This is a genomic window from Vibrio chagasii (assembly GCF_002954585.1).
Taxonomy (GTDB): domain Bacteria; phylum Pseudomonadota; class Gammaproteobacteria; order Enterobacterales; family Vibrionaceae; genus Vibrio; species Vibrio chagasii_A.
Genome location: NZ_MSCI01000004.1, coordinates 1 through 57,671, shown reverse-complemented (window position 1 = coordinate 57,671; position 57,671 = coordinate 1). Strand labels below are relative to the sequence as shown.

Genomic DNA, 57,671 nt, shown 5'->3' with positions numbered 1-57,671 from the left:
GTACATGACTCGCGTACAGAAAGAACGCTTTGATGCGTCGGAATACGCACACATGAAATCGGCTTACATCCTCACCGCCGACACATTGAAAGACGCCCGTCAAAACATGAAAGTGCTTCACCCACTGCCACGCGTTGACGAGATCACCACCGACGTTGATAAAACACCACACGCTTACTACTTCGAGCAAGCTGAAAACGGTGTATACGCTCGCGAAGCCCTATTAGCCCTAGTCCTAAACGACACTTTATAAGCAGGAGACACAGTCATGGTTAAACAAACTCAGCTACAAGTAGAAGCGATCCGTAACGGCAGCGTCATTGACCACATCCCTGCTCACCTTGGCATCAAAATCCTTAAACTGTTCAAGATGCACAAAACAGAACAGCGCATCACCATGGGATTAAATCTGCCATCTTCTGCGTTGGGACACAAAGACCTGATCAAGATTGAGAACATTTTTCTAACCAAAGAGCAGGCGAACCAATTGGCTCTGTATGCACCACAAGCGACGGTCAATCAAATTGAAGAGTACAAGGTCGTAAACAAACTCACGCTTGTACTGCCAGAGCAAATCAACAGCGTATTCTCATGCCCAAATAGCAACTGTATTTCACACGGTGAACCCGTTGAAAGTAGCTTTAAAGTGCAGCTAAAACAGGAAAATGTGCAGCTAAAATGCCATTACTGTGAAAAAGTATTCTCTCGCGAGATCATGAGTGAAATTCGCTAACCCTTATCTTCATTAGTGCCTAGGTCAAAACCTTCCCAAGCACATGGATATTTATTCCCAATGCGGAATAAATATCCACTCACCTCAAGAATAAAGCACCAAAATACAAGCAAATAACCAGAATTTTGTTTGGTGATCGCCTTCAAAAAGATAACTATCCTTTAGTGGTAGACTGGATGCATAGATGATCGTACATCTCGCATACCCACCCTTCTTTACTTCAGGATTCGTCGGTAAGCCCTAATTAACAAATCGTACTCTACGGCTTTGGGAGTGCGCACGACGCTATGGACAAGCGGTATCACTGTTGACCTTAAGGAGTTGTTCATGAACCCGATCACTGAGCACGGTTGCTTGTATTCAGCTGAAGATAAAACACTGACTGCAGCGTGCAAACGCTTACTACAACAACAAAGCTTCTCAACCCAAAACCAGCTACGCGAAAAGCTGGTCGAGATCGGCTATACCGGTATTAGCCAATCGACGGTATCTCGTATTTTGTCACAGCTCGGCGTAGTCAAAATCCAGAATGCCTGTGGTAAAAAAGTCTACTGTATTACGGTTGAAAGCGCGCCTGTACGTGTCGATGCCTCCATCTCTTCGCAAATCGAATTAATCACTCATAACCAAGCAATGGTGATAGTTAAAACCCACCCAGGTTGTGCGCAGTTAGTTGCAAGATTAGTCGATATCGACCCACATACTGAGATTATCGGTACTGTTGGCGGCAACGACACTGTGTTAATTATTCCAAAAGACACAACCAATATCGATGCTTGTGAGCAAGTGGTAAAAGCACGCTTAGGTGTCGCTTAAATGGATTACTGGCAAGGGCTCCCTATGCCTGCTGCAAGGCTGACCCTCTCCCGATTACCTAAGAAAGTGGATTTCCCGCCCTAAGGGATATTTGCTAGCCAATGAAACTAATAGCAAACTATTACGGTCTGATTGAGTTAAGATACCCATAACTCCATTAAATGACTAAATAGTATGCGACGACTTGCCACATTACTTTTTGTTTGTATTTCCCTGTTCACTCAGCCTGCGTGGGCGCTTTTTGGAAATGACAACGCCGAGCCAAGCTTCGGAGGCAATAACAACGGTTTTGTTCCTGTAGACCAAGCTTTCCCTTTCAATTACTACCAGCAAGATGGCAAGGTGCTTCTCGACTGGCAGGTGAAAGAAGGCTACTACCTCTATCAACATAGCCTCTCTTTTAGCGGCCAAAATCTCGCTATCGGTAATGTTGAGTTAGAAGATGGTAAACCACACCAAGATGAATTCTTTGGTGAAGTGAGTGTTTATACTCAACCGCTATTCGTACAAGTTCCCCTGCAAAGTTACCAAGACGGCTCACAGCTGATCGTTAAGTACCAAGGCTGTGCCGAGGCAGGGTTCTGCTACCCTCCAGAAACTCGTGTCATCGACATTGCACCGTTTGAAGCAACAGGTTCAAGCGACACTACAGCTAAAACTACCAGTAACCAAGCGAACACCTCACCACAAGTTGCCTCTCCAAAAGCAGAGGTGGCAAATAACACAGCACCACAATCAAGCGCACCCGTTTCAAAAGAAGCGAGCCTAGCCGATAAACTCAGTGACAGTTGGTGGACCCCATTACTGTTCTTGGCTCTCGGTGTTGGCTTAGCCTTCACACCGTGTGTTCTGCCTATGTATCCAATCCTAACGGGCATCGTGTTAGGTGGTGGCAAGCTCAGCCAAGGTCGTGCGCTGATGTTGTCTTTCATCTACGTGCAAGGTATGGCGCTCACCTACACACTACTAGGTTTGGTGGTTGCGTCTGCGGGTATGCAATTCCAAGCTGCGATGCAACACCCTTACGTGTTGATTGCGTTGAGCGTTCTATTCGTGGTGTTGGCGATGTCGATGTTTGGCGTTTATAACCTGCAACTGCCAAGCAGCATCCAAACTTGGCTCAACAACCAAAGCAACAAGCAGCAAGGCGGTAATACCTTGGGCGTGTTCGCGATGGGCGCGATCTCTGGTTTGGTATGTTCACCTTGTACCACCGCGCCACTATCAGGTGCGCTGCTGTATGTCGCTCAAAGCGGCGACCTATTTACCGGTGCAATTGCTCTGTACGCGTTAGCTATGGGCATGGGCATTCCGCTAATCTTAGTGGCGGTATTCGGCAATAAGCTACTACCGAAAGCAGGCAGCTGGATGGACAAGGTGAAGGTCGTATTCGGCTTTATCTTGTTGGCAGCACCAATCTTCCTACTAGAGCGCATCATCCCAGAACTATGGGCTACCGTGCTTTGGTCTGGCCTTGGCTTCATCGCCTTCGGTTGGCTTTACCATAGCAAGAATGCACTGCCATTCGGTGGCTGGAAGCAAAGTGCAGTAGGTATTATCGCGATGCTTGGTCTGTTTGCTTCTGCACAACCTGCACTAAATTACTGGTTTGCAGAAAAGAGCGTTGTAGTGGAACAGCAGATCCAGTTTGCACGCATTAACACTGTTGAAGAGCTTGAAATCCAGCTCATCGAAGCGAAGAAACTAGGCAAGCCAGTGATGCTCGATTTCTACGCCGATTGGTGTGTGGCGTGTAAAGAGTTTGAGAAGTACACCTTCCATCAAGCAGACGTCGAGAACAAGCTGTCTGACTTCGTGTTACTTCAAGCAGACGTGACTCGAAACATGCCTCAAGACATTGAATTGCTGAAGCAGTTGCAGGTACTTGGCTTACCAACCATTGAGTTCTGGGATAGCGAGGGTAACCATGTTCCAAATGCTCGAGTGACTGGTTTTATGCCTGCCGATGTATTCTTAAAACACATGCAAGACCACCAGCTATAACGGCAACATTGGTCTGAATGTAACACCAGACAAAGCCGCACCGCCCTTCACAACGAGATGGCAGTGCGGCTTTTTTCTTATAGCAAGAAACGCTTTCTTAGAAAGGGGATAAAAGTCGATATGGTTCAGACTTTTAATGCATAGATATTGTCCACATACTCAATCAGGATGATAATAAATATTAACTAAATTGTTAAAAGTATGGACGTCATGGACTCGACCTACACCATCATCATTGCTGATGACCACCCTCTCTTCCGCAACGCCCTATTTCAGTCGGTTCATATGGCGATCAGCGGTGCGAACCTACTTGAGGCCGACTCTCTCGACGCGTTACTGACTCTGCTTAAAAAAGAAGATGAACCCGACCTACTACTTCTCGATCTAAAAATGCCGGGAGCCAATGGAATGTCTGGTCTGATTCAGCTTCGTGCAGAATACCCAGACCTACCGATTGTCGTGATCTCGGCAAGTGAAGACGCTAGCGTGGTCACTCAAGTGAAAAGCCATGGTGCGTTTGGTTTTATTCCAAAGTCGAGTGACATGCGTGAATTGGTGAGTGCACTGAATCAAGTGCTGAATGGCGACCCATTCTTCCCTGAAGGGCTGATCACTAACAATGCGGCTTGTAGCGACCTTGCGGAAAAAATTGCCACACTGACGCCACAACAATACAAGGTGCTAGGGATGCTTTCCGACGGCCTGCTGAACAAACAAATCGCCTATGAATTGAATGTTTCGGAAGCGACTATCAAGGCGCACATGACAGCCATCTTCCGAAAACTGGACGTAAAAAACCGAACTCAAGCGGTTATCTTACTGCAAGAAGTCCATAATTAAGCGCCGCTGATATCCTTTTCTAAAGTCGTCTTAGGCAAACACAAACCAAGCTTGACGACTTTATGATCTTCGATCTCTGCAACCACCCAATTGATGTCATGCCACTCGAAGCTATCACCCAATACTGGATGAGGGCCAAGTTCGCGTTCAGCCAGCTCTTTGAGTGTCATCTCACGTTCTTCTTCAGAACCAAGCTCAATGCCATAGCAATCACTCACCGCAGCAATCGACAAACCAACCTCAAGGAAGAAATCACCAAAGAATCGTGCAGCCTCTTCAGCCTCAGGCGCTTCACTAAACAGCTCACTTAAACTGTCTAGGTCTTTGTCTTGACCAAGCACACAAAGAATATCGTTCGCTTCTAACACTGTGCTACCCGATGGGTGAAGCAAAGCGTCTTGTCGAAACAGTGCGGTAATACGTGTGCCTTCCGGCATCGACAAGCGCTTAAGCGGCTCACCAACACACCACTTCTCTTCTTTCAGCTTGTAGACAAACATCTCCCATTCGCTGGTCGGGTAGATCTCGATACCGGTACGTGAAATAGGTGTCGGTGTTGGTGGCAAGGTGACTTGAGCCAGCCTCGCGACCTTCATCAAGCTACCACCTTGAACAATCAGCGACACCATAACCACGAAGAACGCGATATTGAAATACAATTGAGCATTAGGCAGGCCCGCCATCATCGGGAACACCGCTAAGATGATCGGTACCGCGCCACGTAAACCTACCCAAGAGACAAACCAACGCTCCTTGGTGGTAAAACGTCGAAATGGCAGCAAACCTAACCAAACCGACAGCGGACGAGCAAACAGGATCATACCGAAAGCTAGCGCCAAAGCAGGCAGTGCAATTTCCATCAATGTCGATGGTGTTACCAAGAGGCCGAGAACCAAGAACATCACAATCTGGCTTAGCCAGGTCATGCCATCAAGAACATTGAGAATCGAGTGTCGAGCGCGCGTTGGACGGTTACCAATGAACAAACCCACAAGGTAAATCGACAAGATGCCACTGCCGCCAAGCATATTAGAGAAAGCAAACAGAGCCACACCGCCGCTCAGTACCAGAATCGAGTAAAGACCATCAGCCAACTGTATTCGGTTGATTAAACTCCACAGAAACCAACCGCCACCGAGGCCGATAAGGGTACCTACACCAAATTGCATCGCGAAGCTTTTAAGCAGGAAGTTCATTCCCATCTCGGCATCTGGGGTGCCAAGTAGCGCGATTAAGGTCACCGTTAGGAAGACCGCCATTGGGTCGTTGGTACCAGACTCTATCTCTAAGGTTGAGCCAACACGCTCGTTGAGGCTCTGGCCTTTAAGCAGAGAAAATACCGCAGCGGCATCGGTCGAGCCCACAATCGCGCCCACTAGAATGCCTTGCATCAGTGACAGGTCGAATAGCCAAGCCGCCATTAACCCGGTGAGAGTAGCTGTACAAGCCACACCTATGGTAGCTAGCGACAGCGAAGGCCAAAACGCGACCTTAAAACTCGCCACCTTAGTGCGCATACCACCATCAAGCAGTATCACGGCAAGCGCGAGGTTACTCACCAAGTAAGTTAATGAATAGTCGTCAAAATTGATGCCGCCGGGGCCATCTTCGCCCGCCAACATACCAACAAACAAAAAGATCAAAAGAATCGGAACGCCCAATCGTGAGGACACTTGTGAGAAAAGCACACTGATGGCGATAAGCACGGCACCAGTTAAAAATAAGTGATTAATAGTTATTGCGTCCAATTCGTTCCCCCAAAGAATAAAACTCGTGATTAAAGCATGTCGAATTTCTGCTATTAAGCAAGAAAAGGGCTCTAAAAGCAGCGTAATTACTATAACAAACTTATATTTCCCTTCGTGTCATATGCAGGACTAAATAATGATTCTCTGTCATTTAGTTGTTAAATTTTATTACTCACTCATTAATTCATCCCTTTTTGTTAGACCTTTGGCTAATTTAACAACCTTGTAACACTACATTTTTATATGGTTTTGTCTCCCGACTCCCATATTTCAGTGGATTAGGGCTAATACCGTCCCGACTAAAGTTGCACAGATCCCTTGACTTATCCTTGCTACATTTCAAATCGTAACATTACGTTAACACAACGACATTCTACGGAAACGGAATAAAGGAGAAGGCAATGGCGTTCGAATCTACGGAACATGCTCAAGCCTACTGGAAGGAAAACTTGGGAATTATGGGAACACTGCTCGCGATCTGGTTCGCAGTGTCTTACGGCGCAGGCATCTTATTTGTTGATGCCCTCAACACTGTTCAGTTTGGCGGGTTCAAGCTCGGCTTTTGGTTCGCTCAACAAGGTTCGATATACACCTTCGTGGCGCTGATATTCATTTACGTTGTCCGCATGAATGCGCTCGACAAAAAATACAACGTACAGGAAGACTAGAGGCTAGAACATGGATATTCAAACTTGGACGTTTATTCTCGTCGGTATCACTTTCGCACTGTATATCGGCATCGCAATCTGGGCTCGTGCAGGGTCTACCAGTGAATTCTACGTTGCGGGCGGTGGTGTACACCCAGTAGCAAACGGTATGGCGACAGCCGCCGACTGGATGTCGGCTGCGTCATTCATCTCAATGGCAGGTATCATCTCATTCGTTGGTTACGACGGTGCGGTTTACCTAATGGGTTGGACAGGTGGTTATGTACTACTTGCGCTATGTTTAGCACCTTACCTACGTAAGTTCGGTCAGTTTACGGTTCCTGATTTTATCGGCGAACGTTACTACTCGAAAACAGCACGTATGGTAGCGGTATTCTGTGCAATCTTCGTATCATTCACATACGTTGCGGGCCAGATGCGTGGTGTGGGCGTAGTATTCTCTCGTTTCCTAGAGGTCGACATTAACCTAGGTATCATCATTGGTATGGGTATTGTGTTCTTCTACGCAGTACTTGGTGGCATGAAAGGCATCACTTATACGCAGGTAGCTCAATTCTGTGTCCTCATTTTCGCCTTCCTTGTTCCAGCAATCTTCACGTCAATCATGATGACAGGTAACCCACTTCCACAAGTTGGTATGGGTTCAACGATTTCAGGCACAGACGTTTACCTACTCGATAAACTGGATGGACTAACTGAAGAACTCGGATTTACCGCCTATACCGAAGGTAACAAGAGCATGGTGGATGTATTCTTCATCTGTGCGGCTCTAATGGTGGGTACTGCAGGTCTTCCACACGTAATCATCCGTTTCTTCACTGTACCTAAAGTACGTGATGCGCGTATCTCAGCAGGTTGGGCACTACTGTTCATCTCATTGCTATACACAACAGCACCAGGCGTTGCAGCCTTCGCTCGTGTAAACATGATTGAAACGATTAACGGCCCAGACATGCAAGGTGTCGCAGCAGCAGACGCACCTAGCTGGTACGAAAACTGGGAAAGCACTGGCCTAGTAGGTTGGGAAGATAAGAACGGCGATGGCAAAATGTTCTACTCGGGTGATGAGCGCAACGAGATGAAGATCAACCGTGACATCATCGTACTGGCTTCTCCAGAGCTAGCGAAACTACCAAACTGGGTTGTAGCACTACTGGCAGCCGGTGGCCTAGCAGCCGCACTATCAACAGCCGCAGGTCTACTATTGGTTATCTCAACATCGATTTCACATGACTTGTTGAAGAAAGGCTTCAGACCAAACATGACCGACAAGCAGGAGCTGCTAGCCGCTCGTTTTGCAGCAATGGTCGCGATTATCGGTGCAGGTTACTTGGGTATTAACCCACCAGGCTTCGTAGCTCAGGTAGTAGCGTTTGCCTTCGGATTAGCCGCAGCATCCTTCTTCCCAGCAATTATCCTAGGTATCTTCTACAAGAAGATGAACAAGGAAGGTGCGATTGCAGGTATGTTGACAGGTATTGCCTTCACAGCAAGCTACATCATCTACTTCAAGTTCGTTAACCCAGCAGCAAGCACACCTGAAAACTGGTGGTTTGGTATCAGCCCAGAAGGCATCGGTACGCTAGGTATGTGTCTAAACTTCGTAGTATCAATTGCGGTAAACAAAGTGACTGCTGAAGTACCACAAGACGTACAAGAGATGGTTGAAAACATCCGCTACCCTAAGGGTGCAGGTGAAGCTCACGACCACTAAGCATGACCACGAAACAAAGGTGTTTAGCAAAAAATGAATCAGTACTTACATTGTAGGGATTAGGTACTGAACCTCAGAAAGCCGATACGTTATGTATCGGCTTTTTTCTTTTGCCTACCGTTTTATAAAAACAGAAACAAAGGGTTGTTTTTAAAATCTCGTTTGATAATAATTATCATTAGCATCCAAATAAAGAGATGAAGATGATGATGAAAGAGCAGCAGGTTCTCTATTCGAGGTTCTACAAAGCGCAGGATCGCTTTACCTCCTCAGAGCAAGTTCACGGTCACGAGCCGTTTGTCATTCGAGACTACATCGAGTGTGCACAAACGCTTGCCGCATACTATGAAAAACACGCCGCCCAAGAAAATATCTTGCTATGCGAGCTGTACCTGCGCCAAGTTTTCTTCCATCTGATTGAAGCGATTGAGTCTCCTGAGCGCAGTTTTACCTTTCGTCATATCTGCCTAGACTCAATTCACTCACCACTATTTTATCTAAAACGCCACTACTGCCAGCAACCACATGGCCAAGCGCGTTTTTTGAATCTCAGCCAGACACTACAACAAGTCCAAGCCCCACTTGGCTAACAAGGATAGAAGATGACCCTACAATTTCGAATTGAAAAAGACAGCATGGGGGAAGTAAAAGTCCCTGCTGATGCACTCTACCAAGCACAAACTCAACGTGCCGCAGATAACTTCGCGTTTAGCCCCCACAAAATGCCCACCAGCTTTATCAAAGCACTGGCGTTAATCAAACAAGCTGCTGCTGACACCAATGCTCAGCTAGGCTTATTGGAAGGCGATATTGCCAATGCGATCGCTGATGCGAGTCAAGAGATCATCGATGGTAAACATCTCGATCAATTCCCGATCGATGTTTATCAAACAGGATCTGGTACTAGCTCCAACATGAACGCCAACGAAGTGATTGCGACACTCGCTTCAAGAAGTTTGCAAGGCGACGTGAACCCGAACGATCACGTCAATATGGGCCAAAGCAGTAACGATGTGGTGCCAACCGCGATCCAAGTCAGTGTCGCACTCACTGCGGAAAACAAGCTGCTACCAGCACTAAGTCACCTATCTGAAATCCTGACAGTTAAACAGCAAGAGCTTGCTGAGGTCGTGAAAACCGGCCGTACTCACCTAATGGATGCAATGCCGATTACCTTTGCGCAAGAGTTGGGTGGCTGGAAATTCCAGATCGAACACGCTAAACAAGCGATTGAAAGCACCCTGCCCGCTATTAAAGCACTTGCTCAAGGTGGAACGGCGGTAGGTACAGGCATCAATGCTGACCCTCGCTTTGCCGATAAGTTTGCAAGTAACCTGTCGCAGTCGACAAAGATCAGCTTTAACTCGAGTGAAAACTTCTTTTTTAACCTCAGCAGTCAAGACGCGATCGTTGCCTTTTCGGGTCAGCTCAAAACTGCAGCAGTTGCGATCATGAAGATCGCAAACGATCTTCGCTGGATGAACTCAGGCCCATTAGCAGGCTTAGGAGAAATTGAGTTGCAGGCGCTACAGCCAGGCTCATCTATCATGCCGGGCAAAGTGAACCCTGTGATTCCAGAAGCTGCAGCGATGGCGGCAGCGCAGGTGATTGGTAACGACACCACCATTACGGTAGCGGGCCAGTCTGGCAACTTCCAACTGAATGTGATGCTGCCAGTGATTGCTCATAACGTATTAGAAAGTATCGAACTTTTAGCTAACAGTTCTGTCGCGCTAGCAGATAAAGCCATCGCAACTTTCACTGTACGCCAAGACAATCTTGATTTAGCACTTTCAAAGAATCCAATTCTAGTGACGGCGCTTAATCCTGTGATTGGTTACCTAAAGGCTGCAGATATTGCTAAGAAAGCCTACAAAGAGGGTTTGCCAATCCTTGATGTTGCAGAAAGAGAAACCGATCTAAGCCGAGAAGAACTCAGCAAGTTGCTTGACCCAACCGCGCTCACTCAAGGTGGTATCGCAGGTTAAAGCCAGTAACTCATAACAAATCTACTGGATCAAAAAAGGCCTCATCTGAGGCCTTTTTAGGATCTAATAGTTAATAGAAAATTGTTAATTAAATTAACTCACGCGATTCAATACCGCTCTGAGTTTGAGCGGCTTCACAGGCTTGGCAATAAAGCTAAAACTATTGGCTTTTATCGCTGCCAACATCTCATCGGTTCTGTCAGCACTGATGATGACTCCCTCAAAAGAGTCACCAAGGCGTAAACGACACTGCTGCAACACCTCAAGTCCTGTTCGCCCGTTATCGAGACGGTAATCAGAGAAGATCACATCGGGTTTCCAGTCACCATCGAGGCACTTCAAACTCTCGACCAAATCAACCGCCGTCTTAACCTCACAGCCCCAGCGACCTATCAGATTCTCCATACCAACCAAAATCTCTCGTTCATTATCAACACACAAGATTTTAAGGTGCTCGATGTCACTGCTCGCGACTGGCGCAGCAGCTTGCACAACCGGAGCCACTTGTTCCGCTCTTGCTAACGTAATAGAAAAGACACTGCCTCGTCCCGGCCATGAACGCATCGATATTTGATGGCCAAGCACATGAGCAATACCTTTCGAAATTGCGAGACCCAGCCCTAACCCTTGATCGGAACGCACTTGGCTACCACGAGTGAACTCTTCGAAGATCTCTTGTTGCTTGTCTTCATCAATACCGGTTCCGTTGTCCCACACATCGATTCGCACCTGCCCGTTGACTCGTCTTGCTCCGAGCACCACTTTACCCTCTGGGTTATAGCGGAAGGCGTTAGTCAAAAAGTTCTGAATCACTCGTCTCAGCAATTTAGGGTCAGAGTGAATAAACAAAGATGATGGGATCATCTTGAAATCAATTTTTTGCTGCTTCGCTAAGGCACTAAATTCCGCATTGAGGTTAGCAAGCACATCGTGCACAGCAATGGCGTGAACATTGGTTTCCAGTTTGCCCGACTCTAATCGTGAGATATCCAGCAAGTCGCCAATCAAGTCCTCGGCCGCACCCAATGCACTTTCAATATGAGACGAAAGCTGCTTCACCTCTTGCTCTTTTGCTACCTCAGAAAGTGACGAAGCAAACAAGCGTGCAGCATTCAGTGGCTGCATCAAATCGTGGCTCACCGCCGCTAAAAAACGACTCTTAGATTGAGATTCTTGATCAGATATCTGCGTTGCTTTAACCAAACGATGGTTCAGCTTTTCGAGCTCTTGAGTTCGTTCGTGTACTCTTGATTCCAAGCTTTCATTCGCGTCTTTTAACGCCTGCTCTGCTTGTCTAAATACCGTAATATCGGTAAAGCTCATCACAAAGCCGCCGCTTGGCATTGGGTTACCTTGCACCTCAATCACTCGACCATCAGGACGAATACGAGAAGAGGTATGTCGCGTACCCTGTGCCAAATGATAAACACGGCGACGCACGTGATCTTCAGGGTCTCCTGGACCACACAAACCTTGCTGAGCATTATGACGAATCACATCGGAGATCGGCCTGCCCACTTGTATCAAGCCAGCAGGGAATTCAAACAGTTCTAAGTAACGCTGATTCCATGCCACCAACCTCATCTGTTTGTCCACCACAGCAATTCCTTGACCAATGTGCTCAATCGCCCCTTGCAGTAAGCCACGGCTAAAATCGTACAACTCCGAGGCTTCATCAACGATGGTCGCCACTTCTTCAAGCTGCATATTTCTGCCCTGCAAAGCAGAAGTAAGTACTAACTTCGCAGATGAAGCACCAAACACCCCCGCCAACACGCGCTCAGCATGTCGAATCAAGCTTGCTGGCGCTTGCTGATTAGGAAGCAGTGGCTGACCTTGTTGTTGCCAGTAGCTTTGAATAGCGCTTTTCGCTCGCTTGCGACCGACAAAACGCGACGCCAACATCTCTAGTTCCGCAACGGTCACACGGTTTTGATAGAGGCTAATATTTTCATTTTCAGGTAGTGGCGTACCAACGAATGCCGCCGATTGTAAGCGCTCACTTAGGCTTGGTCTGGTAGAGATTGAGACCACAGCAAAACAAAGAGTATTAAGCACAATACTCAGCACGATCCCCCAATTTGAACTGCTGATATTCCAACTACTGAGCAGCTCAGGCGGTGTGATGATCCACAACAATAGGTTACTTTCACTGTCTCCAGCCAACATACTGGTTTGACTCATCAAGGTAATGAGCCAAATCACCGAGCCAACCATTAAACCGACATAAACCCCCTTGCGATTGCCAGGGCGCCAGTAAAGGCCGCCGATTAGAGCCGGTGCAAATTGAGCAATCGCAGCAAACGAAAGAAAGCCGATAGCGGATAAAGAATGTATGGTATCGAGCGCTTGATAGAACAACCAAGCACCAAGTAGAAGCAGTAAAATAAGCCCGCGACGAATCACCAACAGTAACCCAGAAAAATGGCGATGAGTCCTTTGAGTGAGTCGCATACGGCGCAGCAATAGCGGCATCACTAAATCGTTCGACACCATGATCGCCAACGCGATGGTCGATACGATCACCATGCCACTTGCCGCTGACGTACCGCCAAGGAACGCAAGCAAGGCAATGTGATTGGCGCCTTCAGCCATCGGCAGGCTAATCACATACGTATCTGCAGGCATGCTTGGAAGCAGCCCTTGCCCCGCCCATGCAATCGGCAGAACAAACAGCCCCATCAAAATCAGATAAAGCGGAAATAACCAGCGAGCGGTATGCAGATCTTGAGGGCGTTCATTCTCAACAACCATGGTATGAAACTGGCGCGGTAAGCAGACAATCGCCAACATGGTCAAAACAGTATGGATAATTAAGGTCGGAATATTCGGCGATTCATAAGTGTTTGCCGCCACATCTAGCAGGTCGATTTTGTCACTGCTCATCGCCAGATACATGATAAATAGGCCAACGATCAAAAATGCCGCCAGCTTAACGATCGACTCAAACGCCACCGCCATCATCATGCCACGGTGATGTTCCGTGTTGTCGATGTGTCTTGTACCAAACAGCATGGTAAAAATGGCCAGCGCACCAACCACAAACCAAGAAACATGGTAATCCTGATAACCAAAATCTTGCGCCAAACTCGGGGCGACAATATCCAGTCCCATGGTGATACCACGCAGTTGTAACGCGATATAAGGAAGAATACCGATCACAGCGATAACCGTCACCGCTACCGCTAGACCTTGAGATTTACCATAACGAGCCGCGATAAAGTCGGCAATTGAGGTAATGTGTTCCCTCTTCGCTATCAGAATCAGTCGCGCTAAGATCCGCCACCCAAGAGTGAAGACCAGAATCGGTGCAAGATAGATGGGTAAGAAAGACCAAGGGTTATTACTCGCCTGGCCCACCGTTCCATAGAAGGTCCACGAGGTACAATACACTGCAATAGAAAGGCTATAGATCCACGGTCGCCAACGCGATAGCCAACGAACCTGCCTGTCTCCATACCAAGCGATCAGAAATAACACGCCCAAGTAGGCTAAAGAGACTGGAATTACTACCCATCCTTGCATTGAAAACCCTTTCTTAATCCATAAAAAAACCTCTCCATAAGGGAGAGGTTTCATTTAACTAAGGATGAGTCATTAACTCAATCGCATCGCTTAAATTCTGTGCTTTAGACTCTAATAATCACGATTGGTTATCAGCTATGAACTTCTGATTCAGGTTGATTAACTTCAACCACTGAGCTTCTTTCATCAAGCTTGATAAACAGGGCAATTGCACCCATCGCAGCCATTCCCCAGAAGATATTCGCACCCCACAGTTCATAGCCCCAACCACTTAAGGTCGTCATTAACGCGATAAAGGCGCCAAGTGGTATCGCATTGTACAGAGCTTGCAGTGCCACCATTTTGTTCGACTCTTGAGACTGAATGTACTGAATCGCAGCGATATGTGCCATGGCAAATGTCACCCCGTGCAGCAACTGAGCCACTATCAATACTGGAATCGCAGTCGTTGATGCCGTGATACCCCAACGAGCCATGACTCCGATACCAGCAATCACAAACAGATTGCGTAATGATAATCCAGCAAACAGTCGCTTGCTCAGAGCAAATACTGCCACTTCAGCAACCACAGCCAAGCTCCACAGATAACCGATGATCGCCTCAGAGTGCCCCGCCTCTTTCCAGTAAATCGCACTAAAGCTGTAATACGCGGCGTGGCTTCCTTGAAGCAGTGCCATCAATGCAAGAAACTTCACTACCGATGATTCACGTAACAGTTGACCAAGCTTAGGTCTTTCAGCAACTTGCTCAGACTCTGTCACCGGCATCACGTTTGGGTTTCTCATCGCGAGCAACAGAGAAACCAACACACCTGCCAGTGCAGTACACAAAATCATATCCGTGCCAAATTCAGCCACCAGATAACCAACCACGGTAGAGCCCGCAATAAATGCCACTGATCCCCACAAACGTGTGCGTCCGTAATCGAGCATTTTGAGACGGCTGTAATGGTTCGCCATTGCATCAGAAAGCGGAATAATCGGTCCATAGCAGAGGTTGAACATCACCGTTGCTAGCAACATCAATAAAAAGCTACCACCAGTAAAGAAATGGAAACCAACGAATAATAGCGCGACAAAACTGAGGCAACGTAATGCTGGCATTAAATGCTCAACTTTATAGATACGTGGTGTTATCACAAAGTTAGCCACACAACGCGTAGCCAAACCCACACCAATCAATACGCCAATGTCCCCCGCAGAAACGCCTTGGTCTTCAAACCACAGCGCCCAAAATGGCAGATAAACGCCATAGGCAAAAAAGAAACCAAGAAAATACTGGGATATCCAGCCATAAGGGGAAGGATTAAACATAGGCGACCTATAAAAATGTGCGGAACAAGGAAGCGCCAATTATGCCTAGGTCACAAAAGATGAAAAAGGGAATTATTGCGGAGATAGTATTCCCATATTCAATGAGTTCAGATATCGCATTTCAACAAGATATCTAAGCTCTCCAAGTCGCCACTCTCTCACTTAGACTAAAGTCGTCTGGAGCTTCGCTAGTAATTTGTCAGACTGAAAAGAGACTCCCATTTCTTTGCCATTGCTTATGCCTGATAAATTTAATATGCAGCACCCGCCTTTCGATAGCTTGTCTGAAACTGAACAGTTAACGCTACGCTCGGCTTTGGACGTGGTTTACTACCGAGCACACGAAGTGATATTGGAAGCAGGCCGCCCGAGTCGACACCTGCATATTCTGATTAAAGGTGCTGTTGAAGAGCGTTCCAGCAGCGATGGAGAGATCTATGCGCACTATGCCAATGACGATATTTTCGACGTGCGCAGCCAGTTCGAGCCTCATACCAAACATCAATATATCGCGCTGGAAGACACACTAAGTTACCTATTACCAAGCGACGTTTTTCTTGAGCTATACCACGCCAACGGCCAATTCGCCGCTTACTTTGATAGCAACCTATCAACCCGAAAAGCATTGATTGAAGCCGCTCAGCAACAGCAGAATCTTGCCGAGTTCGTACTGACCAAAGTCGATGATTCGATTTATCATCCACCACTGATACTTGAACCCGACCAACCTATCAATCAAGTGACTCAAACCCTTAAAGAACAAGGCTTAGACTCGGCCTTGGTTCATTTGGAACATGATGTTCCAAAAGCTTTTGGATCATCATGTTCTTTTCCGTATGGAATCGTCACGCGGACCAATTTATTGCACGCGGTGATGCTCGATGATCGCCCACTCGATACACCTGTCGGCGAGATAGCAACCTTCCCTGTTTTACATGTTACTCAAGGTGACTTCTTGTTTAACGCCATGATTACCATGACAAGAAATCGTGTAAAAAGGCTGATGGTTTGTGATGGTCTCAATGCGGTCGGCATGGTAGATATGACGCAAATACTCAGTGCATTTTCCACTCACTCGCATGTTCTTACTTTGCGTATTGCTCGAGCCACCAGCATTGAAGAGTTGGCAATGGCTTCCAACAAGCAACGTCAATTGGTCGAAAGTCTGCTCAATAACGGTATTCGTACACGTTTCATCATGGAGCTGATTTCTGCCGTCAATGAACAGATTATTGAAAAGGCATTTGAACTGGTGATTCCCCCTGCGCTACACAATCATTGCTGCCTCATCGTGCTGGGTTCAGAGGGGCGCGGAGAACAGATACTCAAAACCGATCAAGACAATGCGCTGATCATTCAAGACGGATTAGAGTGGCATCAATGCCAAAATGCGATGAATGATCTCACTCATACGTTGCAACAATTAGGTTATCCACTGTGTCCTGGCAACGTAATGGTCAACAACCCGAAGTGGGTTCACTCTGAACAAGAGTGGAAACAGACTCTGACGAGTTGGGTAAAAAAGGCAACGCCAGATACGGTGATGGATATTGCCATTATGGCCGATGCACATGCTGTTGCGGGCAATAGAGACCTGTTACTCCCTGTTAAGCAGCACTTGAGTGATTTAATGCTCGGACAAGAACTAGTTCTGACCGAATTCTGCCGCCCTGCATTGAACTTCTCAGTGCCCCTCACTCTGTTTGGCAACGTGAAACAATCCAAGTCGGGGCTAGACATCAAACAAGGCGGTATTTTCCCAATCGTCCACGGTGTAAGAGCACTGAGCCTTGAACACGGCGTGACGGCAAATAATACCTTCGAACGCATTGAACAACTGGTGAACAAGAAAGTGTTGGAGCAAAGCACCGCAGACAACCTCAGTGAAGCTCTCAAACAGTTCTTCAAGTGGCGCTTAGCACAACGCCTGTCACAACAGCACAGCAGTAACAAAATCGACGTCAAACTGATGGAGAGAGCGGATAGAGATCTGCTTCGTCATAGCCTACACGTGGTCAAGAAGTTCAAACAATGGCTTGGATACCACTATCAGATAAGAGACTAGGCGCTTTAACGATGAATAGACTGGTTCGCTATTATTGGCATTACAAGCTCAAAGGCTCCCCCTACCAGCCTCTGTTTACTGCGCCTGTTCATCAAGAATATGTCTCACTTGATTGTGAAACCACCAGCCTCGACCCTAATCAGGCTGAATTAGTCACCATTGCCGCGACCAAGATCATCGGCAACCGCATCATCACCAGCAATCCCTTCGAAGTTAGGTTGCGAGCCCCTCAATCGCTCGATTGCAATTCAATAAAAATCCACCGCATCCGCCATCAAGACCTCAAACACGGCATAGAAGAGAAACAGGCCCTAATTGAATTACTTAACTTTATTGGAAATCGGCCTTTAGTCGGCTATCACATCCGCTATGACAAAAACATTCTCGACCGCGCCTGCTTGAAACAACTCGGATTCCCGCTGCCTAACCGGTTAGTCGAAGTAAGCCAGCTCTATCAAGATAAATTGGAAAGGCAGCTGCCGAATGCTTATTTTGATCTCAGTATGGATGCGATTTGTCGCCAGCTCGACTTACCAATTCCAGTCAATAAACATGATGCATTACAAGATGCTATCTCTGCTGCGCTGATCTTTGTTCGTCTGAAACATGGTGACCTCCCCCGTTTCAACTCTTCATACACCTAATTCAACCCCTGCATCTCGACATAGAGAGCAACATCTCAAAAATGAACTTAACCCGCTATTTTGTAAGTGAAAAGCGGCGTCTCATCCTAAAGTCTAATTGTGGAAATCGCCGTCCTAGCCGAGAGTGATAACACCAAGAAGGTTCTGTAATAGACCTAGAAACTGAACGAACACAAAGGAAGTTGCCAGTTCATTAGGAATGTAGGCACAAGGAGAGATGCAATGAGTGAAGCCCACGTTTATCCGGTAAAAGAAAATATTAAATCAACCACACACGCGGATAATGACACTTACCTAGCCATGTACCAACAATCTGTTTCTGACCCAGAAGGCTTTTGGGGTGAACACGGAAAAATCGTGGATTGGATTAAGCCATTCACAAAAGTAAAAAATACCTCTTTCGACCCAGGCCACATCGATATTCGCTGGTTTGAAGATGGCACACTGAATGTGTCGGCGAACTGTATTGACCGCCACCTTGCTGATCGCGGTGATGAAGTCGCAATCATCTGGGAAGGCGATGACCCTGCCGATGATAAAACCGTAACATTCAATGAACTGCACAAAGAAGTATGTCTATTCTCTAACGCTCTAAAAGAGCAAGGCGTACGTAAAGGCGACGTAGTTTGTTTATATATGCCAATGGTTCCTGAGGCTGCGGTTGCTATGCTGGCATGTACTCGTATTGGTGCGGTTCATACCGTGGTATTTGGTGGTTTCTCACCAGAAGCACTGTCAGGTCGTATTATCGATTCGAATGCTAAAGTCGTGATTACAGCCGATGAAGGTGTGCGTGGCGGCCGAGCTGTTCCTCTTAAGAAAAACGTCGATGAAGCACTGACTAACCCGGAAGTGAAAACCATCGAAAAAGTGATGGTGCTTAAGCGTACTGGCGGCGATGTTGCATGGCATGAGCACCGTGATATTTGGTGGCATGAGGCGACAGCAAACGTATCAGCAGACTGCCCACCAGAAGAGATGAATGCGGAAGACCCACTATTTATCCTTTATACATCAGGCTCAACAGGCAAACCAAAAGGCGTAATGCACACTACCGGTGGTTACCTTGTTTACGCAGCGATGACCTTTAAATACGTATTTGATTACCAAGAAGGCGAAACCTTCTGGTGTACTGCCGATGTGGGTTGGATTACTGGTCACACATACCTGGTTTACGGACCACTGGCTAACGGCGCTAAGACAATCCTGTTTGAAGGTGTGCCAAATTACCCGAACACTAGCCGCATGAGTGAAGTGGTTGATAAGCACCAAGTCAACATTCTTTACACTGCACCAACAGCTATTCGTGCATTAATGGCGAAAGGCAATGAAGCGGTTGAAGGCACATCTCGTGACAGCTTAAGAATCATGGGCTCGGTAGGTGAACCTATTAACCCAGAAGCGTGGGAGTGGTACTACAAAACGATTGGTAATGAGCAATCTCCTATTGTTGATACATGGTGGCAAACCGAAACGGGCGGTATCCTAATTGCTCCGCTACCGGGCGCTACCGACCTAAAACCGGGCTCAGCGACTCGTCCATTCTTCGGTGTACAACCTGCGCTAGTAGATAACATGGGTAACATCATTGAAGGCGCTACCGACGGCAACCTAGTCATTCTAGACTCGTGGCCTGGTCAAATGCGTACCGTTCATGGCGACCATGACCGCTTTGAGCAAACATACTTCTCGACTTTCAAAGGCATGTACTTCACCAGTGATGGTGCTCGTCGTGATGAAGACGGCTACTACTGGATTACTGGTCGCGTTGATGACGTACTGAACGTATCTGGTCACCGTATGGGTACTGCAGAGATTGAATCGGCGCTCGTTGCATTCGATAAGATTGCAGAAGCTGCGATTGTTGGTATTCCTCACGATATCAAAGGCCAAGCGATTTACGCTTACATCACGCTTAATGATGGTGAGTTCCCAACCGCAGAGCTTCATAAAGAAGTAAAAGACTGGGTGCGTAAAGAGATCGGCCCTATTGCGACACCAGATGTACTGCACTGGACCGATTCATTACCGAAAACACGTTCAGGTAAGATCATGCGTCGTATCCTACGTAAGATAGCAACGGGCGATACCGGCAACCTTGGTGATACTTCAACGCTAGCTGACCCAAGTGTGGTTGATAAGCTGATTGCAGAGAAAGCTGAATTGGCATAACAGCTATCACATCAGAATCACTGTTTAAAACAGAACATTTCCAAACCGTCACCTATGTGGCGGTTTTTTTATGGCTGATCTTGCTCTCAAATATCCACACTTAAATTATGGCAATAACGCTTTTTTGTTAAGTTGGTAACAATTTCATTTGCTACCAATAGGAGATTAGACCAGTAAATTGCTGCGATTTGCGCTGAATTAGCTATAATCTGGTTCTAATTTTTAAATTTGGGTTTTTCTCACTGGAAATTAACCCCAAATTTTCAATAAAATGGCAACATTCACGGTCGTAATCACGATAAAGGAAGATAGCCCCACGATGTCTACAAAGTTTCGCATTCTAGTTTTAAATGGCCCGAACCTTAACCTGTTAGGCCTAAGAGAACCGGCACACTACGGCTCTCAAACACTTGACCAGATTATTAGCTCACTAACAGAGCAAGCGAAAACACAAGATGTTGAGCTATCTCACTTACAGTCAAATCGTGAGTATGAACTGATCGAAGCTATCCATAGTGCCTATCAAGATATTGATTTCATTATCATCAACCCAGCGGCCTTTACACATACCAGTGTGGCGTTGCGTGATGCACTACTTGGCGTAGCGGTCCCATTTATTGAAGTACACCTATCGAATGTTCACGCACGTGAACCTTTTAGGCACCACTCTTACCTTTCAGATAAAGCCGAAGGGGTAATCTGTGGCTTAGGTGCACAAGGCTACCAATTTGCTTTGACTGCTGCGATTCACAAGTTGCAGTCAAAATAACGAACATAACCGAACTAATAGACACCAGCTCTAGTCATAGAGCATGGTTAATTAACAAAAGAGAAAGAAACGATGGATATTCGCAAAATCAAAAAGCTGATCGAATTGGTTGAAGAGTCTGGTATCGCAGAACTAGAAATCTCTGAAGGTGAAGAGTCAGTACGCATCAGCCGCAACGGCACTGCACCTGTAGCAGCACCAGTTCAATACGCAGCAGCTCCGGCTCCTGCAGCGGCACCAGCTCCTGCAGCGGCTCCTGCTCCTGCGGCGGCTCCAGAAGCAGCTGAAGCTCCAGCGGCAGTAACTGGTCACCAAGTTCTTTCTCCAATGGTTGGTACGTTCTACAGCGCGCCAAGCCCAGACGCAAAACCATTCGTAAAAGTAGGTCAACAAGTTAACGCTGGCGATACTCTATGTATCGTTGAAGCTATGAAGATGATGAACCAAATCGAAGCTGACAAGTCTGGTATTGTAACTGCAATCCTAGTTGAAGACGGCCAACCAGTTGAGTTCGACCAAGCTCTAGTAATTATCGAATAATAGAGAAGCCTCATTATGTTAGATAAATTAGTAATCGCGAACCGTGGTGAAATTGCACTACGTATTCTGCGAGCATGTAAAGAGCTAGGCATTAAGACGGTTGCTGTTCACTCAACAGCTGACCGTGACCTTAAGCACGTGCTGCTTGCAGATGAAACTATTTGTATCGGTCCAGCTCGTGGTATCGATAGCTACCTGAACATCCCCCGCATCATCAGTGCGGCAGAGGTAACAGGCGCTGTTGCTATTCACCCTGGCTACGGCTTCCTATCTGAGAACGCAGACTTTGCTGAGCAAGTCGAGCAGAGCGGTTTCATCTTCGTAGGTCCTAAAGCTGAAACTATCCGCATCATGGGTGATAAAGTTTCTGCAATCACGGCAATGAAGAAAGCCGGCGTACCTTGTGTACCTGGTTCTGACGGCCCACTGAACGATGACGAAGCAACTAACAAAGCTCACGCTAAGCGTATTGGCTACCCAGTGATCATCAAGGCGTCTGGTGGCGGCGGTGGTCGTGGTATGCGTGTTGTTCGCACTGAAGGTGAACTAACAGAAGCAATCGCAATGACACGTGCTGAAGCAAAAGCATGTTTCAACAACGACATGGTTTACATGGAGAAATTCCTAGAAAACCCACGTCACGTTGAAGTACAAGTAATTGCTGACGGTCAAGGCGGTGCTATCCACCTTGGTGAGCGTGACTGTTCGATGCAGCGTCGCCACCAAAAAGTTGTAGAAGAAGCACCAGCTCCAGGTATCACTGAAGAAATGCGTAAATACATCGGTGAACGTTGTACTCGTGCATGTCTAGAAATCGGCTACCGTGGTGCAGGTACATTTGAATTCCTATACGAAAATGGCGAATTCTACTTCATCGAAATGAACACTCGTATTCAAGTAGAGCACCCAGTAACAGAGATGGTAACTGGCGTTGACCTAATCAAAGAGCAACTTCGTGTTGCTGCTGGTCAACCTCTATCTTTCACGCAAGACGATATTAAGATCAAAGGTCACGCGATCGAATGTCGTATCAACGCGGAAGATCCAGAGAAGTTCCTACCTTCGCCAGGTAAGATCGAGCGCTTCCACGCTCCTGGTGGTATGGGCGTTCGTTGGGACTCTCACATCTACACAGGTTACACAGTTCCACCACACTACGATTCAATGATCGGTAAGCTAATCACTTACGGTGAGAACCGTGATGTTGCGATTTCTCGTATGAAGAACGCACTAGGTGAGATGATTGTAGAAGGCATCAAAGTAAACATCCCTCTACAAGAGTCGATCATGAATGATGAGAACTTCCAACACGGTGGTGCAAACATCCACTACCTTGAGAAGAAACTTGGTCTTCAATAGAAACTAGCCTCGTGTAATTTGTTCTTAAATGAACAAAATAAAATGCTCACTTTGGTGGGCATTTTTTGTTTTTAAGCGTCCAAAAAACGCAATCAATATTCCCCATTATATTCCTTGGGTTTTGGTGAATTTGCTCATATTTTCTGCTAGACTCGCCATCCAATTTTTCTCATATAGAAGATTCAGCCATGCCTTGGATTCAAATCAAGCTTAATGCTACCAATGAAAATGCCGAACAAATCGGCGACATGTTAATGGAAGAGACTGGTGCTCTTTCTGTAACTTTCCTGGATGCACAAGATACCCCTGTATTTGAGCCTCTGCCGGGTGAAACTCGCCTTTGGGGTGACACTGACATTCTTGCGCTTTACGACGCTGAGATTGATACAGGTGTCGTTCTAGCGCAGATTAAAGCAAGCAACATGTTCCCTGCAGACTTTGCTCATAAAGTTGAGCAAATTGAAGACAAGGACTGGGAACGTGAATGGATGGACAACTTCCACCCAATGAAGTTTGGTGAGCGTTTATGGATCTGCCCAAGCTGGCGCGATATCCCTGAACCTGACGCGGTAAACGTAATGCTAGACCCTGGCCTTGCATTCGGTACTGGTACTCACCCAACAACAGCATTGTGTCTTGAGTGGCTTGAAGGGTTAGATCTGACAGGCAAAACCGTTATCGACTTCGGTTGTGGCTCAGGCATCCTAGCGATCGCAGCGATCAAACTAGGCGCAGCAAAAGTTATCGGGATCGACATCGATCCTCAAGCACTGCTTGCATCAAAAGACAACGCAGAGCGCAATGGCGTTGCTGAGCAACTTGAGGTGTTCTTGCCACAAGATCAGCCTGAAGGTTTGCTAGCAGACGTTGTTGTTGCCAACATTCTTGCCGGTCCACTACGCGATCTTTCAGGCATCATCAAAGACCTAGTTAAGCCAAATGGTGTACTTGCGATGTCGGGTGTTTTAGATACACAAGCGGAAGATGTTGCAACTTATTATCGTGATGAGCTTCACATTGATCCGATTATCGAGCAGCAAGAGTGGTGTCGAATCTCTGGTCGCAAGCAAGGCTAGACAAGACTTTGGGCGTTAATTGATTGAATTTTATGCAAATTACAAAAACAAATTGTAAATGCTCAAATATTAGTCTTTTCACGCAGCGAAAAAATGCGTAAAATGCGCGCCCTTGCTGGTACAGAACTGTGATGACGTTTTGAAAATCGGAAATTATCAACTTAAGAACAATCTAATCGTCGCTCCAATGGCTGGCGTAACGGATAGACCATTCCGTGAGTTGTGTCTTCGCTACGGTGCGGGGATGGCAGTCAGTGAAATGATGTCCTCCAATCCAAAGGTTTGGAAAACGTCGAAGTCTCAGCAGCGTATGGTACATGAAGGCGAATCGGGCATTCGTTCAGTACAAATCGCTGGTGCAGATCCACAGCTTATGGCCGAGGCTGCACAATTCAATGTCGATAACGGTGCGCAAATCATCGATATCAACATGGGTTGTCCAGCCAAAAAAGTGAATAAGAAGCTTGCGGGCTCTGCCCTACTTCAGTATCCAGACCTCATTGAAGAGATCTTGAAAGCTGTAGTAAACGCAGTCGACGTTCCAGTAACGTTAAAGACTCGTACAGGCTGGGATACAGATAACAGAAACTGTGTCCAAATCGCTAAAATAGCCGAAGACTGCGGCATACAGGCACTTGCCCTTCACGGGAGAACTCGCGCTTGTATGTACAAAGGTGAGGCAGAATACAAACACATTAAAGCGGCGAAACAAGCTGTATCTATTCCGGTTATTGCTAACGGTGATATCGATAGCCCGGAAAAAGCGAAGTTTGTGCTGGAGTACACCGGCGCCGACGCTTTAATGATTGGTCGTCCTGCCCAAGGTCGCCCATGGATTTTTAACGAAATCCTACACTATTTGGAAAACGGCACCACGATGGACCCACTCCCAATTTCGGAAGTGAAAGACATCATGCTTGGCCATGTTCACGCTCTACATGAATTTTATGGAGAGTTTTTAGGCCCTCGCATCGCTCGTAAGCATGTGGGTTGGTACCTAAAAGAACATGAACAAGCAAGTGAGTTTCGCCGTACCTTCAACGCACTCGAAGCAGGTGATCTGCAGCTTGAGGCGTTAGAAGGTTATTTTGATAACGTTGCACCATAATTACGAGAAGAGCTAGACCGAATATGTTCGAACAAAATCTGACTTCAGAAGCATTGACAGTGACTACAGTAACATCACAAGACCAAATCACGCAGAAACCACTACGTGATTCAGTGAAAGCATCATTGAAAAACTACCTTGCTCAATTAAACGGTCAAGAAGTCAGCGAGTTATACGAACTAGTATTAGCTGAAGTTGAACAGCCACTACTAGACACCATCATGCAGTACACTCGCGGTAACCAAACTCGCGCAGCAACTATGATGGGTATCAACCGCGGTACTCTTCGCAAGAAACTTAAAAAATACGGCATGAACTAATCGTTCTTTCGTAATTAATTGAATTGAAAGCCAAGCTCATTCATTGAGTTTGGCTTTTTTTTGGCTTGTAGATTGGAGAACGAAGAAATGAGTAATTAGGGATAAGCCTCCCTTTAAACAGAGAGCCTATCAGCTACAACAACGTCCTTTTTCAACATTTTCTGAATCTAGTGCAGCCAGAATCGAACAATGGCTAGCGTTGTCATCTATGTGGCCACAACACGCATCATTAATCTTTTTAAGCGCAGTGCGAATCTTGGTTAACTCATTAATCTTCTCATCAATCATCTCCAACTTGGCGGTGGTGATGGACTTCACTTCGGCACAGCTATGTTGCGTCGCTTCCAAGCGAATCTCGAGCAATTCTTTAATCTCATCTAAACTCAGCCCCAACTCTTTAGATTTGAGAATAAAGGTCACCTGTTTTTGGTTATTTTCATCATATAGGCGATAACCCGATTCACTACGGCTCGCTGGAGCAATCAAATTATTTTTTTCATAAAAGCGTAAGGTATCGGCTGTCACACCGCATCGTTTCGCTAATTCACCGATCTGAAACATGTTTTTCCCTGATCCTTCGTCCATTTCACAATTAACCTTATCGTTACTTTTTAGGCTGAAATGGCACTTTTCATAATTATTTTTGAGATGCCAAACGATTGCGCGAGCTTTTTTGTAATAAATTAGTTAGAATCTGCGCCATCAAATTTGGAGTTGGTTATCTTATAGCTTAATCGCAAGACTAACCTCAAAGGTCTTTACCAAAACTGGCCAATATTTTATCTCTTACTGGAATCTAGAATAATCCACGTTGAGAAGATAGAAACAAGTTCTTTTTTGGCAAATATCTTTATTTTAACCCCATGAATTTGAGGAAGATGGAAGCATGAATAACGCTCGTCCAATTCGCCGCGCTCTAATCAGCGTATCAGACAAAACTGGTATCGTTGAATTTGCACAAGCTCTTGCTAACCGTGGCGTAGATATCCTATCTACCGGTGGCACTGCTCGCCTGCTTGCTGAAAAAGGCATCTCTGTTACAGAAGTATCTGACTACACTGGTTTCCCAGAAATGATGGACGGCCGTGTTAAGACTCTGCATCCAAAAGTTCATGGTGGTGTTCTAGGCCGTCGCGGCCAAGACGATGACGTGATGGCAACTCACGGCATCAATCCTATCGATATGGTTGTTGTCAACCTATACCCATTCGCAGAAACCGTAGCTAAAGAAGGCTGTACGCTTGCTGACGCAGTTGAGAACATCGATATCGGTGGTCCAACAATGGTTCGCTCTGCAGCGAAAAACCATAAAGACGTAACTATCGTTGTTAACGCTCACGACTACGATCGCGTTATCACTGAAATGGACGCAAACGAGAAATCTCTAACTCTAGAGACGCGCTTCGACCTAGCTATCGCAGCATTCGAACATACAGCTTCTTACGACGGCATGATCGCTAACTACTTCGGCACTATGGTTCCATCTTACGGTGAGAACAAGGAAGGTGATGAAGAGTCTAAGTTCCCTCGTACGTTCAACCAACAGTTCGAGAAAAAACAAGACATGCGCTACGGTGAGAACAGCCACCAAGCAGCTGCATTCTACGTTGAAGCAAACCCAGAAGAAGCGTCTGTTTCTACTGCTCGCCAAATCCAAGGTAAAGCCCTTTCTTACAACAACATCGCTGACACAGATGCAGCACTTGAGTGTGTGAAAGAGTTCGACGAGCCAGCATGTGTGATTGTTAAGCACGCTAACCCATGTGGTGTAGCACTAGGTGAAAATATCCTAGAAGCTTACGACCGTGCATTCAAAACAGACCCAACGTCTGCATTTGGCGGCATCATCGCATTCAACCGCGAACTAGACGCAGCAACAGCAACGGCTATCACTGAGCGCCAATTCGTTGAAGTTATCATTGCACCTTCTGTTTCTGCTGAAGCAGTAGAAATCGTTGCGGCTAAGAAAAACCTTCGCCTACTTGAGTGTGGTGAGTGGACAACTAAGACAACTGGCTTTGACGTGAAGCGCGTTAACGGCGGCCTACTGGTTCAAGACCGCGACCAAGGCATGGTGTCTGAAGATGACCTTAAAGTCGTTTCTAAGCGTCAACCAACCGCTGAAGAGCTAAAAGACGCTCTATTCTGCTGGAAAGTAGCGAAGTACGTGAAATCTAACGCGATCGTTTACTCGAAAGGTGACATGACTATCGGTGTAGGCGCTGGCCAAATGAGCCGCGTTTACTCTGCGAAAATCGCAGGTATCAAAGCTGCAGACGAAGGTCTACAGGTTGAAGGTTGTGTAATGGCATCAGACGCATTCTTCCCATTCCGTGACGGCATCGACGCGGCGGCAGAAGCGGGCATAAAGTGTGTGATTCAACCGGGTGGCTCTATGCGTGATGACGAAGTTATTGCTGCAGCAGACGAGCACGGTATGGCGATGATCTTTACGGGCATGCGTCACTTCCGCCACTAATTCTCTTGTCATCATTGGAGCGGTAACTGCGTTGACTACGTTCGCTTACCCTAATCACATAGCAAGCTATGCTCATAGGGATAAGCTCACTTGTCGCCTTGTTAGCGCTCCCACTGATTTAAAGAGACCTCGAATAGTTGAATGGCGTAAGTACCAACTACTTTGAGCAAGACTTAACTTAAATTTCTCAAAACCGTCATTCCGTATAGCGAGGAACGAGCGTAATACGGAATCTCTTGGTTTAAAACGTTAAACAGATTCCCGACAGTTTCGTTCCTCAACTTCGAGAATGACGATTTTTGATTGAAGGATTAAAACATGAATGTATTGATCATCGGTGCCGGCGGTCGTGAGCACGCACTTGGTTGGAAAGCAGCACAAAACCCAAACGTTGAAACAGTATTCGTTGCTCCAGGTAACGCAGGTACTGCACTTGAGCCAAAACTAGAAAACGTAAACATCGGCGTTGAAGACATCGCTGGTTTAGTAGCATTTGCTCAAGAGAAAAAAATCGAACTAACTATCGTAGGTCCAGAAGCGCCATTAGTTATTGGTGTGGTTGACGCGTTCCGCGAAGTGAGTCTACCTATCTTTGGACCAACTCAAGCGGCAGCACAGCTAGAAGGCTCTAAAGCATTCACTAAAGACTTCCTAGCTCGTCACGATATCCCAACCGGTTCTTACGCGAACTTCACTGAGATTGAACCAGCTATCGCTTATGTTCGTGAGCAAGGCACACCAATCGTTGTTAAAGCTGATGGCCTTGCCGCTGGTAAAGGCGTTATCGTTGCGATGACTCTTGAAGAAGCAGAAGAGGCAATCAAAGACATGCTAGCAGGCAACGCATTTGGCGAAGCTGGCAGCCGCGTGGTTATCGAAGAGTTCCTTGAAGGCGAAGAAGCAAGCTTCATCGTGATGGTTGATGGCTCAAGCGTTTTGCCTATGGCCACCAGCCAAGACCACAAACGTGTTGGCGACAAAGACACAGGTCCTAACACGGGCGGCATGGGTGCTTACTCCCCAGCTCCAGTGGTAACGCCTGAAATCCACAACCGTATCCTTGAAGAAGTTATCTACCCAACGGTACGTGGCATGGATGCAGAAGGCGCACCTTACACTGGTTTCCTATACGCAGGCCTAATGATCGATGCTGAAGGCACTCCGAAAGTTATTGAATACAACTGCCGCTTCGGCGATCCAGAAACGCAACCTATCATGATGCGTATGGAGTCAGACCTTGTTGAACTTTGCCTAATGGCTATCGACGAGAAGTTGGACGAAGCAGAATCTAAGTGGGATCCACGCGCTTCGATCGGTGTTGTTCTTGCGGCTGGCGGCTACCCTGCTGACTACGCAAAAGGTGACGTAATTTCATTACCGACAAGCGAAGTTGAAGGTCAAAAGATTTTCCACGCTGGTACTGCAAATAACGAAGCTGGCGATGTTGTGACAAACGGTGGTCGTGTACTTTGTGCTACAGCACTGGGTAACACGGTTTCTGAAGCTCAGGAGCGTGCTTACGCGCTAACTAAGCAAGTGAGCTGGAATGGTATGTTCCACCGCAATGACATTGGTTACCGTGCGATTGCACGCGAGCAAGAGCAGTAATCACTGTCGTCACTCGCTTACTTTCCAATGACAGCAAGCCAAGAATAGAAAAAGGCGCCTAAATGGGCGCCTTTTTTATTGTCCGACATACACATGTACAGACTAATAAGTATTTAGCCTACCGTAGGCCAAATGCTTTTAATGATCTATTCGCTACTCTTCAGCAGTGATGGTCTTGCAACACAATCATGGCTTTCTTCCGCTAACATCAATAGCTCCTCTACAGTGATTTTTCCTAGTGAGTCACTGCCAAGAAACGCCGCATAACTTTCCACTGATGCCAAACGGTTAATCACAAAGTTGGGTAAGGCTTGGTTAATATCGATGCTTGAAAACTCTTTACCCGAGCAAGTTTCGAAAGATTGACCGTTCCAATAGCCTTGGACCAATTTGAACCCTTCATCATTCTGCTTAGCAGTGGTCTCTAAGACCTGTGAGGCTTCTTTCTTATAGGTTTCTAACTGTGACGATCGGATAGGTAGAATTTTGCCAGCAATGCGGTACTGCTGGTACACAGCTTCGCCTGACTTGTTGAAACGTACATGAACACGATATGGGGCCAGTTCATTCGATGCGTTGCGCTGCTCGCCTTCACGGATAAATTCGCGAAGTACACCTTCCGACCAGGCGTAATCCGTTTGATACCAACCGTAATCACCGACGGTAACGTAATCTGCTGATGTATGAGGTTGCGTGAGCTTGTTGGTCACCCAGTAAAAACTTGTCGCGTCGCCCATGACTTGGCCGCCGGTGTAAGTTTCAAATTGTTCTAGGTTTTTGCGAGGGCTTGTTGAAGAACAGCCAATGAGAAATGTAGATAATAGTGAAACGAGAAGAAATGCTTTTTTCATAAAAACCTGTACCGAGGTGGAATACGACTACCTCGGTACAGTTTAGATTATTTCACTGAATCTTTCAGCGCTTTACCTGCAACAAATGCTGGAACGTTTGCAGCAGCGATTTGGATCTCATCACCAGTTTTTGGGTTGCGACCAGTGCGAGCTGCACGGTGGTTTACTTTAAAAGTACCAAAACCAATTAGCTGAACTTGATCGCCATCTTTAAGAGCATCTGTTACACCACCAAGAGTCGCTTCTAGAGCAGCTTTAGCTTGTGCTTTAGAAAGGTCCGCTTTTTCAGCAATAAAGTCGATTAATTGAGTCTTGTTCATTTTAGGTTTCCCTTCTTTGTATTTTTGAATTCAATTCACTCTAAAACATAAATGCCCCATCTGGCAAAGGTTTGTCGCCGATCTTTGACTCTAATGCCGTAGTTTTAGCCATAATATGAGTAATAACTCACAATTTGTTACTGATTTTATTGAGCAAGCCCTTGTTTAAAAGGGGCTGAGCGCAAAATTAATGATGACCTAGCCACTACTTTTTCTCTATAATCCACGCTGAATCGCTGATAAAGCGTACAATTTAATTTAAGGGCAAACATGCTGCTGCTAACTATTTACGTCTCCATCGCCATTGGAGTTTCTTTCATTTGTTCTGTTTTGGAAGCTGTACTTTTGAGTATTAGTCCGAGCTACATCGCTCAACTAAAACAAAATGGGCATCCTGCAGCAGAGTCGTTAGACAAACTGAAAACAGACATCGACCGCCCACTAGCGTCAATTTTAACGCTTAACACCATCGCGCACACAATCGGTGCTGCGACCGCAGGTGCACAAGCGGCGGTGGTTTTTGGTAGCCAATGGCTAGGTGTATTCTCTGCCGTACTGACTCTAGGTATCTTAGTACTGTCTGAAATCGTTCCAAAAACAATTGGTGCAACTTACTGGCGTCAACTTGCGCCAGCATCGGCAACCGTACTTCGCTGGATGGTATTCTTCCTAACTCCATTTGTGTGGTTCTCAGAGCAAATCACTAAGCGCTTGGCTCGTGGTCACGAAGCACCCAAAATGCGTGACGAGCTATCTGCAATGGCGATTTTGGCAAAAGAGAGTGGTGAGTTTGCAGAAGGCGAGTCGAAAATCCTAAGTAACTTATTAGGCATTCAAGATGTGCCTGTGACTCAAGTAATGACACCACGTCCGGTTGTGTTCCGTGTCGATGCTGAAATGAGCATCAATCAGTTCCTTGCGGACCATAAAGACACGCCATTCTCACGTCCGCTGGTTTACAGCGAGCAGAGTGACAACATCATCGGCTTTGTACACCGCTTAGAGCTGTTCAAGCTGCAACAAGCGGGTTGTGGCGAAAAGCCACTAGGTGACGTAATGCGCCCTATTCACGTGTTACTGAACAATCTGCCATTACCAAAAGCGTTCGATCAGATGATGGCTCAACGCCTTCAGCTATCTCTTGTTGTTGATGAATACGGCACAATTCAGGGCATCATTACCCTAGAAGACATCTTTGAGCACCTAGTAGGTGAAGAGATTGTTGATGAAGCGGATAAAACGACCGACATGCAAGAGTTGGCGTTCCAACGCTGGGAAAAATGGAAAGAGAAACACGGCGTAATTGAGAGCCGCGATGAAGAAGACGAGTTGGAAGAAGAAACTCAAGCGGATAGCGATACTTCAGATTCGAAGGCAACCGACAAAGAGCAAGCGTCTAAAGAAGAGAAAAAAGACGCTTAATCTGAATTGGTTATCAATAGATACAACAAAGGCTCCCAAGGGAGCCTTTGTTTTTATATGTACTTTGGTTCGATTGCGGACTTATAGAGTAACGCCAATGTTACTTACTGGTTCTTCACGCAGTTCGTGGCGTAAGTCTTTAATCAACTCGATATCACGTTCCGTCGCTTCACGCAGTGGTCGGAAAATGGCCCACTGAACGTCCCACTCTTCACATACCGCTTCGTTTTCTTTCTGATTTTCGTTGGTCACTTCTTCAGCGCCTTGAGCAAACTCAAGCTCAGCAACCGTTTTAACCGACTGTTGGCTTACTTTAATTACAGCTTCAAACATATGCTCGCGGTCAAGCAGACCATGAACAAGCGTTGCCAAACCTTGGCAAGCGTCCATTGCAGGGTAAACACCATAGAAGTCAAAATCGTCTGCGCTAGGGAAAAGTTCTTCAACCTTCTCTAATTGGCGCTCAAAGTTCACCTTCGCCGTTTTAACCGTTAGGATTTCCCAAATACTATCCAAAACATCACGATAGATTCGAGCTTCCGCAAATTCTGTATTCTCACAAAACATGGCATAGTTAGGGTACATACGCTCGCATAGACACGCCATAAAGGTAATTTGTTGCCAAGGTTCTAACTTTTCAAGACGAACCTGCAGTGGATTCTGAAGCATAGTCACTCAATAATTGCAGAAAAAGACAGCGAAAGTGTACTTGATAAACCCTGGGGGGAAAAGGTAAGCCGATGAACAATTTTACTAATAAGCTCTATATTGCTACTGAGCATGACGATACTTACGTACAACTGATTCTAAACCAAGATTTACCCGACCTAGAAATCACTCAAAACCCAGAGTCTGCAGAGATCGTATTAGCCTCACCTCCTCTCATCGCTGATCGTCTGGATGAATTTACGCAGTTAGATTGGCTACAAAGTACCTACGCTGGTATCAATAAACTCACTCAGCCCAACCTGCGCCATGATTACACCCTAACTAACGTGAAAGGTATCTTCGGGCCAGCGATCGCAGAGTACGTACTAGGTTATACCATTAGCCACTTCAGACACTTTTCCCACTACCACCAGCAACAACAGCAACAAAATTGGCAACCTCAGCTTTATACTAGCCTTACCGATAAAACCATGGTGGTTTTAGGTACGGGTTCAATTGGCAGTCATCTAGCGCAAGCCGCATCAGCCTTTGGTATTCACACCATAGGAGTCAATCGCACAGGCATTCCCCCAAAGCACGAAGCCTTTAAAGATACTTTCCACATCAATGAACTAGAGGCGGCTCTCAAGCAAGCGGACATTGTGGTCAACACGTTACCTTCAACCGCTGAAACCTATCAACTGCTCAACCAAACGACCCTTGGCTACTGCTCTAACGTACTGCTGTTCAATGTTGGGCGAGGCGAAAGCATCGATAATAAGGCGCTGTTATTGGCGATTAAAAACCGTTGGGTTGAGCATGCATTCCTTGATGTGTTTGAACATGAGCCTCTTTCTCAAGATCACCCTTTCTGGAAACTGCCACAAGTCACTATTACACCGCACATTGCCGCACTCAGTGAACCGAGACAGGTGGTCGAGATCTTCGCAGAAAACTACAAGCAGTGGCGAGATGGGTTTACCCTAAACCATGTCATCGACTTTGATAAAGGTTACTGATGAGCTCACCATTACTCACCGAGATAAGAAAGTGCCGAGCTTGTGAACCCCACCTTTCACATGGTGCTAACCCGGTTATCCAAGCCCACCCAAATGCACGCTTGCTAATCATTGGGCAAGCGCCAGGTATCAAAGTACATGAATCCTCCATCCCTTGGAATGACGCCAGTGGCGAGCGATTAAGAGAATGGCTAGGGATAGACAGCGATACCTTTTATGACGAACAAAAGGTCGCGATTGTACCTATGGGTTTCTGCTACCCAGGTAAAGGGAAGAGTGGCGATCTGCCACCACGTAAGGAGTGTGCTGAGCTCTGGCACAAGAAAGTATTGCAGTCACTGCCCAATGTTCAAATGACACTTTTGATTGGGCAGTATGCGCAAAACTACTATTTGAAGGAAAGAGCCACCAAGACACTGACAGAGACTGTCAAAAACTGGCAGGTTTGGGCCCCAGAGTTTTTACCACTTCCCCACCCTTCACCACGCAATAATATTTGGCTCAAGAAGAACCCATGGTTTGAAAGTGAGGTTATTCCTTACATACGCAAACACATCTCAGAGCATTTGGCCTACCATGATCCAAATGCCTAATGAGCTGCACACAGCCGAAATTAAACGAGTATAGAATTACCAATCTGAAGGCAATAAAAAAGCGCTGCCAGTTACCCAGCAGCGCTTTCAATTATCTTACTCAGAATTACTTATGGTAAGGCTTAGATAGTTCGTGAACAGCGTCAACGAACACACCAGCGTTTTCTGGCGGCACATCTAAGTGAATACCGTGGCCTAGGTTAAATACGTGGCCAGTACCAGCATCGCCAAAGCCTTCAAGGATAGTCGATACCTCTTCACGGATACGCTCTGGAGAAGCGTAAAGCATTGAAGGATCCATGTTACCTTGCAGAGCAACCTTATCACCCACGCGCTTAACTGCGTCTTGGATGTTGATAGTCCAGTCTAGGCCAACTGCATCACAGCCCGTTGCTGCGATCTGCTCCAGCCACATGCCACCGTTCTTAGTGAATAGTGTTACTGGTACACGACGACCATCGTTTTCACGGATTAGACCATCAACGATTTTGTGCATGTATTGCAGTGAGAATAGATTGTAATCACGAGGAGTCAGTACACCACCCCATGTATCAAATACCATTACCGACTGAGCACCCGCTTTGATTTGCGCGTTTAGGTATTCGATAACGCTGTCTGCTAGCTTATCTAGAAGTAAGTGCAGCGTTTGTGGTTCTGCGTACATCATCTTCTTGATCTTAGTGAATGCTTTAGAGCTTCCACCTTCAACCATGTAAGTCGCTAGAGTCCATGGACTACCAGAGAAGCCGATCAATGGAACGTCACCGTTCAAATCTTTGCGGATTTGACGTACTGCGTTCATTACGTATTGCAGCTCACCTTCTGGGTCTGGCAAGCCAATTTGCTCTACGTCTGCTTTGCAGGTAATTGGTTTATCAAATACCGGACCTTCACCCGCAGCAAAGCGCAGCTCAAGACCCATCGCATCAGGTATCGTCAAAATATCTGAGAACAAGATTGCTGCATCAAGAGGGAAGCGACGCAGAGGTTGAAGCGTTACTTCAGATGCCAGTTCAGCGTTCTTACAAAGTGACATAAAGTCACCCGCTTCAGCACGAGTTGCCTTGTACTCTGGAAGATAGCGGCCAGCTTGGCGCATCATCCATACCGGTGTGTAATCAACAGGCTGCTTTAAAAGTGCGCGTAAATAGCGATCGTTCTTTAATTCGGTCATTCCGTTAAATTCCAATTCAATCTTGTCTAATTTTGATGGCAAGTATTCTAACACTGATTGAGGGGTAAAAGCTGTGTGCTTTGCAACCTAGATCAAGTTATTAACTTTTAAATCAATGCTTAATTTGCACCCAATTAAGGGAGCATGTTAAAAATTTGTTCGCTAGCGAAAATTACAATTATAACACCTGAGTAGTCACTACTCAGCATCTCATAACGACATCTTACTTACCCCCTCCACTTGTGGAGGGTTTTTTTTAGCTTTTGACCACCCATAGGCCAAATACGATTACAGGCGATTTAGTGCTCCAACGCTTGTTCTGCTGAGCCCGCTTTGATCACGTCATCAACAGTTTTCTCTATCAGCTGTCTCGCAATGGTGCCCACAGGCGCCACGTCTGGCAGAGTCGTCACATCACACCATTGCGCATCGGATAACTCGCTATAATCTGGTTTGAGCGTACCACCAGCATAGTCAGCAAGAAAGCCCATCATCATACTCGACGGGAATGCCCAAGGTTGGCTGCCAAAATAGCGAATGTTATCCACATCAATCCCTGTCTCTTCTTTGACTTCGCGTGCTACGCACTGTTCTAAGGTCTCTCCGACCTCTAAGAAGCCCGCTATAACGGTATACATGCCCGTTTTATGCCTTGGGTGCTGCGCGAGTAATATCTTGTTGTCGTTGCGTACAGCGACAATGATGCATGGGAAAATACGCGGATAATGCAGAGTACGACAGTCTCCACACTGCATCGCCACTTGATTATGGTTTAGGTGATTACGGCCACCGCACTGCGGGCAGAAACGCATGCTCTGGGTCATATGGCCATATTGGATGGCTTTACTTGCAGTAAGAAAACTCGATTCAGGCCAGTGTAATAACTCTCTAAGGTTGACCATCGTCAGCTCTTCCTCAACGTCACAGTCGTTCAACCAATAGACGTTGCGACCTTGATGCTGACCAATACAGATTGCATGCTCAACACTCAGCCCTAGCTCGTCGGCAGAGCCAAAAGGAAACTGGTCATTACTAACCCAAATATCACTACCGGAAACGACGCACCAATAAGCTTGCTCTGTCATTTTCTTATCACTTTTTTTTAACATCCCTATGCCTCATTGCTTGCAGTTCGTTCATTTTACTGGCAATCTAATTTCATACTAGAGTTGTGGCAGAGAATATTTCAAGCTATTACTTTTAGTAGATATCGATAAACGGACCCTGCTTAGGCAATTTCAATGATCACAAGGCTGTGATCAGATCATGAGGACATGGTCATGCTAAATAAATTTAAACAAATACAAGAACAATGGGGTGGCTCAAGCGAGGTCATCGATCATTGGCTCGAAACTCGACAAGCTCTCATCGTCGAATATTGCAAGCTAGGTGCCTTGCAGCCAGCTAGCAACGGGCAATCAAACGTTGTTGAACTCCCTTCTCCTAAAGAAATCAGCTCATTCTGTGATCATGTTGTCGATTACATCTCAGAAGGCCATTTTAAGATCTACGATATGGTCATGAAGAAATGGCAAGCAACAGGCTTTAAAACCAATGACGAGATTGATGCAACTTACGCGAAGATCGTACTTACTACCGAGCCGCTTCTAGAATTCAATGACAAGTACGTTAAAGTAAGTGCAAATGATGAGTTGCCTAACTTCGAGGGAGATATGTCGAAAGTAGGTGAACTACTCGAAGTACGTTTTGAGGTAGAAGATAGTCTTATCCAGCTTATTGCAGACAGCTTAGCGATTCCACCAGGCGCTTAGTTAACTGAACTCTTAAGAAGCTTGCCTCTATGCAAGCTTTTTGTTTTGCCTATCGCTCCCCTACCCAATCAACTTTGTTGAAGCCTAAGTGCCACCAGCAAACCACCAATCCGTATCCATGATTCTTCCACAATTATAGTGTTTCCACCGATGCTTGTGGTTCACCGGCTAGTATCTGTAAAAGTACGCCTAAACCCATACACCAATAGCCCAAACGCCAGATACAAAAAAGGCACCCGAAGGTGCCTTTTTGTTATCTCTTAGAGATTACTCTTCTGAAGAGAAACCTGCATTTAGAAGTGCTGCAAGGTTGTCAGTAGCTTGTTCAGCTGATGGACCTTCCTGCTCTTCTTCACGCTTAGCTTGACGCTCTTGGTGGTATGCGAAACCAGTACCAGCTGGGATCAGACGACCAACAATTACGTTCTCTTTCAGACCGCGAAGGTCATCACGCTTACCAGAAACCGCAGCTTCTGTTAGTACGCGAGTTGTTTCTTGGAACGATGCAGCTGAGATGAATGACTCAGTTGCAAGAGATGCTTTAGTAATACCTAGTAGATCGCGTTCGAAACGTACTAGCTCTTTACCTTCAGCTTCTAGCTTACGGTTAGCAATCTTCACGTTGTGGTACTCAACTTGTTCGCCAGGTAGGAACTGAGAGTCACCAGAATGTGTGATTGTACACTTACGTAGCATTTGACGAACGATAGTCTCAATGTGCTTATCGTTAATCTTAACGCCTTGTAAGCGGTAAACTTCTTGAACTTCGTTCGCGATGTACTGAGTTACTGCGTGGATACCACGTAGACGCAGGATATCGTGTGGAGTTTCAGGACCGTCGGCGATTACATCACCACGTTCAACCTTCTCACCTTCGAACACGTTCAATTGACGATGCTTAGGAATCATCTCTTCGTAAGTGTCACCACCTTCACGAGTGATTACTAGACGACGCTTACCTTTCGTTTCTTTACCGAAAGACACAGTACCAGTGTGCTCAGCAAGGATCGCAGGCTCTTTAGGCTTACGAGCTTCGAATAGGTCTGCTACGCGTGGTAGACCACCGGTGATATCTTTGTTACCGCCAGATTTCTGAGGGATACGAGATAGTGTGTCACCAATGCCAACTTCAGCGCCATCTTCGATGTTTACAATCGCTTTACCAGGTAGGAAGTAGTGAGCTGGCATTTCAGTACCAGGAATCATTACATCGTTACCTTGCTCGTCAACAAGTTTGATAGCTGGACGCATATCTTTACCTGCTGCTGGACGAGCCGCTGCGTCTGTAACTTCAGAAGAAGAAAGACCAGTTAGATCATCCGTTTGACGAGAAACAGTTACGCCATCGATCATATCAACGAACTGGATGCGACCTGCCACTTCAGTGATGATTGGCATAGTGTGCGCTTCCCAGTTAGCAACAACTTCGCCAGCTTCTACTGCGTCGTTGTCCGCTTTGCTCAGTACAGAACCGTAAGGAAGTTTGTGCTTCTCTTTAGTTCGACCGAACTCATCAACAATCGTCATCTCAGATGCACGAGAGGTGATAACTAGCTTCTTATCTTTGTTGATTACGAACTTAGCGTTGTGAAGTTTCACAGTACCAGTTGTCTTAGCTTGGATGCTGTTCTCTGCTGCTGCAGTAGATGCCGCACCACCGATGTGGAACGTACGCATCGTTAGCTGTGTACCCGGCTCACCGATAGATTGTGCAGCGATAACACCAACTGCTTCACCTTGGTTCACTAGGTGACCACGTGCTAGGTCACGACCGTAACACTGTGCACAACAACCGAAGTCTGCATCACAGGTAACAACAGAACGCACTTTCATGCGGTCTACAGAGTTGTCTTCCATGATCTGACACCACTTCTCATCAATCAGAGTGTTACGTGGAATCAGTACATCTTCAGTACCAGGCTTAAGAACGTCTTCAGCTACTACACGACCTAGAGCAAGCTCAGAAAGTGCAACTTTAACGTCACCACCTTCGATGTGAGGCATCATGTCGATACCTTCATGCGTGCCACAGTCATGTTCGTGAACTACAACGTCTTGAGCAACGTCTACTAGACGACGAGTTAGGTAACCCGAGTTCGCTGTTTTCAGTGCTGTATCCGCAAGACCCTTACGAGCACCGTGCGTTGAGATAAAGTACTGAAGGACGTTTAGACCTTCTTTAAAGTTCGCTGTGATCGGCGTTTCGATGATTGAACCATCTGGACGCGCCATCAGACCACGCATACCTGCTAGCTGACGAATCTGAGCTGCAGAACCACGTGCGCCCGAGTCGGCCATCATGTAGATGCTGTTGAACGATTCTTGCTGTTCTTCTTCTCCGTCACGGTTGATAACTGTTTCAGAAGATAGGTTATCCATCATCGCTTTCGCAACGCGGTCATTCGTAGATGCCCAGATATCGATAACTTTGTTGTAACGCTCACCCGCAGTAACAAGACCAGATTGGAATTGCTCTTGGATTTCACGAACTTCTTCTTCAGCAGATTCAATTTCATCGTATTTCGCTTGAGGTACAACCATATCGTCGATACCTACAGAAACACCTGAAAGTGCAGCGTATGCAAAACCTGCGTACATGATTTGGTCAGCGAATACTACTGTGTCCTTAAGACCAAGCTTACGGTACGCTTCGTTAAGTAGGGTAGAAATTTGCTTCTTACCTAGCTTTTGGTTAACGATGCTGTACGGTAGGCCAGCTGGAACGATTTGCCATAGCATTGCACGGCCAACTGTTGTATCAACCAGCTTCGTTTCAGTAGTGCTGTTACCATCTTCGTCTACAACGGTCTCAGTGATACGAACTTTAACGCGAGCGTGTAGCTCAGCAGTCTTAGTACGGTATGCCTTCTCAGCCTCTTCAGGGCCAGCAAGGTACATACCTTCGCCTTTCACGTTGATCTTTTCACGAGTCATGTAGTAAAGACCCAATACAACGTCCTGAGAAGGTACGATGATCGGATCACCTGACGCTGGCGACAGAATGTTGTTTGTCGACATCATCAGAGTACGTGCTTCAAGCTGTGCTTCTAGAGTTAGAGGCACGTGTACCGCCATTTGGTCACCATCGAAGTCGGCGTTGTATGCCGCACACACTAGTGGGTGAAGCTGAATCGCTTTACCTTCGATTAGTACTGGTTCAAACGCTTGGATACCTAGACGGTGAAGTGTTGGTGCACGGTTAAGCAGTACTGGGTGTTCGCGGATTACTTCGTCTAGGATATCCCAAACGATAGCTTCTTCGCGCTCTACCATCTTCTTAGCAGCTTTGATTGTCGTAGCCATGCCACGGGTCTCTAGCTTGCTGTAGATGAACGGCTTAAATAGCTCAAGTGCCATCTTCTTAGGAAGACCACACTGATGTAGACGAAGGTATGGACCTACTGTGATTACAGAACGGCCAGAGTAGTCTACACGTTTACCTAGAAGGTTCTGACGGAAACGACCTTGCTTACCCTTGATCATATCAGCAAGAGATTTCAGAGGACGCTTGTTCGAACCTGTGATTGCACGACCGCGGCGACCGTTATCTAGAAGTGCATCAACAGACTCTTGCAGCATACGTTTTTCGTTACGTACGATGATGTCCGGAGCAGCTAGCTCTAAAAGACGCTTCAAACGGTTGTTACGGTTGATCACACGACGGTAAAGGTCGTTCAGATCTGAAGTCGCAAAACGACCGCCATCTAGAGGTACTAGAGGACGTAGATCTGGCGGAAGAACCGGAAGTACAGTCAGAATCATCCATTGCGGATCGTTACCCGATGCAATGAACGCTTCAACTAGCTTCAGGCGCTTAGTGATCTTCTTACGCTTAGTTTCAGAGTTAGTTGTTTCCAACTCTTCGCGCATTTCTTCCACTTCTTGATGAAGGTCCATTGTTGCAAGCAGATCTTTGATCGCTTCTGCACCCATCTTAGCAGTGAATTCATCACCCCACTCTTCTAGACGATCCAGATACTCTTCTTCAGTAAGCATCTGAGATTTTTCTAGATCAGTCATACCTGGTTCAGTTACTACGTACATTTCGAAGTAAAGAACACGTTCGATATCACGTAGAGGGATATCCATTAGTAGACCGATACGAGACGGTAGCGATTTTAGGAACCAGATGTGAGCAACTGGTGAAGCAAGCTCGATGTGGCCCATACGGTCACGACGAACTTTAGTTTGTGTAACTTCTACGCCACACTTCTCACAGATAACACCACGGTGTTTCAGACGCTTGTATTTACCACAAAGACATTCGTAGTCTTTAACTGGACCAAAAATACGCGCACAGAACAGACCATCGCGTTCAGGTTTGAACGTACGATAGTTGATCGTTTCAGGTTTTTTAACTTCACCGAAAGACCATGAACGGATCATGTCTGGTGAAGATAGACCGATTTTGATTGCATCAAATTCTTCGGTCTTATGCTGCGCTTTTAGAAAGTTTAATAAGTCTTTCACAATCAGCTCCTGTAAGGAGTTAAAAGGGGCTCACCCGCAAAAGTGAGCACCTTCAACCAAATAATCTCTTTTCTCTAGAAAGAAAGAAGGGATTACTCTTCGTCTTCTAGCTCGATGTTGATACCTAGCGAGCGAATCTCTTTCAACAGTACGTTGAACGACTCTGGCATGCCAGGTTCCATGCTGTGGTTGCCATCTACGATGTTCTTGTACATCTTAGTACGGCCGTTAACGTCATCCGACTTAACTGTTAGCATTTCTTGAAGCGTGTAAGCAGCACCGTATGCTTCTAGTGCCCATACTTCCATCTCACCGAAACGCTGACCACCGAACTGAGCTTTACCACCAAGTGGTTGCTGAGTTACTAGGCTGTACGAACCAGTAGAACGAGCGTGCATCTTGTCATCAACAAGGTGGTTCAGTTTCAGCATGTACATGTAACCTACAGTTACAGGACGCTCAAACGAGTCACCAGTACGACCATCAAACAGTTTAAGCTGACCAGATTCTGGCAGATCACCCAGTTTAAGTAGTTCTTTGATTAACGTTTCAGAAGCACCATCGAACACAGGAGTAGCAATCGGTAGACCGCCACGTAGGTTCTTGATCAGTGTACGAACTTGATCATCAGACAGTTCAGCAATATCAACTTTCTGACGAGTATCACCAAGATCATAAACCTTCTGTAGGAACTCACGGAACTTATGAAGTTCTTGCTGTTCCTTAACCATTTGGTTGATCTTGTCACCGATACCTTTCGCTGCCAGACCTAAGTGTACTTCTAGGATCTGACCGATGTTCATACGCGATGGTACACCCAGTGGGTTAAGTACGATGTCTACAGGCTGACCTTTCTCATCGTATGGCATGTCTTCAACAGGGTTAATCTTAGAGATTACACCTTTGTTACCGTGACGACCCGCCATCTTATCACCAGGCTGGATACGACGTTTAACCGCTAGGTAAACTTTAACAATCTTAAGAACGCCAGGCGCTAGATCATCACCTTGAGTGATCTTACGACGCTTAGTTTCAAACTTCTTATCGAAGTCTGCTTTTAGCTCATCCCACTGCTCAGCAAGTTGCTCAAGCTGTGTTTGTAGCGCATCGTCTTCTAGAACTTGCTCTAGCCATTGCTTACGACCGATCGTATCAAGCTTAGCTTCAGAGTAACCACCAGACAGAAGTACAGCTTTAACACGGTTAAGAAGGCCACCCTCAAGAATTTGGAACTCTTCAGTTAGGTCTTTCTTAGCTTCTTTAAGCTGCATCTGTTCGATTTCAAGTGCACGCTTGTCTTTCTCTACGCCATCGCGAGTGAAGACTTGTACATCGATGATAGTACCCGAAACAGAGTTTGGTACACGTAGAGAAGTATCTTTAACATCAGATGCTTTCTCACCGAAGATTGCACGTAGTAGCTTCTCTTCAGGAGTCAGTTGAGTTTCACCTTTAGGTGTTACTTTACCAACTAGGATGTCGCCACCCTTAACTTCAGCACCAATGTAAACGATACCTGACTCGTCTAGTTTAGACAGAGCAGACTCACCTACGTTTGGAATATCAGCTGTGATCTCTTCAGAGCCCAGCTTAGTATCACGAGCCACACAAGATAGTTCTTGGATGTGGATAGTCGTGAAACGGTCTTCTTGAACTACGCGCTCAGATACTAAGATCGAGTCTTCGAAGTTGTAACCATTCCAAGGCATGAACGCGATACGCATGTTTTGACCAAGTGCTAGCTCACCAAGGTCTGTTGAAGGACCGTCAGCTAGTACGTCGCCGCGTGATACAGGTTCACCTGGCAGCACGGTAGGACGTTGGTTGATACATGTGTTCTGGTTTGAACGCGTGTACTTAGTTAGGTTGTAGATGTCGATACCAGCTTCGCCAGGTACTAGCTCATCTTCATTAACCTTAACTACGATACGAGAAGCGTCCACAGACTGAATCATACCGCCACGTTTAGCAACCGCTGTAACACCAGAGTCAACTGCGATGTTACGTTCGATACCAGTACCTACTAGAGGCTTATCAGCCTTAAGTGTTGGTACCGCTTGACGTTGCATGTTCGCACCCATCAATGCACGGTTCGCATCATCGTGTTCTAGGAACGGGATAAGCGATGCAGCGATAGATACTACTTGGTTTGTCGCAACGTCCATGTAGTCAACGTGGTCGCGTGGGTGAAGACCAGATTCACCTTTTTGACGAGCAGTGATTAGCTCATCTGCGAACGTACCTTCTTCAGTAAGAACGGTGTTCGCCTGCGCGATTACAAATTGACCTTCCTGGATTGCAGACAGGTAATCAACTTCGTCTGTTACTACGCCATCTACTACACGACGGTACGGAGTTTCTAGGAAACCGTAATCGTTACAACGTGCGAATGCAGATAGTGAGTTAATTAGACCGATGTTTGGACCTTCAGGCGTTTCGATCGGACATAGACGACCGTAGTGAGTTACGTGAACGTCACGTACTTCGAAGCCTGCGCGCTCACGAGTAAGACCACCAGGACCTAAAGCAGAGATACGACGCTTGTGCGTAACTTCTGACAATGGGTTGTTTTGGTCCATGAACTGTGAAAGCTGTGAAGAGCCAAAGAATTCTTTAACTGCAGCAGAGATAGGCTTAGCGTTGATTAGATCTTGAGGCATGATTGCATCAAGGTCACCAAGGCTTAGGCGCTCTTTAACGGCACGTTCTACACGAACTAGACCAACACGGAATTGGTTTTCTGCCATTTCACCTACAGAACGGATACGACGGTTGCCAAGGTGGTCGATATCGTCCACTTCGCCTTTACCGTTACGGATGCCGATCAGTTTCTTCATCACTTCGATGATGTCTGATTCATCCAGAGTACCGCGCTCTTCTTCTTCGTCACGCTCGATAGAGCTGTTGAACTTCATACGGCCTACAGTTGATAGGTCGTAGCGTTCTTCTGAGAAGAATAGGCTTTCGAATAGAGACTCTGCAGCTTCTTTCGTTGGTGGCTCGCCAGGACGCATCATGCGGTAGATTTCTACCAATGCAGAGATGCGATCTACTGTGCTATCTGCACGTAGAGTGTCTGACATGAATGGACCATGGTCTAGGTCATTCGTGAACAGTACTTCTAGAGCTTTGTGACCTGCTTGAGATAGGTTAGCAAGTGCCTCTAGGCTGATCTCTTGGTTCGCGCCAACGATGATCTCGCCAGTTGCTTCGTTGATGTAATCTTTAGATGCAACTTTACCAACGATGTACTCTACAGGTACTTCGATGTGCTCAACGCCATCTTTCTCAAGTTGACGGATGTGGCGAGCAGTAACACGACGACCAGTCTCAACGTAAACTTTGCCGTTTGCTTCGATGTCGAATGACGCAGTTTCACCACGTAGACGATCAGGAACCAACTCCATAAGAAGAGTTTGGTCTTTCACTTCGAAGTTCACCTTGTCGAAGAACAGATCTAGGATCTCTTCAGTTGACTTACCCAGTGCACGAAGGATGATTGAAGCTGGTAGCTTACGACGACGGTCGATACGTACGAATAAGTTATCCTTAGGATCGAACTCAAAGTCTAACCATGAGCCACGGTAAGGAATTACACGTGCGTTATAAAGAACTTTACCAGATGAGTGGGTCTTACCCTTATCACTGTCGAAGAACACGCCTGGGCTTCGGTGCAGCTGGGATACGATAACCCTCTCGGTACCATTAATTACGAAAGTACCATTGTCTGTCATAAGCGGAATTTCGCCCATGTAGACTTCTTGTTCTTTAATGTCTTTTACAGTACCTGCTGGCGCATCTCGATCAAAGATAACTAGACGTAGTTTAACGCGTAGTGGCTTTGAGTAAGTTACACCACGGATTTGACATTCTTTAACATCAAAAACTGGCTCACCAAGACGGTAGCTAACGTATTGCAGCTCAGAATTGCCGTTGTAGCTCTGAATTGGGAATACAGAACGAAAAGCAGCCTCAAGACCGTATTGACCTTCTGGATCCTGTTCGATGAATTTATCGAAAGAATCAAGCTGGATCGATAATAGGTATGGAATGTCCAAAACTTGTGGACGAGTACCAAAGTCCTTACGGATGCGCTTTTTCTCGGTATAAGAGTAAACCATGGGGTTCCTCAGCTCGCTGATAAGTGACCCAAACTACCCAAAACACTCCTCGGAGGGGGTAGTGACTAACAGCTGTTTAATGTAGTGAACAATCATATCGAAAACATGACTGTTTTTTTGCTCGGGTTATGACGCTTAAACAGCGGAAAATTCGTCATAGCCCTACAGCGCAAAAAGGCCGGTGGTTAAATAACCACCAGCCATTAGCCTTGCGGCTAAGAAATTAAGTAATAATTACTTGATTTCAACAGAAGCGCCAGCTTCTTCTAGCTGTGCTTTAAGAGCTTCAGCTTCAGCTTTGTCAACGCCTTCTTTTAGAGGTGCTGGAGCTGAGTCTACAAGACCTTTAGCTTCTTTAAGACCTAGGCCAGTTGCGCCACGTACAGCTTTGATAACTTGTACTTTGTTAGAACCAGCAGAAGCTAGGATAACGTCGAATTCAGTTTGCTCAGCAGCAGCGTCGCCGCCAGCAGCGCCACCAGCTACAACTGCAGCAGCAGCTGATACGCCGAATTTCTCTTCCATAGCTTCGATAAGCTCAACAACTTGCATTACAGACATTTCTGCAACTGCGTCTAGGATTTGCTCGTTAGTAATAGACATAACAATTCTCTTTTAAGTCAACAATAAGTTTAATTTGCAACCAGTGAAAAGCAAGGCTTAAGCCGCTGCTTCTTCTTTTTGGTCACGTAGTGCAGCGATAGTACGAACCAGCTTGCCAGCAGAAGCTTCTTTCATGCACATCATTAGGCGTGCGATAGCTTCGTCGTAAGTTGGTAGTGTCGCTAGTACTTCAGCATCAGTAACTGCGCCTTCAAATGCAGCAGCTTTGATCTCGAAATCTTTGTTCTCTTTAGCGAAGTCTTTGAAAAGACGCGCTGCAGCACCTGGGTGCTCGTTAGAGAACGCGATCAGAGTTGGACCAGTGAAAGTGTCAGTTAGACACTCGTAGTCTGTACCCTGAACCGCACGGCGTGCTAGTGTGTTACGAACAACTTTCATGTAAACACCCGCTTCGCGAGCTTGTTTACGTAGAGAAGTCATTGCGCCAACTTCAACGCCACGAGAATCAGCTACAACTGCAGAAAGTGCACCATTAGCTGCTTCGTTGACTTCAGCAACAATTGCTTTTTTGTCTTGAAGATTTAAAGCCATTTGGATTAACCTCTGGTTGTGATTACAGCACCCATTACAGTGTGTAATGAGCGTTTACGATGCTAATAAATATGAATCACTTCATTTAAATTAGGCACCGCCTACGTAGGTTTTATTAAGCTGTAGCTCCGAAAAGTACAGCGCCTACGGTCTTGGGATAGATAATTTGAATTGCTTCAAATCACCCAACCACAAATATTAGGCGCAGAAGTATACACTAAATCTGCGCCTAAGCAAATTAGTTTGCTTGAGTGTTCAGGCTAGCCTGATCAACAGCAACACCAGCACCCATAGTAGTAGAGATGCTTACTTTCTTCAGGAAAGTACCTTTCGCTGAAGAAGGCTTAGCTTTCTTAAGAGCAACTAGAAGAGCTTCTAGGTTCTCTTGAAGCTGGTTAGCTTCGAAAGATGCTTTGCCGATAGTAGTGTGGATGATGCCGTTCTTGTCGTTACGGTAACGAACCTGACCAGCTTTAGCGTTCTTAACAGCTTCAGCAACGTTAGGAGTTACAGTACCAACTTTAGGGTTTGGCATAAGGCCGCGTGGACCTAGGATAGTACCTAGTTGACCAACAACACGCATTGCATCTGGAGAAGCAACAACAACGTCGAAGTTCATTTCGCCTTTCTTCACTTGCTCAGCAAGATCTTCCATACCAACAACATCTGCGCCAGCTTCTTTAGCTGCTTCTGCGTTTGCACCTTGAGTGAACACAGCAACGCGGATTTCACGGCCAGTACCGTGAGGTAGCACAGTTGCGCCACGTACGTTTTGGTCAGATTTACGAGCATCGATGCCTAGGTTAACAGCAACATCTACAGACTCAACGAATTTAGCAGTAGCTAGTTCTTTAAGAAGAGCAACAGCTTCGTTGATTTCGTATTCTTTAGTCGCGTCAACTTTGTCGCGGATTACGCGCATACGCTTAGTAAGTTTTGCCATCTTATTAACCCTCTACCACTAGGCCCATTGAACGAGCAGTACCAGCGATTGAACGCTTCATTGCTTCGATGTCAGCACCAGTCATATCAGCAGCTTTAGTTTCTGCGATTTCTTGGATTTGAGCGTCAGTTACAGTACCCACTTTTTCAGTGTTTGGACGACCAGAACCAGACTTAACGCCAGCAGCTTTCTTAAGAAGAACAGCAGCAGGTGGAGTCTTAGTTACGAACGTGAAAGAACGGTCGTTGTATACAGTAATAACTACTGGAGTCGGTAGACCTTTCTCAACAGATTCTGTTTTTGCGTTGAACGCTTTACAGAATTCCATGATGTTAACACCGTGTTGACCTAGAGCAGGACCAACCGGTGGCGACGGGTTTGCCATACCAGCTGCAACTTGCAGTTTGATATAAGCTTCAACTTTCTTAGCCATGATATTTCCTAATATTTGGGTACATGCGCTAGCCGTAAGGCAAGCTCCCCATAAATTCAATTAACGCTTTTCACTTCCATAGAAGCAAAAAGGCGCGAAATTATAATCATAATTCGCGCCTTAAACAACCCTAAAAAGGTGATTTTTTATACTCTTTTATTTTGAACAAGTTGCTAATAAGTTATCCACAACTTAGTTCAACTAATCGAGTCTTAGTCCAGTTTTTCAACCTGACCAAATTCAAGCTCAACCGGTGTTGCACGACCAAAGATCGATACAGATACCTTAATGCGGCTCTTCTCGTAATCTACTTCTTCAACAGTGCCGTTGAAGTCAGCAAATGGACCATCGTTAACACGAATCACTTCACCTGCTTCGAACATTGTCTTAGGACGTGGAGCTTCGCTCGCTTTCTCTAGACGATTCAAGATAGCATCAGCTTCTTTATCAGTGATTGGTGCTGGACGATCAGAGGTACCACCAATGAAGCCCATAACACGCGGAATGCTGCGTACTAAGTGCCATGATTCATCATTCATGATCATTTGAACTAATACGTAGCCAGGGAAGAATTTACGTTCACTTTTACGACGTTGCCCAGCACGCATTTCCACTACTTCTTCAGTAGGTACTAGCACATCGCCAAATAGTTCTTCCATGTTGTGCATTTTAATATGCTCGCGTAGCGATTGTGCAACACGACCTTCAAAACCAGAAAAGGCTTGAACTACATACCAACGTTTTTTTGGAGCTTCACTCATGAATCAGAACCCTCTACACCCCAGTCGCTAGAGAAACTAAACGGACCATAATGCCGTCAATTCCCCAAAGCACTAGAGACATAACAATACATACAGCTAAAACGATCAATGTAGTTTGCATAGTTTCTTGGCGAGTAGGCCAAACCACTTTACGAATCTCCATGCGAGATTCTTTTGCAAAATCGATCGCAGCTTTACCTTTAGTTGTTGTTGCTGCAACGCCTAGTGCGGCAGCAATCAGCACAACTACACCTGCAGCGCGAATTACAACAGACAATTCACCATACAGGTAATTACCCACAACAGCAGCGGCTAACAGTACAAAAGCGACTACCCACTTCATTGTATCTGCTGCACTTGAGCTATCAGGAGTTTCAGCGTTTGCTTTCATAAAACCAACCTGTGATAAGTCTTAAATATAGACGACAATAACCCCGCTGTTGCAGGGCACATTCCTTTGCGTTGCAGAACAACACATCTAACAGTCATTTTAGTCAAAAAGACTGTTTAATTCTTTACTAAGAGCTGAAATTGATGCCAATTCGCTCAACTCTTTTTTTAGCGCAGAAAAAGGGCATCAAATGATGCCCTTTTTACTAGTGGTTCGTCAAATCTTATGCAAAGATTTTAGCTACAACACCAGCACCTACAGTACGGCCACCTTCACGGATAGCGAAACGTAGACCTTCGTCCATTGCGATTGGAGCGATTAGCTCAACAGTCATTTGAACGTTGTCACCTGGCATTACCATTTCTACGCCTTCTGGTAGAGTGATGTCGCCTGTTACGTCAGTTGTACGGAAGTAGAACTGTGGACGGTAACCTTTGAAGAAAGGAGTGTGACGGCCGCCTTCGTCTTTAGAAAGTACGTATACTTCAGACTCAAACTTAGTGTGTGGGTTGATAGAACCTTTAGCAGATAGTACTTGGCCACGTTCAACTTCGTCACGCTTAGTACCACGTAGAAGTGCACCAACGTTCTCACCAGCACGACCTTCGTCTAGAAGCTTACGGAACATTTCAACACCAGTACAAGTAGTTACTGTTGTTTCTTTGATACCAACGATTTCTACTTCGTCACCTACACGTAGGATACCACGCTCGATACGACCAGTTACAACTGTACCACGACCTTGGATCGAGAATACGTCTTCGATTGGTAGTAGGAACGGTTGGTCTACTGCACGCTCTGGCTCTGGGATGTAAGTATCTAGAGCTTCAGCTAGCTCAACGATCTTGTCTTCCCATTGCTTCTCGCCGTTTAGTGCGCCAAGAGCAGAACCTTGGATTACTGGTAGGTCATCACCTGGGAATTCGTACTCAGAAAGAAGTTCACGAACTTCCATTTCTACTAGTTCTAGTAGCTCTTCGTCATCAACCATGTCACATTTGTTCATGAATACGATGATGTAAGGGATACCAACTTGACGACCAAGTAGGATGTGCTCACGAGTTTGAGGCATTGGGCCGTCAGTCGCAGCAACAACTAGGATACCACCGTCCATTTGTGCAGCACCAGTGATCATGTTTTTAACATAATCCGCGTGTCCTGGACAGTCTACGTGTGCGTAGTGACGAGTTGGAGTGTCGTACTCAACGTGAGAAGTTGCGATTGTGATACCGCGCTCACGCTCTTCTGGAGCGTTATCGATAGATGCGAAGTCTTTCGCTTCACCACCGTACACTTTAGAAAGTGTAGTACAGATAGCAGCTGTTAGAGTTGTTTTACCGTGGTCAACGTGGCCGATAGTACCAACGTTTACGTGCGGTTTCGTACGTTCAAATTTTTCTTTAGACATGGGGTGTCCCTCTAGGTACGGATTAGGTGGCTTAAAATAAGACCACGCAACCAAAAAAAATGGTTTTCTTTATTAAAGGAGAAGAAGCTTTAGACTGGTGCTAATACCCAGAGTCGAACTGGGGACCTCACCCTTACCAAGGGTGCGCTCTACCGACTGAGCTATATCAGCACACAAAATGAGTTGGAGCGTGCAGCGGGAATCGAACCCGCATCATCAGCTTGGAAGGCTGAGGTAATAGCCATTATACGATGCACGCAACACGTAACTCTGTTTGAGCTATTTAACCTTTAGAATATGGTGGAGAGGGACGGATTCGAACCATCGAAGGCAGTGCCAACAGATTTACAGTCTGCTCCCTTTGGCCACTCGGGAACCTCTCCAAATTTTTGAGCTTTCTCTCGCTTGCCTCATAGGAAGGGAGAAAGTGGTGCCGACTACCGGAATCGAACTGGTGACCTACTGATTACAAGTCAGTTGCTCTACCTACTGAGCTAAGTCGGCACGAGTGGGGCGCATTTTATTGAATGATTTTCCACCTTGCAATAGTAAATTGAAAAAAAGTGCAAAATTCTCTGCCCAAACTCCGACATACGACTATTTAGCTCAAGGTTTCCGTCTTTAACCCGCATCTAGTACAGGAAGATATTTTATTTATCTATCGCTTGATGTATTTTCCATGCACTTGTTTTGTTATCCACTATAGAGTTTTGTATGAGCCCATTCATGTCATTTGACCGTACACACTGGTCTGAACTAAGGAATTTAGTTCCGATGACACTTTCTGAAAGCGACTTAAAAGAGCTTCAAGGCATCAATGAAAAGCTCACCATGGAAGAAGCTGTAGAGATCTACCTGCCGCTTTCTCGCCTATTGAACCTCTATGTGGCAGCCAGACAAAATCGCAATTCAGTACTTCATCAATTCCTTGATAAAAAAGAGAAAGCGCCGCCATTCATTATTGGTATTGCTGGTAGTGTTGCAGTGGGAAAAAGTACAACTGCGCGTCTACTTAAGGCCCTACTCTCTCGTTGGGAAAACCACCCAAAAGTCGAGCTAGTCACCACCGACGGCTTTCTATATCCAAATGAGGTGTTGGAAGAAAAAGGTTTGATGAGTAAAAAGGGCTTTCCTGAATCTTACGATATTAAGCGTCTAGTTAATTTTGTCTCAGACGTTAAAGCGTGCAAAAGAAACGTCACAGCACCAGTCTACTCACATCTAACCTACAACATTACTGATGATGTTAAGTGTGTTGACCTACCTGACGTGTTGATCATTGAAGGTCTAAACGTATTGCAGAGTGGAATGAACTACCCACACGAGCCACACCGTGTGTTTATTTCTGACTTCCTGGACTTTTCACTCTATGTGGATGCAGACAGCCAACAAATCAAAGAGTGGTATATCAACCGCTTTATGAAATTTAGAGAAGGGGCATTTACCAAGCCGGGCTCTTACTTTAGTCATTACACTAAATTATCGAACCAAGCGGCATTGGATAAAGCAGAAGCGATTTGGAGTTCAATCAATGGATTAAATCTGGAGAAGAACATCCTGCCAACCAGAGAGCGAGCGCACCTGATCCTACGAAAAGGTGCAGATCACATGGTTGAAGAAGTATTACTAAGAAAGTAGGAAGGTCTTAGCTACCCTTCCTAAGTGAGATTTCACCGCCGATATAACTTTCGATACCATTCTCGGTTTTAAGCAATACAGCACCCTGCTCATCAATCCCTTGTACGACACCTTCAATTTCTCTAGGTCCAATAATCAGCTTCACATTGCGACCTAAGAAATTATCCAAGCGATTCCAACGCTCAACAAAGTTCGACATCCCTTTCATTTCATAATCAACCAGTGCTTTCTCCCAAGCGTTAATCAAGGATTGTGCAAGCTGATTACGATCAGGCACCTGACCATCACACACTTCTTTAAGTGAGGTCCATGGTTGACCAATACCAGAAGTTGAAGGGTCCATCGACAGGTTGAGTCCTAAACCAATGACGATATGAGCAGCACCGCCAGATTGCCCCGACAACTCAACTAAGATGCCTGCAAGTTTCTTATCGTTATGGTAAAGGTCATTAGGCCATTTGAGCTTCACGCCTTCAACGCCCATCTCTTCCAGAGCCTCGACAACCGCAACGCCCACAACAAGGCTTAGGCCCATCGCAGCTGCCATCCCGGCGTCGAGTCTCCAGTACATCGAAAGGTATAGGTTGGCTCCAAATGGTGACACCCACTCCCTGCCACGGCGACCGCGACCAGAGGCTTGGTATTCAGCAACACAAACCGAGCCAGATTCTAGCTCATTGGTGCGATCTAACAGGTGTTGGTTGGTCGAACCTATAATAGGGATCAGCTCAAGAGATGCGTTGCTATTAGCAGCAGATAGTTGCTCATGGTCTAGCATGTCCAATCGGTCCGCTAGCTTGTAGCCTTTACCCTGTACACGGTAGATATCCAAACCCCACTCTTGAATACCTTTGATGTGTTTGCTGATAGCGGCTCGAGATACCCCAATCACCTCACCAAGGTCTTCGCCTGAATGAAACTCACCATCAGCAAGGCATTTTAACAGGGCTAGCTTGGTGCTGTGCTCTCTCATACTAACGCCTCCAAAGCCTTATCAAGATTTGTCTCACCATCACGTCCCATAAAACGAACCTCATGTTCAAGGCGAATATCGAACCTGTCTAATACGGCTTGACGAACTCGGTCTGCTAGCTTAAGCACATCCACTGCCGTCGCCTCATCATAGTTGATGATCACAAGCGCTTGATTTGGATGAACCTGAGCACCACCTTGATTAACGCCTTTAAACTGACATTGATCGATCAACCAACCAGCAGCGACTTTGATCATATTCTCACTCGCATAGCCCACAATCGTTGGGTACTCAGACTGCAAGCGATCAAAATGATCTTTACTGATCACTGGGTTTTTAAAGAAACTGCCTGCATTACCCTGAACAGCAGGGTCTGGCAATTTGCTCGAGCGAATTGCGCATACTTCATTAAATATCGTTTGAGGAGAGAGTGTCTCTTCAGGCAGGCTTTTCAGAGGACCATAATGATTACATGGCTGCCATACTTTCGGTAACGTTAAGCCAATCGCGACCACAATAGCTTTGCCGTAAAGGGCGTGTTTAAAAGTCGAATCTCGGTAACCAAAGAGGCACTCTTCTTTGCTTAAGCGCTTAACTGTATAAGTATCCAGACAAAGAATATCGACGTATTCGCACACATCCTGTAGCTCGACACCATAAGCACCGATGTTTTGAATCGGCGCAGATCCGGAACAACCTGGAATCATTGCTAAGTTTTCTAATCCACCAAGATCTTGCTCTACGGCCCACTTAACTAAGCTTGGCCAATCCTCACCACCATTAACATGGAGTAAGTGATGGTTATCCGACCCCGTTAAGGTAATGCCAGACAGCTTATTGATAATGACAAGGCCTGCAAAATGCTCAGTGAAAAGCATGTTACTGCCCTTTCCTAGCATCAGCTTAGGCGTAGATTGCCATTTAGGGTCCTGATAAACCGAGATCAACTCTTCAATCGTGGTCACTTCAACCAAAGCATCACAGGTTTGATCAATAGAAAAGGTATGAACGTTTTTTAAACTAGCATTGAGATGGAATTGCATGGCGATATTCAATTAACTTACACTGCGTTCATTCTACAGCAGATAAACCAGTGGCGCAGTGACTGAATGAACAATGTCATCATTACTCAATTAGACCCAGTAAAGGTTCCCCTTGTTAAACGCTTCTATAAAGAGCATTACCCAACAGGGAAAGCCAATAAAAGTGAGCTAATTTATTCACTCTTACTTGATGACGAACTTTGTGGTGTCGTCCGTTTCCGTGCTATAGAAGACTCGCGCTTACTGACAGGCATGGCGATCTCGAAGCAACATCGCGGTAAACAGTTAGGCTCCCAGCTAATGGAGTATTGTGCAAAACATACACTCACAGAGAACGATTACTGCTTTGCCTATGCTCACCTCACGAGCTTTTACGGTCGACACCAATTTGTCCAGGTCGATCCGAAACAGCTACCGAACGCCTTACGGGTTTTATATGAGCGTTATTCAAATAGCGGGAAAGATCTCATTCCTATGCAATATCAGCAAAATTGTTAGAGAATGCCTCGATTTTCTAGTATTTGGGGCTTTGCCTTTGGTAAAATTAAAGGTTCGCAATTTTGCATATTTTTAAGGTAAAACAGTCAATATGATTGCCAGTAGGAATCCATTCATACAGTTGCCAACCATAGCGCAGAATCCTGACAAGTTTGAAGTACTACTATCAGCGCAAGAGTTTCGAACTCGTCTTCTAGACGAGATATCTCGTGCAACGACCCGCATTAGCTTAGTCGCTTTATATCTTGAAGATGATGAGGCTGGCCGTGAGATCCTAACTGCCTTATATGAAGCAAAACAAAAGAATCCAGATCTTGACGTAAGCGTTTGTGTTGATTGGCACAGAGCTCAACGCGGATTAATTGGTGCAGAGTCTTCTGAAGGCAATGCTGCCATGTACAAAGAGTTTGCTGAAAAGTATCAGCACCCAGTCCCTGTCTACGGTATCCCTGTTCGTGGTAAAGAAGTCTTTGGTGTATTGCACTTAAAGGGCTTTATCATTGATGACAGCGTGATCTACAGTGGTGCAAGCCTTAACAACATCTACCTGAACTATCACGACCGTTATCGCTTTGACCGCTACCATGTTTTAAACAACGCATCACTGGCAGACTCAATGTTTGCCTACGTTCATGAGCAAATGATCTCTGACAGCGCTGTGTACGACTTAGCAGATAAGAACAAGCCAGCAACTAAAGAGCTAAAACCAGCGATCCGCCAGTTTCGTGCATCTCTAGCCAGATCTCAGTACCAATTTGATGGTCAGGATGTTTCACCAGAGCAAGTAGCGGTAACGCCTTTAGTAGGCATTGGCAAACGACGCAATCGTCTTAACCAAGGCATCAACCAACTGGTCGCTCAGGCTAAAGACGAGATCTTCATTTGTACTCCTTACTTTAACTTCCCTCCTAGCCTAGCTAAAGAAGTTAAGAAGGCGCTTAAGCGTGGTGTAAAGGTCAGCATTGTTGTTGGTGACAAAACGGCTAATGATTTCTTCATCTCTCCAGAAGAAGAGTTTAAAACGATTGGTGGCTTACCATACCTTTATGAACTGAACTTACGTCGCTTTGCTAAGGCCAATGAAGCACATATTGCAAGCCGTAATCTATCGATTCAACTTTGGCGACACGACTCTAACAGCTTCCACCTGAAAGGCATTTGGGTCGATAAGCGCTACATGCTGCTTACTGGTAATAACCTAAACCCAAGAGCTTGGAAATTAGACCTAGAGAACGGCATCTTTATCCAAGATAACTATCACCACCTAACTGATAAGTTCCAAGCTGAAGTAGATAATATTCTTCAACACACTCAGCTTATTTGTACTTATAAGCAGTTAGACAAAGTAGATAGCTACCCAGAAGAAGTTCAAAAGCTGATTCGCAAGATTACGCGAGTAAAAGCTGACAGAGTACTTAAACAAATACTCTAGTGAACGTACACAAGATATGATTTACCAACGCCTAGCAAACGCTAGGCGTTTTTGTATTAATAGGTTCTAGATTATCCACTGAGGTCACTAAGCTGTGATAAATGGAGCTTCACAGGCTCTCTATCTTCTGTCTGGGGGAAAATAACAGTTGGGGACAGAAGAGCTATAGTCGTATTCGGTAAGACAGGGCCTATCGAAAGCATACCCTTATCATAAATCGCTTCTCAGTAAGTGCTCTCAAACATAGTGAGCAACTACTAACTTAGTCAGTACTCACACATATAACAAAGGTATTCAGCTCCATTGAATACCAGCAAGAAGAGTAGGTTACACATCAGCTTTGGTGGGAAAGCATTAAGGGGTCGTGTTATTTGACCATCAGGCAAAAACTAACGTTGTACTACCGCATACACCAAGTAACAAGCCGCCAATAAGCTTGGAACTAGAACCTTCAAGACCAAACATAGTAAGTTGAAAGCTATGTATTTCTAACGCAAGTAAGCTCATAAGATTCTCGGTTTGGTGTGGGCGTACTAACCCAGAATAGTGCTTAATAATAATACCGAACCTAGTCTAGAGCCAATCAAAGCCAAGTCGTAGGTTAGGCTTCACAATAAGAAACAAAGCGGTTCTATCGAGCACACTAACGAACAAACCCTAGCTTTAAACAAGAGAGCGATTTGGATAAATAACGACGCTCCTATAGTTCAGGGATAGCTAGAACCAAATAGGGTAAGAGTTGTTAATCGAAGATCAAAAGACCATTACTGAGAAAAGACGAAAGGCGGGCACATCTAGTTCGTTAGTTCAATAATGGGCAAACCTTTAGGAGACTCTCTCTAATAAAAGGCGAATACAGAAATTCAAATGTAAAGAGAGCCCAAGCAGTTATGCTTGGCTGAGTATAAATATCTGAGCTGGGATTTCATCTGACTCGCACACAAACGGGGCTCGTTGGTAGAAGACCGAATTATCAAACCCTAGAAACGACGAAAGCCTAGTCGTAAGACTAGGCTTTCTAAAAGGTGTGATTTAGTTGGGTTGTCATCCTATCTATTCACCATTTGGTTACCGAATATAACCTGATACAACATACACATTTTTGATAGATGTAAAA

Annotated in this window: 47 protein-coding genes and 4 tRNA genes (1 of these 51 running past the window's edge); 27 read left to right on the top strand and 24 right to left on the bottom strand. The window is 45.9% G+C overall.

Going from position 1 to position 57,671, the window contains the following annotated elements:
- The 5 genes from pyrB to BTO10_RS21730 all read left to right on the top strand — a co-directional run.
- Positions 1 to 253, top strand: the 3' portion of a protein-coding gene (gene pyrB / locus BTO10_RS21750) for an aspartate carbamoyltransferase (protein WP_105025810.1). Its footprint begins 677 nt before the window's first position; the window shows 253 of its 930 coding nt (coding positions 678-930); its start codon lies beyond the left edge, outside the window; its stop codon occupies positions 251 to 253.
- 15 nt (positions 254 to 268) lie between these two features.
- Entirely contained in the window at positions 269 to 733 is a 465-nt protein-coding gene (pyrI, locus tag BTO10_RS21745) for an aspartate carbamoyltransferase regulatory subunit (RefSeq protein WP_004737110.1), read from the top strand.
- A gap of 327 nt (positions 734 to 1,060) precedes the next feature.
- On the top strand, positions 1,061 to 1,549 hold the full coding sequence (locus BTO10_RS21740; RefSeq protein WP_004737108.1) for an arginine repressor: 489 nt from the start codon (positions 1,061 to 1,063) through the stop codon (positions 1,547 to 1,549).
- A 174-nt stretch (positions 1,550 to 1,723) separates the two neighbouring features.
- On the top strand, positions 1,724 to 3,553 hold the full coding sequence (locus BTO10_RS21735) for a protein-disulfide reductase DsbD (RefSeq protein ID WP_105025809.1): 1,830 nt from the start codon (positions 1,724 to 1,726) through the stop codon (positions 3,551 to 3,553).
- A 210-nt stretch (positions 3,554 to 3,763) separates the two neighbouring features.
- On the top strand, positions 3,764 to 4,393 hold the full coding sequence (locus tag BTO10_RS21730) for a response regulator transcription factor (protein WP_076655813.1): 630 nt from the start codon (positions 3,764 to 3,766) through the stop codon (positions 4,391 to 4,393).
- Here BTO10_RS21730 and BTO10_RS21725 read toward each other — a convergent pair.
- On the bottom strand, positions 4,390 to 6,141 hold the full coding sequence (locus BTO10_RS21725; RefSeq protein WP_105025808.1) for a potassium/proton antiporter: 1,752 nt from the start codon (positions 6,139 to 6,141) through the stop codon (positions 4,390 to 4,392). The genes BTO10_RS21730 and BTO10_RS21725 overlap by 4 nt on opposite strands.
- A 401-nt stretch (positions 6,142 to 6,542) precedes the next feature.
- Here BTO10_RS21725 and BTO10_RS21720 point away from each other — a divergent pair, with 401 nt between their 5' ends.
- The 4 genes from BTO10_RS21720 (at position 6,543) to BTO10_RS21705 (ending at position 10,511) form a co-directional block, all read left to right on the top strand.
- Complete coding sequence (locus BTO10_RS21720) at positions 6,543 to 6,809, top strand: DUF4212 domain-containing protein (protein ID WP_008219570.1); 267 nt, start codon at positions 6,543 to 6,545, stop codon at positions 6,807 to 6,809.
- Positions 6,810 to 6,819: 10 nt separating this feature from the next.
- A complete protein-coding gene (locus tag BTO10_RS21715) occupies positions 6,820 to 8,523 on the top strand; it encodes a sodium:solute symporter family protein (protein WP_105025807.1) in 1,704 nt (567 codons plus the stop codon).
- A gap of 203 nt (positions 8,524 to 8,726) precedes the next feature.
- Complete coding sequence (locus BTO10_RS21710; protein WP_004737102.1) at positions 8,727 to 9,113, top strand: hypothetical protein; 387 nt, start codon at positions 8,727 to 8,729, stop codon at positions 9,111 to 9,113.
- A gap of 12 nt (positions 9,114 to 9,125) precedes the next feature.
- A complete protein-coding gene (locus tag BTO10_RS21705; protein ID WP_105025806.1) occupies positions 9,126 to 10,511 on the top strand; it encodes a class II fumarate hydratase in 1,386 nt (461 codons plus the stop codon).
- Positions 10,512 to 10,604: 93 nt separating this feature from the next.
- Here BTO10_RS21705 and BTO10_RS21700 read toward each other — a convergent pair whose 3' ends face one another.
- Positions 10,605 to 14,036 carry a hybrid sensor histidine kinase/response regulator gene (locus BTO10_RS21700; protein WP_105025805.1) on the bottom strand — a complete coding sequence of 1,144 codons (3,432 nt, stop codon included), beginning with the start codon at positions 14,034 to 14,036 and terminating at the stop codon, positions 10,605 to 10,607.
- A 131-nt stretch (positions 14,037 to 14,167) separates the two neighbouring features.
- Positions 14,168 to 15,349 carry a 3-phenylpropionate MFS transporter gene (locus tag BTO10_RS21695; protein ID WP_105025804.1) on the bottom strand — a complete coding sequence of 394 codons (1,182 nt, stop codon included), beginning with the start codon at positions 15,347 to 15,349 and terminating at the stop codon, positions 14,168 to 14,170.
- A gap of 232 nt (positions 15,350 to 15,581) precedes the next feature.
- Between BTO10_RS21695 and BTO10_RS21690 the strand changes: the two genes are divergently transcribed.
- The 9 genes from BTO10_RS21690 to fis all read left to right on the top strand — a co-directional run bounded on the left by BTO10_RS21690 (position 15,582) and on the right by fis (position 25,402).
- A complete protein-coding gene (locus tag BTO10_RS21690) occupies positions 15,582 to 17,414 on the top strand; it encodes a DUF294 nucleotidyltransferase-like domain-containing protein (RefSeq protein ID WP_181144015.1) in 1,833 nt (610 codons plus the stop codon).
- Between the two features lie 11 nt (positions 17,415 to 17,425).
- Positions 17,426 to 18,058 (top strand): 3'-5' exonuclease, encoded by a 633-nt coding sequence (locus BTO10_RS21685; RefSeq protein WP_105025802.1) that lies wholly within the window; start codon positions 17,426 to 17,428, stop codon positions 18,056 to 18,058.
- Between the two features lie 222 nt (positions 18,059 to 18,280).
- A complete protein-coding gene (acs, locus tag BTO10_RS21680; RefSeq protein ID WP_105025801.1) occupies positions 18,281 to 20,230 on the top strand; it encodes an acetate--CoA ligase in 1,950 nt (649 codons plus the stop codon).
- A gap of 319 nt (positions 20,231 to 20,549) precedes the next feature.
- Positions 20,550 to 20,999, top strand: coding sequence for a type II 3-dehydroquinate dehydratase (gene aroQ, locus BTO10_RS21675; protein ID WP_004737094.1), 450 nt, complete (start codon positions 20,550 to 20,552; stop codon positions 20,997 to 20,999).
- A 72-nt stretch (positions 21,000 to 21,071) separates the two neighbouring features.
- Positions 21,072 to 21,539 carry an acetyl-CoA carboxylase biotin carboxyl carrier protein gene (gene accB, locus BTO10_RS21670; RefSeq protein WP_004737093.1) on the top strand — a complete coding sequence of 156 codons (468 nt, stop codon included), beginning with the start codon at positions 21,072 to 21,074 and terminating at the stop codon, positions 21,537 to 21,539.
- A gap of 15 nt (positions 21,540 to 21,554) precedes the next feature.
- Positions 21,555 to 22,898 carry an acetyl-CoA carboxylase biotin carboxylase subunit gene (accC, locus tag BTO10_RS21665; RefSeq protein WP_004737092.1) on the top strand — a complete coding sequence of 448 codons (1,344 nt, stop codon included), beginning with the start codon at positions 21,555 to 21,557 and terminating at the stop codon, positions 22,896 to 22,898.
- Between the two features lie 188 nt (positions 22,899 to 23,086).
- Positions 23,087 to 23,974: a 50S ribosomal protein L11 methyltransferase gene (gene prmA, locus BTO10_RS21660; RefSeq protein WP_004737091.1), complete on the top strand. Its 888-nt coding sequence runs from the start codon at positions 23,087 to 23,089 to the stop codon at positions 23,972 to 23,974.
- A 139-nt stretch (positions 23,975 to 24,113) separates the two neighbouring features.
- Positions 24,114 to 25,082 carry a tRNA dihydrouridine synthase DusB gene (dusB, locus tag BTO10_RS21655; protein ID WP_171369055.1) on the top strand — a complete coding sequence of 323 codons (969 nt, stop codon included), beginning with the start codon at positions 24,114 to 24,116 and terminating at the stop codon, positions 25,080 to 25,082.
- A gap of 23 nt (positions 25,083 to 25,105) precedes the next feature.
- Positions 25,106 to 25,402: a DNA-binding transcriptional regulator Fis gene (gene fis, locus BTO10_RS21650; protein ID WP_004729744.1), complete on the top strand. Its 297-nt coding sequence runs from the start codon at positions 25,106 to 25,108 to the stop codon at positions 25,400 to 25,402.
- A gap of 129 nt (positions 25,403 to 25,531) precedes the next feature.
- Here the strand turns inward: fis and zntR are convergent, their stop codons facing one another.
- Complete coding sequence (gene zntR, locus BTO10_RS21645; protein WP_004737089.1) at positions 25,532 to 25,963, bottom strand: Zn(2+)-responsive transcriptional regulator; 432 nt, start codon at positions 25,961 to 25,963, stop codon at positions 25,532 to 25,534.
- Positions 25,964 to 26,288: 325 nt separating this feature from the next.
- Between zntR and purH the strand changes: the two genes are divergently transcribed.
- On the top strand, positions 26,289 to 27,881 hold the full coding sequence (gene purH / locus BTO10_RS21640; RefSeq protein WP_105025799.1) for a bifunctional phosphoribosylaminoimidazolecarboxamide formyltransferase/IMP cyclohydrolase: 1,593 nt from the start codon (positions 26,289 to 26,291) through the stop codon (positions 27,879 to 27,881).
- 318 nt (positions 27,882 to 28,199) lie between these two features.
- On the top strand, positions 28,200 to 29,489 hold the full coding sequence (purD, locus tag BTO10_RS21635) for a phosphoribosylamine--glycine ligase (protein ID WP_105025798.1): 1,290 nt from the start codon (positions 28,200 to 28,202) through the stop codon (positions 29,487 to 29,489).
- Between the two features lie 146 nt (positions 29,490 to 29,635).
- Here the strand turns inward: purD and BTO10_RS21630 are convergent, their stop codons facing one another.
- Both BTO10_RS21630 and hupA read right to left on the bottom strand, forming a co-directional pair.
- The gene (locus BTO10_RS21630; protein WP_105025797.1) at positions 29,636 to 30,340 is read right to left on the bottom strand and encodes a DUF1481 domain-containing protein; all 705 of its coding nucleotides are present in this window, start codon (positions 30,338 to 30,340) and stop codon (positions 29,636 to 29,638) included.
- 47 nt (positions 30,341 to 30,387) lie between these two features.
- Positions 30,388 to 30,660, bottom strand: a complete 273-nt coding sequence (gene hupA / locus BTO10_RS21625; protein ID WP_004729753.1) for a nucleoid-associated protein HU-alpha — start codon at positions 30,658 to 30,660, stop codon at positions 30,388 to 30,390.
- Between the two features lie 270 nt (positions 30,661 to 30,930).
- Here hupA and BTO10_RS21620 point away from each other — a divergent pair, with 270 nt between their 5' ends.
- The gene (locus BTO10_RS21620; protein ID WP_004737085.1) at positions 30,931 to 32,082 is read left to right on the top strand and encodes a CNNM domain-containing protein; all 1,152 of its coding nucleotides are present in this window, start codon (positions 30,931 to 30,933) and stop codon (positions 32,080 to 32,082) included.
- 81 nt (positions 32,083 to 32,163) lie between these two features.
- Here BTO10_RS21620 and BTO10_RS21615 read toward each other — a convergent pair whose 3' ends face one another.
- Positions 32,164 to 32,751: a YjaG family protein gene (locus BTO10_RS21615; RefSeq protein ID WP_004737084.1), complete on the bottom strand. Its 588-nt coding sequence runs from the start codon at positions 32,749 to 32,751 to the stop codon at positions 32,164 to 32,166.
- Positions 32,752 to 32,822: 71 nt separating this feature from the next.
- Here BTO10_RS21615 and BTO10_RS21610 point away from each other — a divergent pair, with 71 nt between their 5' ends.
- Entirely contained in the window at positions 32,823 to 33,749 is a 927-nt protein-coding gene (locus BTO10_RS21610; protein WP_105025796.1) for a D-2-hydroxyacid dehydrogenase, read from the top strand.
- Positions 33,749 to 34,342 (top strand): uracil-DNA glycosylase family protein, encoded by a 594-nt coding sequence (locus BTO10_RS21605; protein ID WP_105025795.1) that lies wholly within the window; start codon positions 33,749 to 33,751, stop codon positions 34,340 to 34,342. Before BTO10_RS21610 ends, BTO10_RS21605 begins: the two co-directional genes overlap by 1 nt.
- Before the next feature lie 106 nt (positions 34,343 to 34,448).
- On the opposite strand, the gene hemE is transcribed toward BTO10_RS21605, so the two are convergent.
- Positions 34,449 to 35,516 carry a uroporphyrinogen decarboxylase gene (gene hemE, locus BTO10_RS21600; protein ID WP_105025794.1) on the bottom strand — a complete coding sequence of 356 codons (1,068 nt, stop codon included), beginning with the start codon at positions 35,514 to 35,516 and terminating at the stop codon, positions 34,449 to 34,451.
- Positions 35,517 to 35,815: 299 nt separating this feature from the next.
- Positions 35,816 to 36,625, bottom strand: a complete 810-nt coding sequence (gene nudC / locus BTO10_RS21595; protein WP_105025793.1) for an NAD(+) diphosphatase — start codon at positions 36,623 to 36,625, stop codon at positions 35,816 to 35,818.
- 165 nt (positions 36,626 to 36,790) lie between these two features.
- On the opposite strand from nudC, the gene rsd reads away from it, so the two are divergent.
- Positions 36,791 to 37,288 carry a sigma D regulator gene (gene rsd / locus BTO10_RS21590; protein ID WP_105025792.1) on the top strand — a complete coding sequence of 166 codons (498 nt, stop codon included), beginning with the start codon at positions 36,791 to 36,793 and terminating at the stop codon, positions 37,286 to 37,288.
- Positions 37,289 to 37,555: 267 nt separating this feature from the next.
- Here rsd and rpoC read toward each other — a convergent pair whose 3' ends face one another.
- The 13 genes from rpoC to BTO10_RS21525 all read right to left on the bottom strand — a co-directional run bounded on the left by rpoC (position 37,556) and on the right by BTO10_RS21525 (position 51,474).
- Entirely contained in the window at positions 37,556 to 41,758 is a 4,203-nt protein-coding gene (gene rpoC, locus BTO10_RS21585) for a DNA-directed RNA polymerase subunit beta' (RefSeq protein ID WP_105025791.1), read from the bottom strand.
- A gap of 92 nt (positions 41,759 to 41,850) precedes the next feature.
- The gene (gene rpoB, locus BTO10_RS21580) at positions 41,851 to 45,879 is read right to left on the bottom strand and encodes a DNA-directed RNA polymerase subunit beta (protein ID WP_004737077.1); all 4,029 of its coding nucleotides are present in this window, start codon (positions 45,877 to 45,879) and stop codon (positions 41,851 to 41,853) included.
- A gap of 234 nt (positions 45,880 to 46,113) precedes the next feature.
- Positions 46,114 to 46,482 carry a 50S ribosomal protein L7/L12 gene (rplL, locus tag BTO10_RS21575; protein ID WP_004737076.1) on the bottom strand — a complete coding sequence of 123 codons (369 nt, stop codon included), beginning with the start codon at positions 46,480 to 46,482 and terminating at the stop codon, positions 46,114 to 46,116.
- A gap of 57 nt (positions 46,483 to 46,539) precedes the next feature.
- The gene (gene rplJ / locus BTO10_RS21570) at positions 46,540 to 47,034 is read right to left on the bottom strand and encodes a 50S ribosomal protein L10 (RefSeq protein ID WP_004737075.1); all 495 of its coding nucleotides are present in this window, start codon (positions 47,032 to 47,034) and stop codon (positions 46,540 to 46,542) included.
- Positions 47,035 to 47,272: 238 nt separating this feature from the next.
- Complete coding sequence (gene rplA, locus BTO10_RS21565; RefSeq protein ID WP_004737074.1) at positions 47,273 to 47,977, bottom strand: 50S ribosomal protein L1; 705 nt, start codon at positions 47,975 to 47,977, stop codon at positions 47,273 to 47,275.
- A gap of 4 nt (positions 47,978 to 47,981) precedes the next feature.
- Complete coding sequence (gene rplK, locus BTO10_RS21560; RefSeq protein WP_026084318.1) at positions 47,982 to 48,410, bottom strand: 50S ribosomal protein L11; 429 nt, start codon at positions 48,408 to 48,410, stop codon at positions 47,982 to 47,984.
- 212 nt (positions 48,411 to 48,622) lie between these two features.
- Positions 48,623 to 49,171 carry a transcription termination/antitermination protein NusG gene (gene nusG, locus BTO10_RS21555; RefSeq protein WP_004737072.1) on the bottom strand — a complete coding sequence of 183 codons (549 nt, stop codon included), beginning with the start codon at positions 49,169 to 49,171 and terminating at the stop codon, positions 48,623 to 48,625.
- A 13-nt stretch (positions 49,172 to 49,184) separates the two neighbouring features.
- Positions 49,185 to 49,562 (bottom strand): preprotein translocase subunit SecE, encoded by a 378-nt coding sequence (secE, locus tag BTO10_RS21550; protein ID WP_004737071.1) that lies wholly within the window; start codon positions 49,560 to 49,562, stop codon positions 49,185 to 49,187.
- A gap of 223 nt (positions 49,563 to 49,785) precedes the next feature.
- Positions 49,786 to 50,970: an elongation factor Tu gene (gene tuf, locus BTO10_RS21545; RefSeq protein WP_105025790.1), complete on the bottom strand. Its 1,185-nt coding sequence runs from the start codon at positions 50,968 to 50,970 to the stop codon at positions 49,786 to 49,788.
- 95 nt (positions 50,971 to 51,065) lie between these two features.
- A tRNA-Thr gene (locus BTO10_RS21540) sits at positions 51,066 to 51,141 on the bottom strand.
- A 13-nt stretch (positions 51,142 to 51,154) separates the two neighbouring features.
- Positions 51,155 to 51,229 (bottom strand) — tRNA-Gly (locus BTO10_RS21535).
- Between the two features lie 39 nt (positions 51,230 to 51,268).
- Positions 51,269 to 51,353, bottom strand: a tRNA-Tyr gene (locus tag BTO10_RS21530).
- Positions 51,354 to 51,398: 45 nt separating this feature from the next.
- Positions 51,399 to 51,474: transfer RNA gene (locus BTO10_RS21525), tRNA-Thr, on the bottom strand.
- A gap of 210 nt (positions 51,475 to 51,684) precedes the next feature.
- On the opposite strand from BTO10_RS21525, the gene coaA reads away from it, so the two are divergent.
- Complete coding sequence (coaA, locus tag BTO10_RS21520) at positions 51,685 to 52,608, top strand: type I pantothenate kinase (RefSeq protein WP_105025789.1); 924 nt, start codon at positions 51,685 to 51,687, stop codon at positions 52,606 to 52,608.
- A gap of 7 nt (positions 52,609 to 52,615) precedes the next feature.
- Here coaA and birA read toward each other — a convergent pair whose 3' ends face one another.
- Positions 52,616 to 53,581: a bifunctional biotin--[acetyl-CoA-carboxylase] ligase/biotin operon repressor BirA gene (gene birA, locus BTO10_RS21515; RefSeq protein WP_004741894.1), complete on the bottom strand. Its 966-nt coding sequence runs from the start codon at positions 53,579 to 53,581 to the stop codon at positions 52,616 to 52,618.
- Positions 53,578 to 54,624, bottom strand: a complete 1,047-nt coding sequence (gene murB, locus BTO10_RS21510) for a UDP-N-acetylmuramate dehydrogenase (protein WP_004741895.1) — start codon at positions 54,622 to 54,624, stop codon at positions 53,578 to 53,580. The genes birA and murB overlap by 4 nt, the downstream gene beginning before the upstream one ends.
- Positions 54,625 to 54,690: 66 nt before the next feature.
- Here murB and BTO10_RS21505 point away from each other — a divergent pair, with 66 nt between their 5' ends.
- Positions 54,691 to 55,122, top strand: coding sequence for a GNAT family N-acetyltransferase (locus BTO10_RS21505; protein ID WP_105025788.1), 432 nt, complete (start codon positions 54,691 to 54,693; stop codon positions 55,120 to 55,122).
- Positions 55,123 to 55,213: 91 nt separating this feature from the next.
- The gene (pssA, locus tag BTO10_RS21500) at positions 55,214 to 56,554 is read left to right on the top strand and encodes a CDP-diacylglycerol--serine O-phosphatidyltransferase (protein WP_105025787.1); all 1,341 of its coding nucleotides are present in this window, start codon (positions 55,214 to 55,216) and stop codon (positions 56,552 to 56,554) included.
- Positions 56,555 to 57,671 lie beyond the last annotated feature (1,117 nt).

What these genes read in the sequence shown, in the direction of transcription:
- pyrI (WP_004737110.1), top strand. Translation starts at nt 269, where the DNA reads ATGGTTAAACAAACTCAGCTACAAGTAGAAGCGATCCGTAACGGCAGC.
- BTO10_RS21740 (WP_004737108.1), top strand. Translation starts at nt 1,061, where the DNA reads ATGAACCCGATCACTGAGCACGGTTGCTTGTATTCAGCTGAAGATAAA.
- BTO10_RS21735 (WP_105025809.1), top strand. Translation starts at nt 1,724, where the DNA reads ATGCGACGACTTGCCACATTACTTTTTGTTTGTATTTCCCTGTTCACT.
- BTO10_RS21730 (WP_076655813.1), top strand. Translation starts at nt 3,764, where the DNA reads ATGGACTCGACCTACACCATCATCATTGCTGATGACCACCCTCTCTTC.
- BTO10_RS21720 (WP_008219570.1), top strand. Translation starts at nt 6,543, where the DNA reads ATGGCGTTCGAATCTACGGAACATGCTCAAGCCTACTGGAAGGAAAAC.
- BTO10_RS21715 (WP_105025807.1), top strand. Translation starts at nt 6,820, where the DNA reads ATGGATATTCAAACTTGGACGTTTATTCTCGTCGGTATCACTTTCGCA.
- BTO10_RS21710 (WP_004737102.1), top strand. Translation starts at nt 8,727, where the DNA reads ATGATGATGAAAGAGCAGCAGGTTCTCTATTCGAGGTTCTACAAAGCG.
- BTO10_RS21705 (WP_105025806.1), top strand. Translation starts at nt 9,126, where the DNA reads ATGACCCTACAATTTCGAATTGAAAAAGACAGCATGGGGGAAGTAAAA.
- BTO10_RS21700 (WP_105025805.1), bottom strand. Translation starts at nt 14,036, where the DNA reads ATGCAAGGATGGGTAGTAATTCCAGTCTCTTTAGCCTACTTGGGCGTG.
- BTO10_RS21695 (WP_105025804.1), bottom strand. Translation starts at nt 15,349, where the DNA reads ATGTTTAATCCTTCCCCTTATGGCTGGATATCCCAGTATTTTCTTGGT.
- BTO10_RS21685 (WP_105025802.1), top strand. Translation starts at nt 17,426, where the DNA reads ATGAATAGACTGGTTCGCTATTATTGGCATTACAAGCTCAAAGGCTCC.
- acs (WP_105025801.1), top strand. Translation starts at nt 18,281, where the DNA reads ATGAGTGAAGCCCACGTTTATCCGGTAAAAGAAAATATTAAATCAACC.
- aroQ (WP_004737094.1), top strand. Translation starts at nt 20,550, where the DNA reads ATGTCTACAAAGTTTCGCATTCTAGTTTTAAATGGCCCGAACCTTAAC.
- accB (WP_004737093.1), top strand. Translation starts at nt 21,072, where the DNA reads ATGGATATTCGCAAAATCAAAAAGCTGATCGAATTGGTTGAAGAGTCT.
- accC (WP_004737092.1), top strand. Translation starts at nt 21,555, where the DNA reads ATGTTAGATAAATTAGTAATCGCGAACCGTGGTGAAATTGCACTACGT.
- prmA (WP_004737091.1), top strand. Translation starts at nt 23,087, where the DNA reads ATGCCTTGGATTCAAATCAAGCTTAATGCTACCAATGAAAATGCCGAA.
- fis (WP_004729744.1), top strand. Translation starts at nt 25,106, where the DNA reads ATGTTCGAACAAAATCTGACTTCAGAAGCATTGACAGTGACTACAGTA.
- zntR (WP_004737089.1), bottom strand. Translation starts at nt 25,963, where the DNA reads ATGTTTCAGATCGGTGAATTAGCGAAACGATGCGGTGTGACAGCCGAT.
- purH (WP_105025799.1), top strand. Translation starts at nt 26,289, where the DNA reads ATGAATAACGCTCGTCCAATTCGCCGCGCTCTAATCAGCGTATCAGAC.
- purD (WP_105025798.1), top strand. Translation starts at nt 28,200, where the DNA reads ATGAATGTATTGATCATCGGTGCCGGCGGTCGTGAGCACGCACTTGGT.
- BTO10_RS21630 (WP_105025797.1), bottom strand. Translation starts at nt 30,340, where the DNA reads ATGAAAAAAGCATTTCTTCTCGTTTCACTATTATCTACATTTCTCATT.
- hupA (WP_004729753.1), bottom strand. Translation starts at nt 30,660, where the DNA reads ATGAACAAGACTCAATTAATCGACTTTATTGCTGAAAAAGCGGACCTT.
- BTO10_RS21620 (WP_004737085.1), top strand. Translation starts at nt 30,931, where the DNA reads ATGCTGCTGCTAACTATTTACGTCTCCATCGCCATTGGAGTTTCTTTC.
- BTO10_RS21615 (WP_004737084.1), bottom strand. Translation starts at nt 32,751, where the DNA reads ATGCTTCAGAATCCACTGCAGGTTCGTCTTGAAAAGTTAGAACCTTGG.
- BTO10_RS21610 (WP_105025796.1), top strand. Translation starts at nt 32,823, where the DNA reads ATGAACAATTTTACTAATAAGCTCTATATTGCTACTGAGCATGACGAT.
- BTO10_RS21605 (WP_105025795.1), top strand. Translation starts at nt 33,749, where the DNA reads ATGAGCTCACCATTACTCACCGAGATAAGAAAGTGCCGAGCTTGTGAA.
- hemE (WP_105025794.1), bottom strand. Translation starts at nt 35,516, where the DNA reads ATGACCGAATTAAAGAACGATCGCTATTTACGCGCACTTTTAAAGCAG.
- nudC (WP_105025793.1), bottom strand. Translation starts at nt 36,625, where the DNA reads ATGTTAAAAAAAAGTGATAAGAAAATGACAGAGCAAGCTTATTGGTGC.
- rsd (WP_105025792.1), top strand. Translation starts at nt 36,791, where the DNA reads ATGGTCATGCTAAATAAATTTAAACAAATACAAGAACAATGGGGTGGC.
- rpoB (WP_004737077.1), bottom strand. Translation starts at nt 45,879, where the DNA reads ATGGTTTACTCTTATACCGAGAAAAAGCGCATCCGTAAGGACTTTGGT.
- rplL (WP_004737076.1), bottom strand. Translation starts at nt 46,482, where the DNA reads ATGTCTATTACTAACGAGCAAATCCTAGACGCAGTTGCAGAAATGTCT.
- rplJ (WP_004737075.1), bottom strand. Translation starts at nt 47,034, where the DNA reads ATGGCTTTAAATCTTCAAGACAAAAAAGCAATTGTTGCTGAAGTCAAC.
- rplA (WP_004737074.1), bottom strand. Translation starts at nt 47,977, where the DNA reads ATGGCAAAACTTACTAAGCGTATGCGCGTAATCCGCGACAAAGTTGAC.
- rplK (WP_026084318.1), bottom strand. Translation starts at nt 48,410, where the DNA reads ATGGCTAAGAAAGTTGAAGCTTATATCAAACTGCAAGTTGCAGCTGGT.
- nusG (WP_004737072.1), bottom strand. Translation starts at nt 49,171, where the DNA reads ATGAGTGAAGCTCCAAAAAAACGTTGGTATGTAGTTCAAGCCTTTTCT.
- secE (WP_004737071.1), bottom strand. Translation starts at nt 49,562, where the DNA reads ATGAAAGCAAACGCTGAAACTCCTGATAGCTCAAGTGCAGCAGATACA.
- tuf (WP_105025790.1), bottom strand. Translation starts at nt 50,970, where the DNA reads ATGTCTAAAGAAAAATTTGAACGTACGAAACCGCACGTAAACGTTGGT.
- coaA (WP_105025789.1), top strand. Translation starts at nt 51,685, where the DNA reads ATGAGCCCATTCATGTCATTTGACCGTACACACTGGTCTGAACTAAGG.
- birA (WP_004741894.1), bottom strand. Translation starts at nt 53,581, where the DNA reads ATGAGAGAGCACAGCACCAAGCTAGCCCTGTTAAAATGCCTTGCTGAT.
- murB (WP_004741895.1), bottom strand. Translation starts at nt 54,624, where the DNA reads ATGCAATTCCATCTCAATGCTAGTTTAAAAAACGTTCATACCTTTTCT.
- BTO10_RS21505 (WP_105025788.1), top strand. Translation starts at nt 54,691, where the DNA reads ATGAACAATGTCATCATTACTCAATTAGACCCAGTAAAGGTTCCCCTT.
- pssA (WP_105025787.1), top strand. Translation starts at nt 55,214, where the DNA reads ATGATTGCCAGTAGGAATCCATTCATACAGTTGCCAACCATAGCGCAG.